General features: G+C 23.4%; 43 protein-coding genes and 14 tRNA genes (2 of these 57 running past the window's edge). 19 read left to right on the plus strand and 38 right to left on the minus strand.

Annotated features, from left to right (window positions below):
* On the minus strand, window positions 1–1,322 hold the beginning of the coding sequence (locus tag ACLFO7_RS03015; protein WP_412032043.1) for a DEAD/DEAH box helicase. The gene continues 2,023 nt to the left of window position 1, outside the view; the window shows 1,322 of its 3,345 coding nt (coding positions 1–1,322); its start codon is at window positions 1,320–1,322; the stop codon falls past the left edge of the window.
* Window positions 1,323–1,425: 103 nt separating this feature from the next.
* On the opposite strand from ACLFO7_RS03015, the gene tmk reads away from it, so the two are divergent.
* The 4 genes from tmk to ACLFO7_RS03035 are packed head-to-tail and all read left to right on the plus strand — an operon-like array spanning window position 1,426 to window position 5,067.
* Window positions 1,426–2,061, plus strand: a complete 636-nt coding sequence (gene tmk / locus ACLFO7_RS03020) for a dTMP kinase (protein ID WP_412032044.1) — start codon at window positions 1,426–1,428, stop codon at window positions 2,059–2,061.
* Window positions 2,062–2,068: 7 nt separating this feature from the next.
* Window positions 2,069–2,896, plus strand: coding sequence for a hypothetical protein (locus ACLFO7_RS03025; protein WP_412032045.1), 828 nt, complete (start codon window positions 2,069–2,071; stop codon window positions 2,894–2,896).
* Between the two features lie 17 nt (window positions 2,897–2,913).
* Complete coding sequence (gene mnmE / locus ACLFO7_RS03030) at window positions 2,914–4,251, plus strand: tRNA uridine-5-carboxymethylaminomethyl(34) synthesis GTPase MnmE (protein WP_412032046.1); 1,338 nt, start codon at window positions 2,914–2,916, stop codon at window positions 4,249–4,251.
* Window positions 4,252–4,254: 3 nt separating this feature from the next.
* Window positions 4,255–5,067, plus strand: coding sequence for a TatD family hydrolase (locus ACLFO7_RS03035; protein ID WP_412032047.1), 813 nt, complete (start codon window positions 4,255–4,257; stop codon window positions 5,065–5,067).
* A gap of 18 nt (window positions 5,068–5,085) precedes the next feature.
* On the opposite strand, the gene ACLFO7_RS03040 is transcribed toward ACLFO7_RS03035, so the two are convergent.
* Entirely contained in the window at window positions 5,086–6,012 is a 927-nt protein-coding gene (locus tag ACLFO7_RS03040; RefSeq protein WP_412032048.1) for a WG repeat-containing protein, read from the minus strand.
* Window positions 6,013–6,112: 100 nt separating this feature from the next.
* Between ACLFO7_RS03040 and ACLFO7_RS03045 the strand changes: the two genes are divergently transcribed.
* The 9 genes from ACLFO7_RS03045 to ACLFO7_RS03085 all read left to right on the plus strand — a co-directional run bounded on the left by ACLFO7_RS03045 (window position 6,113) and on the right by ACLFO7_RS03085 (window position 6,995).
* Window positions 6,113–6,188, plus strand: a tRNA-Cys gene (locus ACLFO7_RS03045).
* 3 nt (window positions 6,189–6,191) lie between these two features.
* Window positions 6,192–6,268: transfer RNA gene (locus tag ACLFO7_RS03050), tRNA-Arg, on the plus strand.
* Between the two features lie 75 nt (window positions 6,269–6,343).
* Window positions 6,344–6,420, plus strand: a tRNA-Pro gene (locus ACLFO7_RS03055).
* A 6-nt stretch (window positions 6,421–6,426) separates the two neighbouring features.
* Window positions 6,427–6,503: transfer RNA gene (locus tag ACLFO7_RS03060), tRNA-Met, on the plus strand.
* 7 nt (window positions 6,504–6,510) lie between these two features.
* A tRNA-Ile gene (locus ACLFO7_RS03065) sits at window positions 6,511–6,587 on the plus strand.
* A gap of 62 nt (window positions 6,588–6,649) precedes the next feature.
* Window positions 6,650–6,742 (plus strand) — tRNA-Ser (locus tag ACLFO7_RS03070).
* A 17-nt stretch (window positions 6,743–6,759) separates the two neighbouring features.
* A tRNA-Met gene (locus tag ACLFO7_RS03075) sits at window positions 6,760–6,835 on the plus strand.
* 2 nt (window positions 6,836–6,837) lie between these two features.
* Window positions 6,838–6,913: transfer RNA gene (locus tag ACLFO7_RS03080), tRNA-Asp, on the plus strand.
* 6 nt (window positions 6,914–6,919) lie between these two features.
* Window positions 6,920–6,995 (plus strand) — tRNA-Phe (locus ACLFO7_RS03085).
* Window positions 6,996–7,055: 60 nt separating this feature from the next.
* Here the strand turns inward: ACLFO7_RS03085 and ACLFO7_RS03090 are convergent.
* The 4 genes from ACLFO7_RS03090 to ACLFO7_RS03105 all read right to left on the minus strand — a co-directional run bounded on the left by ACLFO7_RS03090 (window position 7,056) and on the right by ACLFO7_RS03105 (window position 11,093).
* Window positions 7,056–8,246 (minus strand): peptidase U32 family protein, encoded by a 1,191-nt coding sequence (locus ACLFO7_RS03090; RefSeq protein WP_412032049.1) that lies wholly within the window; start codon window positions 8,244–8,246, stop codon window positions 7,056–7,058.
* Complete coding sequence (locus ACLFO7_RS03095) at window positions 8,239–9,732, minus strand: U32 family peptidase (protein WP_412032050.1); 1,494 nt, start codon at window positions 9,730–9,732, stop codon at window positions 8,239–8,241. Before ACLFO7_RS03095 ends, ACLFO7_RS03090 begins: the two co-directional genes overlap by 8 nt.
* Before the next feature lie 21 nt (window positions 9,733–9,753).
* Entirely contained in the window at window positions 9,754–10,557 is an 804-nt protein-coding gene (locus ACLFO7_RS03100) for a choline kinase (protein ID WP_412032051.1), read from the minus strand.
* A 101-nt stretch (window positions 10,558–10,658) separates the two neighbouring features.
* Window positions 10,659–11,093: a hypothetical protein gene (locus ACLFO7_RS03105; protein WP_412032052.1), complete on the minus strand. Its 435-nt coding sequence runs from the start codon at window positions 11,091–11,093 to the stop codon at window positions 10,659–10,661.
* Window positions 11,094–11,269: 176 nt separating this feature from the next.
* Between ACLFO7_RS03105 and ribF the strand changes: the two genes are divergently transcribed.
* Genes ribF through ACLFO7_RS03120 form a run of 3 tightly spaced genes read left to right on the plus strand, consistent with a single transcriptional unit; the run spans window position 11,270 to window position 13,953 of the window.
* Window positions 11,270–12,109, plus strand: coding sequence for a riboflavin biosynthesis protein RibF (ribF, locus tag ACLFO7_RS03110; RefSeq protein WP_412032053.1), 840 nt, complete (start codon window positions 11,270–11,272; stop codon window positions 12,107–12,109).
* Window positions 12,110–12,117: 8 nt separating this feature from the next.
* Window positions 12,118–13,083: a hypothetical protein gene (locus ACLFO7_RS03115; RefSeq protein ID WP_412032054.1), complete on the plus strand. Its 966-nt coding sequence runs from the start codon at window positions 12,118–12,120 to the stop codon at window positions 13,081–13,083.
* A gap of 15 nt (window positions 13,084–13,098) precedes the next feature.
* On the plus strand, window positions 13,099–13,953 hold the full coding sequence (locus tag ACLFO7_RS03120; RefSeq protein WP_412032055.1) for an ABC transporter ATP-binding protein: 855 nt from the start codon (window positions 13,099–13,101) through the stop codon (window positions 13,951–13,953).
* A gap of 199 nt (window positions 13,954–14,152) precedes the next feature.
* Here ACLFO7_RS03120 and ACLFO7_RS03125 read toward each other — a convergent pair whose 3' ends face one another.
* The 7 genes from ACLFO7_RS03125 to ACLFO7_RS03155 all read right to left on the minus strand — a co-directional run bounded on the left by ACLFO7_RS03125 (window position 14,153) and on the right by ACLFO7_RS03155 (window position 21,939).
* On the minus strand, window positions 14,153–14,851 hold the full coding sequence (locus tag ACLFO7_RS03125; RefSeq protein ID WP_412032056.1) for an ATP-binding cassette domain-containing protein: 699 nt from the start codon (window positions 14,849–14,851) through the stop codon (window positions 14,153–14,155).
* 4 nt (window positions 14,852–14,855) lie between these two features.
* On the minus strand, window positions 14,856–15,629 hold the full coding sequence (locus ACLFO7_RS03130; RefSeq protein WP_412032057.1) for a hypothetical protein: 774 nt from the start codon (window positions 15,627–15,629) through the stop codon (window positions 14,856–14,858).
* A 235-nt stretch (window positions 15,630–15,864) separates the two neighbouring features.
* Window positions 15,865–16,881 (minus strand): DUF5378 family protein, encoded by a 1,017-nt coding sequence (locus ACLFO7_RS03135; protein ID WP_412032058.1) that lies wholly within the window; start codon window positions 16,879–16,881, stop codon window positions 15,865–15,867.
* Window positions 16,882–16,902: 21 nt separating this feature from the next.
* On the minus strand, window positions 16,903–17,646 hold the full coding sequence (locus tag ACLFO7_RS03140) for a nitroreductase family protein (protein ID WP_412032059.1): 744 nt from the start codon (window positions 17,644–17,646) through the stop codon (window positions 16,903–16,905).
* 8 nt (window positions 17,647–17,654) lie between these two features.
* On the minus strand, window positions 17,655–19,127 hold the full coding sequence (locus ACLFO7_RS03145) for a vWA domain-containing protein (protein WP_412032060.1): 1,473 nt from the start codon (window positions 19,125–19,127) through the stop codon (window positions 17,655–17,657).
* A complete protein-coding gene (locus tag ACLFO7_RS03150) occupies window positions 19,128–20,723 on the minus strand; it encodes an AAA family ATPase (RefSeq protein WP_412032061.1) in 1,596 nt (531 codons plus the stop codon).
* A gap of 562 nt (window positions 20,724–21,285) precedes the next feature.
* A complete protein-coding gene (locus tag ACLFO7_RS03155; RefSeq protein ID WP_412032062.1) occupies window positions 21,286–21,939 on the minus strand; it encodes a hypothetical protein in 654 nt (217 codons plus the stop codon).
* A 157-nt stretch (window positions 21,940–22,096) separates the two neighbouring features.
* On the opposite strand from ACLFO7_RS03155, the gene ACLFO7_RS03160 reads away from it, so the two are divergent.
* Complete coding sequence (locus ACLFO7_RS03160; protein WP_412032063.1) at window positions 22,097–22,390, plus strand: hypothetical protein; 294 nt, start codon at window positions 22,097–22,099, stop codon at window positions 22,388–22,390.
* Between the two features lie 896 nt (window positions 22,391–23,286).
* On the opposite strand, the gene ACLFO7_RS03165 is transcribed toward ACLFO7_RS03160, so the two are convergent.
* The 4 genes from ACLFO7_RS03165 to dnaK all read right to left on the minus strand — a co-directional run bounded on the left by ACLFO7_RS03165 (window position 23,287) and on the right by dnaK (window position 27,870).
* On the minus strand, window positions 23,287–24,120 hold the full coding sequence (locus ACLFO7_RS03165; protein ID WP_412032064.1) for a hypothetical protein: 834 nt from the start codon (window positions 24,118–24,120) through the stop codon (window positions 23,287–23,289).
* A 15-nt stretch (window positions 24,121–24,135) separates the two neighbouring features.
* Window positions 24,136–25,017, minus strand: a complete 882-nt coding sequence (locus ACLFO7_RS03170; protein WP_412032065.1) for a hypothetical protein — start codon at window positions 25,015–25,017, stop codon at window positions 24,136–24,138.
* 193 nt (window positions 25,018–25,210) lie between these two features.
* Window positions 25,211–26,020 carry a hypothetical protein gene (locus ACLFO7_RS03175; protein ID WP_412032066.1) on the minus strand — a complete coding sequence of 270 codons (810 nt, stop codon included), beginning with the start codon at window positions 26,018–26,020 and terminating at the stop codon, window positions 25,211–25,213.
* A gap of 68 nt (window positions 26,021–26,088) precedes the next feature.
* A complete protein-coding gene (dnaK, locus tag ACLFO7_RS03180; RefSeq protein WP_412032067.1) occupies window positions 26,089–27,870 on the minus strand; it encodes a molecular chaperone DnaK in 1,782 nt (593 codons plus the stop codon).
* Between the two features lie 224 nt (window positions 27,871–28,094).
* Between dnaK and ACLFO7_RS03185 the strand changes: the two genes are divergently transcribed.
* Window positions 28,095–29,084, plus strand: coding sequence for an HNH endonuclease (locus ACLFO7_RS03185; protein WP_412032068.1), 990 nt, complete (start codon window positions 28,095–28,097; stop codon window positions 29,082–29,084).
* Between the two features lie 42 nt (window positions 29,085–29,126).
* On the opposite strand, the gene ACLFO7_RS03190 is transcribed toward ACLFO7_RS03185, so the two are convergent.
* The 15 genes from ACLFO7_RS03190 to ACLFO7_RS03260 all read right to left on the minus strand — a co-directional run bounded on the left by ACLFO7_RS03190 (window position 29,127) and on the right by ACLFO7_RS03260 (window position 46,584).
* Entirely contained in the window at window positions 29,127–30,806 is a 1,680-nt protein-coding gene (locus ACLFO7_RS03190) for a ribonuclease J (protein ID WP_412032069.1), read from the minus strand.
* A gap of 272 nt (window positions 30,807–31,078) precedes the next feature.
* A complete protein-coding gene (locus tag ACLFO7_RS03195) occupies window positions 31,079–31,708 on the minus strand; it encodes a hypothetical protein (protein ID WP_412032070.1) in 630 nt (209 codons plus the stop codon).
* Window positions 31,709–31,785: 77 nt separating this feature from the next.
* A tRNA-Gly gene (locus tag ACLFO7_RS03200) sits at window positions 31,786–31,859 on the minus strand.
* Between the two features lie 6 nt (window positions 31,860–31,865).
* A tRNA-Leu gene (locus ACLFO7_RS03205) sits at window positions 31,866–31,951 on the minus strand.
* Between the two features lie 22 nt (window positions 31,952–31,973).
* Window positions 31,974–32,048 (minus strand) — tRNA-Lys (locus ACLFO7_RS03210).
* A 47-nt stretch (window positions 32,049–32,095) separates the two neighbouring features.
* A tRNA-Gln gene (locus ACLFO7_RS03215) sits at window positions 32,096–32,170 on the minus strand.
* Between the two features lie 4 nt (window positions 32,171–32,174).
* Window positions 32,175–32,259, minus strand: a tRNA-Tyr gene (locus tag ACLFO7_RS03220).
* A gap of 59 nt (window positions 32,260–32,318) precedes the next feature.
* Window positions 32,319–32,795: a transcription elongation factor GreA gene (gene greA, locus ACLFO7_RS03225; protein ID WP_412032071.1), complete on the minus strand. Its 477-nt coding sequence runs from the start codon at window positions 32,793–32,795 to the stop codon at window positions 32,319–32,321.
* Between the two features lie 81 nt (window positions 32,796–32,876).
* Window positions 32,877–33,626: a hypothetical protein gene (locus ACLFO7_RS03230; RefSeq protein WP_412032072.1), complete on the minus strand. Its 750-nt coding sequence runs from the start codon at window positions 33,624–33,626 to the stop codon at window positions 32,877–32,879.
* An 11-nt stretch (window positions 33,627–33,637) separates the two neighbouring features.
* A complete protein-coding gene (locus tag ACLFO7_RS03235; RefSeq protein ID WP_412032073.1) occupies window positions 33,638–34,417 on the minus strand; it encodes a hypothetical protein in 780 nt (259 codons plus the stop codon).
* A gap of 113 nt (window positions 34,418–34,530) precedes the next feature.
* Window positions 34,531–34,959: a Holliday junction resolvase RuvX gene (ruvX, locus tag ACLFO7_RS03240; protein WP_412032074.1), complete on the minus strand. Its 429-nt coding sequence runs from the start codon at window positions 34,957–34,959 to the stop codon at window positions 34,531–34,533.
* The gene (gene alaS, locus ACLFO7_RS03245; RefSeq protein ID WP_412032075.1) at window positions 34,959–37,733 is read right to left on the minus strand and encodes an alanine--tRNA ligase; all 2,775 of its coding nucleotides are present in this window, start codon (window positions 37,731–37,733) and stop codon (window positions 34,959–34,961) included. The genes ruvX and alaS overlap by 1 nt, the downstream gene beginning before the upstream one ends.
* A complete protein-coding gene (gene mnmA / locus ACLFO7_RS03250; protein WP_412032076.1) occupies window positions 37,714–38,832 on the minus strand; it encodes a tRNA 2-thiouridine(34) synthase MnmA in 1,119 nt (372 codons plus the stop codon). Before mnmA ends, alaS begins: the two co-directional genes overlap by 20 nt.
* Window positions 38,833–39,583: 751 nt before the next feature.
* Window positions 39,584–42,844 carry a hypothetical protein gene (locus ACLFO7_RS03255; RefSeq protein ID WP_412032077.1) on the minus strand — a complete coding sequence of 1,087 codons (3,261 nt, stop codon included), beginning with the start codon at window positions 42,842–42,844 and terminating at the stop codon, window positions 39,584–39,586.
* A gap of 5 nt (window positions 42,845–42,849) precedes the next feature.
* Window positions 42,850–46,584, minus strand: a complete 3,735-nt coding sequence (locus ACLFO7_RS03260) for a hypothetical protein (RefSeq protein ID WP_412032078.1) — start codon at window positions 46,582–46,584, stop codon at window positions 42,850–42,852.
* A gap of 315 nt (window positions 46,585–46,899) precedes the next feature.
* On the opposite strand from ACLFO7_RS03260, the gene ACLFO7_RS03265 reads away from it, so the two are divergent.
* Complete coding sequence (locus ACLFO7_RS03265; protein ID WP_412032079.1) at window positions 46,900–47,964, plus strand: nicotinate phosphoribosyltransferase; 1,065 nt, start codon at window positions 46,900–46,902, stop codon at window positions 47,962–47,964.
* 64 nt (window positions 47,965–48,028) lie between these two features.
* On the opposite strand, the gene proS is transcribed toward ACLFO7_RS03265, so the two are convergent.
* The 6 genes from proS to ACLFO7_RS03295 all read right to left on the minus strand — a co-directional run.
* Window positions 48,029–49,456: a proline--tRNA ligase gene (gene proS, locus ACLFO7_RS03270; RefSeq protein WP_412032080.1), complete on the minus strand. Its 1,428-nt coding sequence runs from the start codon at window positions 49,454–49,456 to the stop codon at window positions 48,029–48,031.
* 1 nt (window position 49,457) lies between these two features.
* On the minus strand, window positions 49,458–50,207 hold the full coding sequence (locus ACLFO7_RS03275; protein WP_412032081.1) for a YebC/PmpR family DNA-binding transcriptional regulator: 750 nt from the start codon (window positions 50,205–50,207) through the stop codon (window positions 49,458–49,460).
* A 52-nt stretch (window positions 50,208–50,259) separates the two neighbouring features.
* Window positions 50,260–51,612, minus strand: a complete 1,353-nt coding sequence (locus ACLFO7_RS03280) for a DEAD/DEAH box helicase (protein WP_412032082.1) — start codon at window positions 51,610–51,612, stop codon at window positions 50,260–50,262.
* An 89-nt stretch (window positions 51,613–51,701) separates the two neighbouring features.
* Entirely contained in the window at window positions 51,702–52,016 is a 315-nt protein-coding gene (locus tag ACLFO7_RS03285) for a hypothetical protein (RefSeq protein WP_412032083.1), read from the minus strand.
* Between the two features lie 92 nt (window positions 52,017–52,108).
* The gene (locus ACLFO7_RS03290; protein WP_412032084.1) at window positions 52,109–55,420 is read right to left on the minus strand and encodes a DUF3713 domain-containing protein; all 3,312 of its coding nucleotides are present in this window, start codon (window positions 55,418–55,420) and stop codon (window positions 52,109–52,111) included.
* Between the two features lie 34 nt (window positions 55,421–55,454).
* Window positions 55,455–57,671 carry the 3' portion of a DUF3713 domain-containing protein gene (locus tag ACLFO7_RS03295; RefSeq protein ID WP_412032085.1) on the minus strand. Its footprint extends 1,359 nt past the window's final position, so 2,217 of the gene's 3,576 nt are visible here — the last part of the coding sequence; the start codon falls outside the window, past its right edge; it ends in the stop codon at window positions 55,455–55,457.

The following is a 57,671-nucleotide window of genomic DNA, read 5'->3' on the forward strand; positions in this document are numbered from 1 at the left end:
CCTATCTTATTTAAATAAGAAAAATTATCTTTTAATTCTTGATATTTTTTCTCTCAATTTTCAATTTTGAATTCTTGAAATGTTTTTGTTAATAAATTTTGAAAATCTAATATTTTTTTATAAAAAGTAGTTGAATCATACATATCATAAGTGCAAAGACAAATTTGAGACAATGCTTTTAGTCTTTTATGTAAAACATCAAGAGCTGCTTTTTTTTCTGAAACAATTAATGCTGATTTGTTATTGTACAATATATTTAAAACTATATTTGAAATAACTTCAGATTTACCAGTTCCAGGCGGACCATAAATAATACAATTATCCTGCAAAGAGGATGCTACTGCATATTTTTGATATAGATTTAGAGTTCCATTCATTTCTAAAATAAAATCATTTTCAACAACATTATTAATAATTTCATCATTTGTTTTCATTATTGAATAAGTTTGAAAAGGATTTTCTTTTTTTTCAAGAATCTCTAATAAATCTTTTTTTAATTTTCCACCTGTTGGATCTAGTAGAGAAATACATGAAGAATAATCAATTTGCAATCCTTTTACATCATTCATGTCACTTGCATCATATACAAATTTTTCTAAATCATGATCTACATCAAAATCAACATTTATTGAAGAAAGACTTTCTTTATAAATTGAAAGTATTTTATTAATTGGTAATGAACCATTTGTATACAAATTTTCTTCAAATGTTTCATTCAATTTGATAGCATAATTTTCTTCTAATGCTAAATTAAGTTTTTCATTATAAATAGGTTCATCTAATTTATACAAAGAAATTTTACCTTCATTAAGTTTTACATCAACTGGAAATAAAACTAATGGAGCTTTAATATAGTTACCATCATTTAATTTGCCTTTAACAAAAAAATGACATAAATATAATGATCAAATTCCTTCTTCCATTTTTCTTTTTTTTGCTTCTACAGATAAAACTTTGATTTGTTTAAAACTATTGTTATATTCTTTTAAAACAGTATCAATAATTTTTTTAGTATCATTTGTTTTAAGCAAAGTTTCAATTTTAGTTTTGCTAAAGAATATTTCATATTTTTCTAAAATAGAGCTTAATTCAGTAAAAATATCTGATGAGTTATTAATTTCCTTACTTAATTCATCGGAAATACTTTTATCTTGTTTTAAATATAATGGCTCTGAATTATTGAAATGAATAAATTCATTATAACTAGAAGATGTTGTTAAATTAAAAATTGGTCTTGTAATTTTTAATGAATTATTTATCCTAATTGCACCATCTCTTGTATCAGTTGTTAAAAAATTATTTAATAGTGTAAATTTTTTCATATATTAATACTCCAATATTCATATTAGAAGAATATTATTAATATATTATAATTCTGAAAAATTATTTATAATTATTAACATTAACTAACTTAAGGGAATAATGATGAAAAGAAAGATTAGATTTATTTCTTTTGAAGGTGCAGATGGATCTGGAAAAACAACAATTCTAAATTTACTAAAAAAATATTTAGAAGAATCAACAGATTTTTTAAAAAATAAATTTATATTCACACGAGAACCTGGTGGAACAGACATTGGTGAAAAAATAAGATTAATGCTATCAAATGATGATATGGATATAAGAACTGAAGCATTATTATTTGCCGCTTCAAGATCAGAGCATGTAAATAGAATAATATTGCCAGCAATACAAAATGATAATATTGTTATTTCTGATCGTTTTTTACACTCATCTTTGGCTTTTCAAGGTATATATAAAGAGTTAGGAATAAAAGATGTTCTATTTATAAATAATTTTGGGATTAACAAATGTTATCCAGATATAGTTTTCTTTATTGATGTTCCAGTTAATGTCTCACTTGAACGATTATCAAAAAGAAAAGATAAAATTGATAGATTAGATTTAACTACTATTGATGAAATAACAAAAATTAACAACTCTTATAAAAAATCATTAAAAGCAATAAAAGAATCAAAAATTATTATTATTGATGGTAATAAAGAACCAAATAAAATTCTTGAAGACATTATAAATCACTTAACTAAAGAAATACTATAGGCAAAATATGAATGATAAAATTTTAGAAATATTGATTAACAATAAACCATCTCCAATCTTATTAGTTGAAAATAGATATAGTGATGTTGATGAAGTAATTTATGGATTTATTAAATCTTTAAATTGTTCTTTTAATAAAGAAGGTTTTTGCAATAATTGTATAGATTGTAAAAAAATTAATTCAAATTCCTATTATGATATGCATATTGTTAATAAATACAATAATTTAGGGATAATTAAGGAAGAGATTGTTGAAATTATCAATTCATTATCAACAACTTCATTAGAATCAAAGGGAAATAAATTTTTAATAATATATGGAATTGAACAAGCAAATAAATTTGTAGTAAATTCGCTTCTAAAAGCAATTGAAAATCCATCAAAAAATACATACTATATTTTTGTTGCAAGAAATAATCAACAAGTTATTCAGACTATAACAAGCAGATGTGAAGTTTTTAAAATATTACCAAATATAGATTCTGTAATAAAAAAATTAAATGAAGAAAAAATTGATCAAATATATCATGATGATTTAATAAATGTCTATTTTAATTATAATGAAATGATTGATAATTTCAAAAATGGAGAATTCTTAAATCTATTGGAAATGTCAAAAAAAATAAACAATTCAATGAACAATTATCCTCTACAAAAAGAGATATTAACAGAATTTAAAAAATTAGATTATAACAACATAATTAATTTAATTAATTTAATATCTTATAAGAGAGAAAATAACATTAAAGAAAAAATATTTAGTTTAATTTCTACATGTAAATTTAACATTAATAAAACTCTTATTTTCAATGAATTATTAAACATAATTTTTTAAACCATAAAGGAGCAAATATGAGCAATACTTTTGTAGCTCTTGCAACTCCATATTTATCTAGTGCAATTGCAATCATTAGAATAAATGGAGATCAGGCATATGAAGTAGTTAATAAAATTGTTGATAATAAACTTATTAAAAAAGGATATTCAGTACAAAAATTATTTATTTATGACAAAAAAAACATTATTGATGAAGCAATTTTTGTGAAATTTGTTTCTCCAAGATCATTTACAGGAGATGATATCATTGAAATTAATTGTCATGGTGGACCAATAATAATTGATAAAATTATTAATCTTTTATTAAAAAATGGAGCAAGACTTGCAGAACCTGGTGAATTCACTAAAAGAGCATTTTTAAATAATAAATTAAGTTTGATGCAAGCAAATTCTATTAATAATTTAATCAATGCAAAAACTGAATCATTAACAAAATTAGCTATAAATAACTTAACTAGTTCAACTTCTAATAAATTATTTGAAATTAAAAACAAGTTATTCAATGTAATAGGAAAAATAGAAGTAAATATTGATTATCCTGAATATGATGATGTAGAGGTTATTAATCATAATTCATATATAAAATATCTTGAAGATATAGTAGTTATGTTAAATCAAATAATTAATAATTATGAGTCTGTAAAACACATTTATAATGGAATAAATGTAGCAATTATAGGAAAACCAAATGTTGGGAAATCATCATTGCTAAATTCTCTTCTAAAAAAAGATAAAGCCATTGTATCAAATATTGCTGGAACAACAAGAGATATTGTAAATGACTCAATAATTATTGATGACATTCTTTATAACTTCATAGATACAGCAGGTATAAGAGAATCAAAAAATAAAATTGAAAAAATTGGAGTTCAAAAATCTTTAAATACTATTAAAGATGCTGACTTTATAATTTTTTTAATTGATTCTACAAAAAAAATTAGCTCTCAAGAACAAGATATTATTAAAAAAATAAAAAATAAAAAATATGTTATTGTTAAAAATAAAATTGATTTAAAAAATGATAAAAATAAAGAACTTACTAATACCATAGAAATATCTGCTAAGAAAAATAATATTGAAAGTTTATTAAAATACTTGAAGCAAACATTTAAAGTAGATTTATCAGTTTTAAATAAAAATCAGTATATTGCATCAAATAATGAGCTTAATCAAATTAAAAATATAAAAGAAATTCTATCAACATCCATATCATTTGCAAAAGATAAAATTCCACTAGATGTACTTTTACATGATATAACAAAAGCATATAAAAATTTTGCAATATTCCTAGGAGAATCTTCAGATTTTGATATATTAGATGACCTATTTAAGAATTTTTGTTTAGGAAAATAAAATATGAACAATATAAAATATTATGACACTCATGCACATTTAAATATCGAAGAGTTTAATATTGATGTTGAGTCAATTATTGAAGAATTAAAAAAAGAAAAAATAATTATCAATTGTATTGCAGTTGATATTGAAACTTCAAAATCATCAATTGAATTAGCACAAAAATATAAAAATATCATTTATGCTTGTGTTGGAATTCATCCAACAGATGGGTGAAAATACAAAGGTAAAGTTAATGAAACAATTAAAGAACTTGAAGATTTAATAATTAAAAACAAAAATATAATTATTTGTTTAGGAGAAATTGGTTTAGACTATTACACAATTTACAAAGGGAGTGAAATAGATAAGGAATTTCAGCAAGAACTATTTAGAAAGCAACTTGATTTAGCAGTGAAATATAACCTTCCAATTAATATTCATAATAGAGATGCAGATGAAGATTTATTAAAAATATTAAAAGATTATAAATTACAAAAAGTTATGATTCATTGTTTTAGTTCTAATTTAGAATCTGCAAAAAAATTTTTAGAAAGAAATTATATTTTATCAATACCAGGTATTGTGACATTTAAAAATGCTAAAAATCTACATGAAGCTGTTAAAGAAATACCATTAGAAAAAATGGTTGCTGAAACGGATTGTCCATTTCTAACACCTGTTCCTTTTAGAGGCCAAATTAATAAACCTCATTATGTTCAATATGTTGTAAAAGAAATTGCAAAAATAAAATCAATTGATGAAGAAGAGGTTAGAAAAATATTATTAAAAAATTCTATAGATTTTTTTCAAATAAAAATAGACGATAAATAGATTCTTATTTATCGTTTTTTAATTTAATATAGAATTTCCATTTACTCCAATATGATCATATTCATCTTTATTATTAATAACAAAAAAACTAAATCCATCAAACTCTATTATTTTTTTATAAATTGGCTTCAAAACTCATTTAAATTTTTTATTAATAACACCATATTTCCCTTTATATTTAATAATGCAATAATCATTTTTAAATTCTGAAATTTCATCAAATTTTTTTAATATTTCAATTTCAAAAAATTGATTCATAAAACCTTTTTTATTCTTATATTCAAAACCAACCAAGAGCTCACTAAAATTATGAAAATAATATTTATTAAATAAATTTTCTAAATAAATATTCTCATTTTTATCAATAAAATATTTTTTATTATCTAAAATTACTTTTATATAACCAGTACAGTCATAACTAATATAATCATATTTTGGAGCAACAACAAAATTTCCTTTTATATTTATTACTCCTCATTTGTTCTTTATTTTAACACTGGCATATTCACTAACAAATTGATTAGCTTGGTCAAATAAAAAATCTATTAATATATTTCCATTATTATTTAGGTAACCAAATTTATTATTTTTTTTAGATAGTATAAAATTATTTTCACAAATTGAAATAGGGTTAATTTTTTCTTTCAATTTAGTAAATTTATTACTTAATTCATGGTCAATAATAAAATAATCTTTTTTTATTCTAACAATAGATAAATTTCCATCATAGTCTATTAATTCATTAATTTTTTTATCAATAATAATATTATTTTCATCATCACTAAATACTCAAAAACCTTTTTTAAAGAGTCAAACACAATTGTTTATCATTTTACTAACAGATTCATGAATGCATGGAATGATTTCTTTTCTATTTCTATCAATAAAACCATATAACTCATTTTTCTTTCATAAAAATAACATTTTTGTGCCAAATAAACTCATAAATTTACTCCTAAAAGATAATAATTTTAATCTATCTCTTTTATAAAGATTATAAATACTTTAACTTTGTTATATAATTATATAGTTAAAAAAGAATATTGGTGCCTTCGCCAAGCTGGTTAAGGCCAGGAGCTGCAACCTCCTTATCGTCAGTTCGAATCTGACAGGCACCTCCATATGCACCCTTAGCTCAATTGGATAGAGCGTCTGGCTACGGACCAGAAGGTTATGGGTTCAACTCCTATAGGGTGCGCCAATTTTAAAAGATTTAAAAAAATTTAAAATTATTATAAAATAAGTGAGTGCATTCTTTTTTTATAATAATACATTTCGGGAAGTAGCTTAGCTTGGTAGAGCACTTGGTTTGGGACCAAGGGGTCGCAGGTTCAAATCCTGTCTTCCCGACCATATTATGGCAAGATATCTCAGTTGGTTAGAGAACTCGGCTCATACCCGGGGTGTCGTGGGTTCGAGTCCCACTCTTGCCACCATTAATATGGAGCTATAGCTCAACTGGTTAGAGCCCCCGACTCATAATCGGTAGGTTACAGGTTCAAGTCCTGTTAGCTCCACCAATTTTAAATCAAATTATAATTATGTGTATTGTAACTATAATATATGTTACAATATTTCTTATGGATGATTACCCAAGCCTGGTTGAAGGGATCGGTCTTGAAAACCGAAAGGTGCTGAAAGGTGCGCGGGGGTTCGAATCCCTCATCATCCGCCATATTAAAATTAAATTGTCGCGGGATAGAGCAGTTGGTAGCTCGTCAGGCTCATAATCTGGAGGTCGTGGGTTCGAGTCCCACTCCCGCAACCAATGGTTCTGTGGTGTAGTGATTAACATGCCTCTCTGTCACAGAGGAGATCGCGGGTTTGACTCCCGTCAGGACCGCCATTATATGGTTTCATAGCTCAGTCGGTAGAGCAACGGACTGAAAATCCGTGTGTCGACAGTTCAATTCTGTCTGAAACCACCATTTAAAATTATTAAAAACAAAAGAGTGCAGTTTATGCACTCTTTTTTGTTTATAATATTTCTATATTTTTCTTACAATTTTATTTTTTCATTCAGGTAATAATATATTTGTTTTTATAACAAAATGTTCCATTGGAGTGTTTATAATATTAACTAATTCATTATTTTTATTTTTAATTTGATTTAAACTAAAAATTACATTTTTCATATTTGGCATCAATAGTTCAAATTGATCATTTATAGTAATATAATTTTTAGATAAAATTTTATAATGATAATCATCAATTTTTTCAATAAATGTAAAAGCAAAAATTTGATTCAAATCTCTTTCTTCTTCATGATATAGCATCTTATTCTCATTTGGATTTTTATCAAATCATGCATTATCTGTTAAACGATTTTCTGCTTTTAAAAGTTGCTCTTTTAAATATATATGATCATAAAATTTATTATTTGAAATATTATCAATTAATTTTTTATAGCAAGCTGCAATAGTAGAAACATAATGAAGTGATTTCATTCTTCCTTCAACTTTAAAAGATGCTACATTTAATTTCATAAGTTCTTTCATATCATCAAATAGTGACATGTCTTTTGCTGACATTGTAAAATATTTATTGTTTGTGTCAAAATCTAAAATATTATAATTTCATCTACATGATTGAGCACATCCTCCAACATTAGCATCTCTTGATGAAAAATTATTGGACATCATACATCTACCAGAGTATGAAATACAAACAGCACCATGAATAAAGTATTCAATTTCAATTTCATTTTTAATTGATTCTAATAACATTTTTAGTTCAACACAAGAAGTTTCTCTTCCTAAAACAATTCTAGTTGCACCATTGTTCTTTCAAAACATAGCCGCTTTTGAATTACAAATAGATTGCTGAGTGGATATATGTAAATCAAAATTAGGATTTATTTCTTTAATTTTATTAAAAATAAAAGGATCTGCAACTATTGCAGCATCTACACCGATTTCATTTATTTGTTTGAAAAAATATTCAAATCCACTTAAATGAGCATTATGACAGATAATATTCAATACAACATAAACCTTTTTATTGATACTATGTGCATATTCAACAATTTGTTTAATTTCATCAATATCAAAATTTGAACTTCGTGCCCGTAATGAATATGCTTTTGGTCCAATATAAATAGCATCAGCTCCATATTCAAAAGCATATATTCCCTTTTCAATATTGCCAGCTGGCATTAATAATTCAAATTTATTACTCATTTTTTTCCTCTTTTAACATATGTAATCTATCTTGTATACTTCCAAAAAAACCTTCAGAAATTTTATGTTCAGCGTTTTTTTCAATCTCATTAAAATAATTTTCCAATTCTTCATTAGACAAATTATTTTTATTAGCATTAACAAATTTATCAATTATTGTGTATAGTTCAATGTCATGAATAAAAAATGCATCAATTAATAAATAATCTACATTCATAGTCTTAAACTCATTAATCTTTTTAATTCCACAAATATAATATCCTGTTAACATATGTGTGCCATATTTATCTTCATATAAAATATTTGGCATAACTCTTAAGTCTTCTTTAATTAACAGATATTCAATGTTATTAAACTTTTTACTATATATATTAGTTTCAGATGAAATGTGCTCTCTAAAGTTTGAAACCATAGGTCATCTTGAATGCATCACAAAACCAAGGCCATATGCTTTAATATAAGTTGTCATGTTTTGTTTGTTTTCATGTATTTTTTTTAATTCACTCATTGTTAATTCACTTGCTATAGAAACATTTTTAATATTATTTTTTAAATAAAATTCAAATTGACCATAACTTGTAACTAATGTCTCAGGATTATAATGCAATTCAATATCAAAATTATTTTCTTTGACAATTTGTGCTACTGCAAAATCATGGAACATTATACAATCAACTTTTAATGCAACAAGTCTTTTAATTGCATTTTCTAGTTTTGGAATACTTTCTTCAAAAAAAATGTCATTAATACAAACTGTTATTTTTGATTCTTGTTTGCTTTCAATAAGTTGTTCAATTTCTTCAAAGTCAAAATAATTATTAAATCTACAAGAAAAATCTCTTAAACCAACTATTATATTATCAATTTTTTTTATAGCTAAATTTATTCCTAATTCTAAATTACAACATGTTACTGCTATTTTCATATTTTTCCTTTTTAATATTGCTAATCCATCATCTATATCTATGTATTTAACATCAAACATACTATTATTATTTAAATATTTCAAAAATCTATCATGATGCAATAAAATTTTTTTTGATTGTTTATTATTCTTTTCTTTAACTCTATTTAAAAAAATATTATCAATTACTATTAAACCACTATTAGATAAGAATTCACTCACATGTTCTAAAATTTTATCTTGATTTCGCTTTGGGCCATCTATAAAAATAAGATCATATTTTTTATCTGTTCTATATTCAAATAAATCTAAATTAATATAATTAATTTTATGTGTGTCATCTAGTTCTTGTGCATATGAAAAATATTCTTTATTTTTTTCAATTGTATCAATTTCTTCTACAAAAGAATTCTTGGCAAAAAAATAACTACTAAATCCTAATCCTGTTCCAATTTCTAAAATATTTTTTATTTTATATTTGTTAATTAATTCACAAATATAAACGCAAGATTTTAGATCTAATGGATGATTATTTTTTTCTCTCTTCAATAATTCATTGTATAAATTTTTTCAAAATTCCATAATGCATATTATTATAAAAAATTATTCTACAAATTTTCTATATTTGTTCATTTTATGACTAACATATTTTCTATAATTAAGAATTTTTTTAGTTTCTTTCATTCCAAAGGTTCATTGATAAGCAAAATTTGTTGTTATGTAAACAAATTCACACATTGTTTGAAAATCTAATCCCTTATATAAATCAACCATATATTTTAATCATTTTGTACTTAAATTAGTTTCTCTGTAAAAATTTGCTATATCTCAATATTTATTATTTATTCTTCCTCATTCAAAATCTATTAAATACATCTTAGACTTTTTTGAATCATAAATCATATTTTTAGGATTTAAATCATTGTGTGATAATATCAACTCTAAATTCTTATATTTATCTATTAATTTTAAATAAAGTTCTTTATCAAGATTATTTTGAAAAATAGCTTTATTAAAAAAAAATAAATAATCATGTTTAATCAAATTAGAATCATTAAATTTAATACTATGCATTTTAATTATTTGTTCAACCAATAATTTTAATTTTTTCTTTTTATTTCAGAAAAAAACAGGAGGTTTTCCTTCTATTCATTTTTTAATTGCATTTCCTTCTTCATCAATATACAAATAATTCTCTTCTTTAATTGCTTTTAAAATAGCATATTCATTTTTTCTACTAACAACATCATTTGATCCGCCAAATCTAACTTGATATTTTTTATTATCAGTTGTTACTAAAAGATATGATAAATTTGTAAAACCATGATGTATTTGCTTCAAATGTAAAATATCTTCTTTTTTATATTTTGTATGTTCTATAAAAAATTCTATTGCTTTGTTTTCCATAATAATTTATTTTATTATTTATTTATGAAAAAACATATATTTTATTATAAATTACTACAAATAATTTTATAATAATTCAAAATTAAAATATATGTTGCAAATTATAAATCTAGTGACTTTAAATACATTTTCTTTATTCTAATTTTAAGAACAATAAAAGTAATAAAAGATATTGCTGGTATTAAAGATAAAATGGCTAAAACAATTAAATTATTTTTTACTAATTTATTTTTACAAATAAAAATTAAAATCAATAAGATTATCAAAAATAAAATTCTTACACTCTCAATACCTGCAATAATTTGCAAGACAATTTTAATAGTTTTTTCATAATTAGTAGTTAAATTGTTCATCTTAGCAGTTATTATATAAATTAGTAAAAATGCTAAAACAAAAATTTCTACAATTAATAAGAATGTTGATGCATGGCTAAAGTCATAAATTCTTTTCATTTCTGATTTAATAGCCGCATTTTTGTTAACACTATTCTCTATTAAATTATCTTTTTTGTTTGATAAAGAAACATTCTCTTTCATAGTATCCTCATTAAAGTTTTAATAAATATTAATTGATATTCCAATAAAATGATTATTATTTATGATAATAATTTTAAAACAAATTTATTATAGTCAAATATAAAATAATTAAAATATTTTTTCTTTTTTAATAAAATATAAACAATGCAAAATAAAGTATCATTTATGGATAATATATGAAAGTTATAAATTTAAACAATTTAAAAGAAAAAATAATGGTAGAAAATTTAGTAATAGGTCACTTTAACATTGTTCATAATGGGCATATTAAATTATTTCAAGACTTATCTAATTTTTCATTTTTAATTTTTCAAGATAATCCCTCTAAAAAATTTAATCTTTATAACATTGAAGAGAGAATAGAAAATTTAAAAAAATTTTCTCCAAAATATATTTTTATTTATAACATTTTTAATGATAATTGTGATGCACAAACTTTTATTAATAAATATTTGCTAAAATATTTAGTAATACAAAAAATATATGTTGGTAGTGATTACAAATTTGGAAAAAATAAATCTGGTGATGTTAATACACTAAAACAACATTTTAATGTAACAATAGTTGAAAATGATAATTCAATTTCAACATCTAAAATTTTGAATTTAATAGAAACTGGAGATATTGAACAAGCAAATAGTTTAATGACTCAAAATTTTTATTATTCAGGTATTGTAGTAAAGGGAAAAGGTATAGCAAGAAAAAACTTTTTTCCAACAGCTAACATTATAGAAAATAAAAACATAATTATTAGACATGGAAGTTATGTATCTAGAACTTTTATAGACGGCAAAGAATATAAAAGTATAAGTTTTATTGGAATACCAAAATCACTGGAAGCTTTACATAATTTTGTAGAAACATACATATTTGATTTCAATAAAAATATATATGGTAAATTCATAAAAGTTGAAATATTAAAATTCATTAGAGATAATCAAAAATTTGATAATATTCAAGAGTTAATTAAAAACATTAATAATGATTTAAATGTAGCAAAAAATTATTTTAAATAGGAGAAAAAATGAATAATATTACAATCATTACTAAAGAAAATAAAAAAGAAATAAAAAATATTGGAAAAATACAATTTCAGTGTTGTTGATCTTTATTTAAATTACTTAATACACAATATTGAAATAATCCAGGTGAATGATTTTATGATTTTATTTTTTCAATAATTTTTATGGCTTTATTTGGTTTTATAAATCAAGCAGTTATACTTGATGGAAGTAATAATGTACTCAATGCAATGAAATTTAAAGATATTCTAATAGGATTAATAACTTTAAATGTTATCAGTATTGGTTCTTTTTCTATGCCATCCTCTGTTATGGAAATAAAAGTATCAATATTAATGAAAAGAATAGGTTCAACACCCATAAGGCCATGAATGTTTATTTTAACAACATTCATCTATTATTTCATAATGAACAGTCTTATTACATTATGATCATTTTTATGAATACTTTTACTTTTTGGATTTCAAAAATTTCAACTTATATTATCAGAAAATAATACACAAACAATTATGGGTTATGATTTATTTTTTTCTACTGGTAAAAGTTATAGTTCAGAATGAGTTGGTTTAATAATATCTATTACATATATGAATATAATATCTATTTTTATTGGATTGTTTAATCTTAGCACTTCTAAAACAAGTGCTTCATTGAATATTAAAGGTACAATGTTATATTTTGCAAGTATGCTATTATCAGGCATGTTGTTCCCCTTGTCAGTTATTACAAACAATAAAGTACTAAATGTATTTTCATACTTAACTCCTTATAGATATTCAAATTCATTAGTAACTATTTCTTGATTAAATGGAGATATATTCAACCCATATGATGCACACACCAAACTAATTTTAGAAAATATAGGAATAAATGAAATAGAAGTAATTATTTCCTTTGTTATTCCAATTATTTTTGTTGCAATTTCAATTGGTGCAATGATTAAATTTTTTAAATGAAGTATTAGATAGGTTATTGTGAATATTATGAAAAAAATATGAGATAAAATTTTTTTAAAAAAAGAAAAGAAAAAGCAAGAAATTAGAGAGGAAAATAGATTTAATGTTTTTCTAGAACAAACAGAAGATAAACTAAATCAAAAAACTATTATTGATACCAAGCAAAAACATAATGGTGATCCAATTTTAGAATTTAAAAATGTATACAAATATTTTGGAGCAAACAATAAAATTTGTGCAGTAAATAATCTTTCTTTTACATTGTATGATAATGAAAATGTTGCTTTAATTGGAGCAAATGGAGCTGGTAAGACTACAACTGTAGAAATGTTAGCAGGAATAACTAATCAATCAAAGGGCGAAATAAACTATTTATTTGACTACACAATTAATTTTCAAGAAAAGATAGGAATTCAATTTCAAGATAGTGCTTATCCTAATGGATTAAAAGTAAAACACATTATAAAATTTATAGTAGATGTTTATAAAGTTGATATTAATGATGCTGAAATAGAACAAATGATTACAGCATTTGGACTAAAAGAATTTTATAATAGAAAAGCTAAATCATTATCTGGCGGGCAACAACAAAGACTTAATATTCTTTTAGCATTAATTCATAAACCAAAAATAGTAATTCTTGATGAATTATCTACAGGACTTGATATTAGTGTAAGAACAAAAATAATTGATTTTATTATTCATTATTGTAAATTCTTCAATATACAAATATTACTAATTTCACATAATATGGATGAAGTAGAATTAATAACAGATAGAATTATGATTATGCAAAAGGGACAATTAAAAGTAGATTTAAGAAAAAAAGATGTGATAAAAAAATATGGAAGTATACAAAAACTTGCTGAAAAATATATATAGTAAAAATAACATTAATCAAATAAAAAATGAAGTAGATAGTTATATATCACTTCATTTTTTATTTGATTATGATATTACAATATATTATAAAAATTTATATAAAAATTGATTTATCATCAACCAAATCTTTTTTACAACATTTATTATTCCAAGTTATAAACCAACTATGCAAATTATTACTTTACTACTAGAATATCACTTATCGTCTTTCATTAAAAAGAGTTTTTATAGAACTTTCATTTATTTCATGATTTAATAATATTTTTTGTATTTTTCCATCAGCAATAAATAAAACTTTATTGCATATTTCAACTATATCTCTAACATTGTGAGAAACTACAAGCATTGTAATTGAGTTATTATTAAGAAATTTTCTTATTTTTTGGTTAGTTTCAATATCAATATTTGATGTAAATTCATCCAATAGTAATAGTTTTGAATTATATGATAGTATAGAAAATAAATTAACTTTTTGTTTTTCACCAGCTGATAATTTTGAATATTTTTTATTTAATAAAGTTTCTATATCTAAAACAGAAGTAATTTCATAAAAATAATATTTAATATAACGATTATTTAACTTTAAATCATCTAAAATTAATTTATATATATCTTTAACTTTAAAAAATGTAGGAAATCTAAATTGTTGAGAAATATAACCAATGTCCAATAATTTATCATTAATAAATTTATTATTAAAAACAATTGTTCCTTTATCTTGTGGTGTTTTTCCAATTATCATATTTAATAGTGTTGTTTTTCCAGCTCCATTCTTTCCAATAATTCCAACTCTATCTCCTTTAAAAATGTCTAAAGAGAAATCTGAAAATAAAATTTTTGTATCATATTTTTTATATAAATGTGTAATTTTACAAACTGAATTATTATTTATGCTCATATTATTATTTCCTTTTACCTTGTCTTATATTCAAAATAATCCCATTTATAATTATTGGAATGATGAGAATAATAAGAAAGTTTAATATTTGATCATATTGTTTGAATAATTCCATTTGTTTATACTGAATGCCATTTTCATTAATTTCAGCATATGTAATTACATAAGGTGTAGAAAAATTAAAAACATTAGTGTTTTGTAAGTTATTCATTCCATCAGATAATCCATTTATGCTTTCTATAAATAAAGCATTTATATATCTAAATGGCGAAAAGTAAGAAATAATATTTAAGGGTTCATTTGTAATAATTGTTACTCATGGAATTATATTTCCAGAGAATAATAAGAAAAACATAGATAAAACATAACAAATGATTTGATTTCAAATAATTGACCTAACAAATGTGTACATTATACTTGCAATTGATAAAGATAAAAATATAGAAAATATTAAAGTGAAAATTAAACTTCCTACATTAATATTCTGAAAAAAATTAATTGGAAAATTATTTTTATCAAATGATATTAAATATACAACAAAAAAATTAATTAAAAAAGATACCAAAATAATAATGTAAAAATATAGTAAAGGAATACTATTTACATAAATTGGTTTTTTAGAAAATAAAAAATATTTTTCAACAATAGAATTCTTTTTAATATCTATCATTGATGAACTAATAAGTCAAAATGGTATACCTATTATTACATTGCTTAATACACTAGGAATAATAGTAGAAACATAATTTTTATTTATATATGCAAAACCAATAGACATTATTGGTATAAACAAAAAACAAATTAATGGTCCTACTCATGATTTAAAGAAATATAAGTTAATAAATTTGATAAAAAACAAATGTGTTTTTCATTTCAAAAAAAACTTCATATTATATTTATCCTTTGCAAATATTTAATAATTGAAACTTTAATAGTTAAAAAATGTCGAAAAAACATTTTTCTATTACATTGTAACAAAAAATAAATAACACTATAAAGATTCATAGTATTATTTATTTCAATGTTTTTATTATCTCTTTGTTTTTAAAAATTTTATTTTCTAAATTAATAGTATTCTTTTTTAAGAGTCTTTTTGATATCCACATATTAATTCTTAAAAAGAAAATATCTAGTTTTAGATCATAAATATAAAATGGTTTACTTATATATTTAATTTTTTGATATCAAAATTTATCTAAATACATTTCTTTTTCTGGATCTTTATTAGTTCAATTTTTTATACCCATTAAAGAAAAAGAAATTAATACTGCAATAATATAAGCTATTATTTGAATTAGTGGAAATCCTATTGGAAATAATTGATACACTATACCATATTCACTGAAATTGTGATAAACATCATCATATCAATCAAATTTTGAAACACCTGTTGTGTTATATAAAACACCTTTTAAATCTACAAAAGCCTTTACATACCCTATATAAAGACAAATAAAAACAAAATTAAATAAAAAACTATATCTTGTATAATTTTTTGATGTTAACATAACACCTATTGCAATTACCAATGAATTAAAATGCATCATAAAAAACATTTCATTAGGAGCTTCTCCAAGAAAAATATAATTTCAAACATTACCATTAGGTGTAGTTGATAGTGTTGTTGAATATATTGTAATAATACTTCCAATTATTGCATATGGAGACATAATTTTTGCAATTGAACGTGTTGGATCAATCATTAATGATAGTGGTAATAAAAAAGCAACAGCAGGACATAAATCTAATAAAAATGCTTTACTATAAGTAGTGGATTTATAATAAATATCACCACTATCTAATAAATCTTTTTTGTTAAAAAAATCTATGATATTTTGATTATACCTTGCTAAAAAAAAGTACAAAAAACTAACAGCTCCTATTATTAATCAGTAATAATATGAATGAAAAAATATATATAAAAATTTACTTTTTCTAGTAAAAAGAAAATGAAACAAAACAATCATTATCATTAACAATAATGTTGTAATTCCCAATGCTATACCAACAGATGTAAAAGTAAATTTCATAATAAACCTATATATTTGTTATTAATTAAATTTAACCCAATTTTTAAAATTATTTTCAAGAACTTTATAAACATTATTATTTGACATAATTGATGAATATGGTTTTGATCAATTATCATTTTTATTTAAACTATTTCTTTTTAGTAAATAATTACTAAAAATAGTATCATATTTATCTACTTCATTCTTTATGTCAGTTAAAGAATATTCTTCAAAATACACTTTATTCATTTTTGGTTTAATATCATTTATTTCATTTGAATAACCAATTAATAAACCAACTATAGGGAAAATATTGCCATCAAGTTTTAGAAGTTGTTTTAAATCATCAGTTATACCCTTTATTGATCCTAAAAAACAAGTTCCAAGTCCTAATGAAATACTTGCATCCATTAACATAGTTGCACCAATATAAGCATCTCCTGATGCAGTTGCTAATAAATCTAAACCACCTAATACTGGTTTTAAATTGTTTTTTGCACATGCATATTCTAATCTATTTAAATCAATACAAAAAATTGCTAATAATGAAGCATGATACACAAATGATCTATCAACACTATTTGATGGCATATTTTTATCCATTAATTCTTTAATGAATTTTAATTTGCTTTTATCTCTAACAAAAACACAACTAAAAATCTGACCATTCATTGATGTTGGTGCACTATTTACAACTTGAGATAATTGTTTAATTGTTTCATCATCAATTTTTTTATCCTCAAATGATCTTATTGAAGTTCTGCTCAACATTTTATTAATCATAACTACTCCTATTTAACATCATATTTTGTTAATAATTCTTTTATTCTATAATGAATATTTTCTATAGATTTATCTGTTCCATTAAATAAAAACTTTTCATCATAATAATCTTCTACAAAAGCTGTTCTTGGCATTCTTGATATAACAAAAGCATACAATAATGTTCCATATTTTTTCTTTAATAAATTTAAGTTATTATATAGTTGTTTGTTAATTGACTTAACATCAAAATCTGAAATTACAATAACATCTGATTTCTTATATGCATTTCTTTGAATTATTTCTAATGATTTTTGTAATGCAAGATCAAGATTTGTGCCGGCATAAAATGACTTTTTAATAAATTTAACTACTAAATCAAATTGAGTTTCATAATCTTCTATTTCATAGATGTCTAAAATATCTGAGAAATTAATAATATAAACTTTTCTATTCAATCTTTTTGCCTCTATCAACATTAATAGAACAAATGCTTTAGCATATTTGTCTCCAAAATGTTGCATTGAATATGAAGTATCAATACAGATAATAAAAGCTCCTCCAAAACTATCATCAGCTTTTTTTAATGGTGATTTATCATCATGAATAATTTTTTTTGATCTATCTTTTTGATCAAAAATTAAAAGTTTATTTTCTAACAAATTTGAATTAAAAATTTTCTTTGTCAATTCATCTTGTCTATAAGCAAGTTGATATGGGACAATAGATGAAATAATATTGCCTGTTTTTATACCATTAATCTTTGTAGGATTATATTTATTATCTTTTTTATTAACTTTATTTACTTCTTTGACATTTTCTAAGAATGTTTTTCTTTTAGAACTATCACTTACTTTTCCAAGCATTTTAGTTAAATCATTTAGAAAAGTTTGTTTTGTAAAAGTTTCTACAATAACATCAATTAATTCACTATCTATTTGTAAAATATCTTTTAAAGGTAATGTTCCCATTTTGTCTAGTAAAAAATTACTAGCACTTTTTAATTTATCAATAGAAGCACTAGCTTGACTAATATCATTATCAAGATGCTGATAATTAATATCATTTTTTTCTAATATTTTTCTAAAATAAATGTCTATTGTATTAAATTCTATAGAATTATAAATTATGTCATGCAAACTATTAACACCTTCTATATTATTGTCATTCAATAATTTTTCTATATATTCTTTAAAATCTAAATTCAATCAATTTTGATCTTCTAAATTCTTTAAACCAATTTTTCTATGCGAAGTTAAACCTTGATTCTCATCATAGTGTCTTTTAAAATAATCACTTATATCAATAGTTTTAAGTGCTTCTACAATAGATTCATTAAAAATATTTTCATCAAATTCATATAATGCTTGATATGCAGCTTTTATATTATCTTCATATATCAAGTCATTAAACTTATGGTTATTTTCTGCATGAGTTTTTGATTTTTTTTCTATTAAAACTTTTAAGTTGTTTTTTATTTTATTAATTATATTTTCTCTCATCTAATGATTACCACTATTATTTTCAATTTCTTTTATCTGATTTTCAATTGCATCCATTGATACTTTCACTTTAGTAAAACTGCTTGTAATTGAATTTAATAGTTTAGATTGATAATAATCATAATTTGGAACTAAAATATTTATTTCATCTTTCAAATAATTCACAACTTGATCTTTATAATTTTCAATTTCATTTATTTTTGTTTTAAGCTCAACAATTTTTTCTTTTAAATTTTTCAATAAATTAATATCCTCAATCACAATAATATTAGATTCAACAGGCATTACTTTCATACCATTAAATTCATATCCATCATTATTATTTAACATTTTAAAATGTTGGCTAGTATAAATTTTTTGAACTCATTCTTCATTATTTTTTTCATAGTAGTAATAACTAAGTGGGTTCCCACTAAAATCCACTGCAATTGTTTTATTTTGAATGTTGTATCCGTAAGGAATATATCTTTTCCCTCAATTATCTGTCATTAATCCAACAGGTAACAAAAATTTTTTAATTACATTTAATTCAGTTGTATGAAATTCAATAAAACTTGTCAATGTACTACCTGTAATCAATTTATTAATTAACTTTGTTTTCTTTACAATTTTAGAGTTAACTTGAATGTCCTGTTGCAATTTGTCAATAATATCAAACATCTCATTAAAATTTAATCCCAATAAATCCAAATTATATTTATTAAATACATTATCAAATATTTCATTTATAGATTCAATTTCTTGAGGTTTTGATCATAGTAAATGCTTTATTATTAATAAATCAGTTGCATTTACTTCTTCTCTGTCATTTGCAAAAGCCAATGATTTTAGTATTCAAGCAACTTTTTTTCATCTTCTATCTGATACATAAAACCCATTTTCTCCCAAATTTCTTTGTAACTCATTTTTCAAAGATAAAATAAAATGTAAAATTTCATCAGATAAATACACATTATTTATATGTGATTCAAAACTATTAATTTCATCTACTGTAAAAGTTAAATTAGGTAAAAAACTAATTGAAATATTTTTGTCAGATCTTAATAATGAAAAGAAATTTTTATCATCTTTAATTGGACTTACAATTATACGTATCAAAAATCTATCATATAAAGCTTCTAAACCTTCATTTTCAACTGGTAATTCATTACTTGCTGATATTAATAAATTTAATGGAACATTAATTTTATTACTTCCATTAATATAAATTTTTTCATTAATAATATTAAGTAAAGTATTTTGAATTGCTGGAGAAGCTTTTCAAATTTCATCAAGAAAAACAACATTACTTTCTGGAAGATAATTTTCTACTTTTCTTTCATAAATATCATCATCTAATTTTTTTAATGATATAGGTCCAAATAGTTCTTCTGGAGTAGAAAAACTATTCATAAGATATTCAAAATATTTACCATTTTTAATAAGTTTACAAACTTGTCTAGCCATTAAAGACTTAGCAACACCAGGTTGACCTAACAAAAATATATTTTCTTTTGAAATCAATCCTAATAATGTAAGTTTTACAATATCTTCTTTTTCAAAAATTTGGTTCTCGATGGTTTCAATTATATTAATTAATCTATTCTTTACAATCATACATTATCCTAAAATTAATACATAATTAAATAATATATTAATATACTAATATTTATAAATATTTTAATTTCATATGATAAACCTGAGTTAAAAAATATCAATACATATTTTTAGTTTATTCTAATGTATTTTTAAAACAAAAAAGTCCAAACTTCTAAATTTTGTTTGAACTTTTATTTATTTTCATTTGTCATATATTATGTTAATAATGCTATTTTAGCTATTGATCTAAACCCATCTTTAGTTATATTTAAAAATTATTTCTAAGAAAATAAATTGTTCACTTTTATCATATACACTAATTATAAATCATATATATTATTATAATAAATCATTAAATATATAAATATCTTTACATTAAATAATTTTGGTAAAAATATATATTTGTATTTTCTTAATAATTTTCAATTTAATAGCATTGCTTGACTTATATTTAATTTGCTAAATAAAATTGATATATTATTACTTTTATTAAGAACTATGAAATTTTAATAAATATAAAATCAAAATCAAATAAAAATATTGGTTATACAGCCAATATTTTCAAGAAATTATATTACTTTTAAAAAAATGAGAAAATAGAAAGGCAAGATAAAACAGATGATGCAACACTCAAAGGCATCATTGAATAAGGAAAATATATTGAAAATCTTCTTTTTAGTTTTGTAGTATTTACTTTTTTATTAAGATCTAATAATATATCTTCATTAATAAAATTAAACAATTTTACATGTGATAACAATTCTTTTATTTTGTCAATATAAAATATATTATCTTCTACATTTAAAGAATACAAACTATATAAATACATTTTATGCTTTAAATATATCTTAGGAATTCTTATTCTTTTATCAATATATGAACCAATATAAAAGTTATACAAGCAAATGCAATTAGATAAAACTCCAAATACTATTAAAATTATTAAATAAATAATTCAATTATTTGAATTAATATTTATACCAAAAGCAATAATGAAAGAAAAATATATTAGAGATACTACTAAAAATAATAATAAAAATAATATTAATATTAAATTGGTAATAAATATTTTTCTATTGTATTTATTGTTCACTATTTGTTTAGCTATTTCTAATACACAACAATTATTGTAATCATCTGAATCAGAATTTAATAATTTATTTTCAAGTTTATATTTTTTTAGCATTTGTTCTCCATTCAAATTCTTTGTTGTTAAAAATACTAATAAATTCATCTTGACTCAATTCAAAAATTCAGTCAATTAAATTTAAAATATCATTAAACTCTTTATTAGCTATTACAACAGTGCCTGGATCTTCATTTATATTTTTTAGATATTTATTTTCAGGTTTTATCAATATATATATATTAGCGGAGAATAAATATAGTTAATGATAAAATTATCAAATACACTAGTATTACTATATTTAATTCTTAACACTCAAGGAAAAATAAAAGAGAAAAAACATGCAAATAATATCAGAAAAGGGATTAATATAAACCATGCAGCCTTAGAATCATTAAAGTTAGTAATTCCCATTCACAAGAACACCATTGAACATACTATAGAGCCAACAATTAAACAACTTAGAAAAACTAACCCACTTCAAATTCTTCAAAATCAAAATTTTGAATATGTAGATTTAAATGAAGTATATATATTTCTTTTGAAAATTATCAAATAAATAAAATTTAATATTGGGATGTAAATTAATTTAGGAAATAATTTTTGAGTTAAAAATAATTGTTTATCATAATCTAATTCTTTTTTATGTTCTTTCATAATTGAAGAAAATTTATAAAATTTTTCTCTATCATGAAAATCTTTGTCAAGAGGTTGTTTATTAAAGGTAACAATAAAATAAAGTTTAACTATTGACATAAATTATAATCTCTACAAAAAAATAATATCACTGATAGCAACATATAAACTCCGTATTCTCTGTATACATCTCAATTTAATCAAAGATTAAACCAAAGTCCTAAATTAAGACTCTCAAATACAAATTAATATTAATTTAATTTTATAATAACAATCGAATATATAGTGATAGAATTTTAAATTCTTAAAAAGAAACATATGTGATAATAAACAATTATAAAGATTAATTAAAATCTATTATAAAACCTAAAGATAAAAATAATCTTTAATAAACAAATACAAAAAATTATTAGTTTTAAATAAAAAAAATATTAATGTTTTTCATATAAACTGTAACAAAATATCTATTATGAATATTCAAACAATTTTATGAAAATTAAAAAATGAATAAATACATTTTTTATATTTATAATTTAAAAAAACCAAAAAGACATGAAAAATAATTTAAAAAATTAAAACAACTAATAAAAATATTTATTATGATTTTAGTTTTTGTTTTGAATTATTTCAATTATTTACATGTCAAGAAAAATCTTTGAATTTAAATCAAGTCATGAAATAAATATTATATAAAAAGCAATAAAAACTCATAAACATTTTATTGGTTATGAGTTATAAGTTGTGGAATTATGATGTTGCACTTCATATTTTGCTTTGGTAATTTTAATTAATTTCATTAAAACATTCTATTTCTCAAAACTAATTATTAATTTTTTCTCATTTATAATATGTATCAATAATGTTATCTTCTATTATTGTCATAAATTCATCTTTGTTTACAATCATACTATATCCTTTATTTTCATCTAAAATAGGGACTTTGTTATTATTATAAAATATGATGACACCAAGGAATATATACATCCCTGATAAATCTCTTTCATGAAACATATATGCATACATAAATGAATATCTTCACATTAAATAATTTAGATAAAAATATATATTTTTCTTTTTTCTATTAAAAAACTTATTATTTTTCTTATTCATTAATAATATGAATCTATCAATTATTGTATCATTAGTTCTTATATCTAATAAATTAGACAAATTCTTAATATCTAATAAATTATTTGAGTGGTCTTCTAATTCTTTTTCTTTTGTATTAGATTTACAATTTTCAACATTTTTATATCATGATCAAAATTTAAATAAAAATATGGAAAACACAACTAAAACTATAAAGTAATAAACAACTGTTATAGTTATTATTAAAATTTCTGGTCATTTCTGTGTTGCATATCAATTATTTATTGAAAATAAAACTTGAATAATAAAATATATGACTATCGAGAATAAAACAATATAAAATGATAACATTAAGTAATTAAAGAAAAAATAATAAAATTTATCTCTCTTAATAATTCTTAATCAATTTTTTATGCAAAAATTGTTAAATTTATTGTTATTATCTTTAAAAATAATTGTTTTAAAGCACTTCATTCTATTGTTAGTAAAAAATACATATCCAAAGTGTAATAAAATCAATAATAATGCAAGAATATAACAAAATCAAATTGTAATCTCATTCATATTATGACTCCTAATTTAATATTTAATTGCATCTATGATAGCTAAAATAGCACCACATGTCTCAATGAAAGCACCTAAAAGTGGAACATATCTTAAAAACTTACCTAAATTAACTATAGGATATAATGCTTTTGCAATATTTGTTGCTACATGCCCTACTTTATAGGTGGTAGCCCCTGCACTAATTGCTCTTTCTCAGTCATCTCTCTCTTTATCAATTATGTCAATCGCTAATATTAACATACCACTAGCAGTACCAACAGCAATAGAAGCTGCAGATAAACCTATAGCAATGGGCAATGTTCCACCAAAAGAAGGAACAACAAAAGCATACATTGAAGCTGATGCAATAGCAAGTGCAGCTGAAATAGATGCAACAGCTGCATTTGCAATTCTTAAATTTTTTAATAAATTATAGATTGACTTTTCAACTCCAGTATTACTAATGCTATTACTATTACTAGTTTCAAGTTCACTTGGCATTATTAGTCTATTTAAATTAACATTGTTTATAGTACTAAAACTATCATTTGAACTCAAATTATAATCACTATATTTTAATTTCATTTCATTCAAGTAATCATTAATATCATCTAGTGTAAATTTTTGTTTTTCAAACAAATCAGTAAAATATAAAGCTTTATCTATAAATTCTTTTTTACTAATTCCACCAAAATCATTAATGTCATTAGCATTAATGTCATTAGCATTAATTTTATTGCTAGAAAGACTATGATGTAATTTTTCTTCAATAAATAAGAAATGTTTTTTCACATCATCATAGTTAATTTTATCATTTTCTTTGTTAACAATATAATTCATTGACGTAGGTATTATCACTGATGGCACAGCAATAATAAGTGGAAGAATTATTCTAAATTTACTTATAATTTTCATAAATTAACCTCATTAATTAAATTTTATTAATAACAAAATTATAGGTAAATAAAAAATAATTTAAAAAATAAAAAATTCTATATGACCATATTTTGAATTTTTTATTTCAATTACTTTAATTAGTCAATTAATAAATTAACATTATGCTTAATATTTATTGAATACTTATTATTTTATTTATTAAACTAAATATTTAAAAATGTGTCTTATTAAATAAACTATAGATAATAATATTTATTAATTGATCATAAATCATTTTAAAACGTATAAATAGTTTTTTGTCATTATCAATCCGTTTAAAATTTCCTATTACAATTTGAAACACATTTTCTCTATAAGGTTGTAGAATAGATGTAAAAAAATATGTTTTTATCTTTTTAGAACTCAAAAAATCTAAAAAATAATTTTCAATATCACTAATAACATTAAATTTTGTAAATAAAAAAATGCTATCTTTTTCAAAATCTTGAACTTTTTTAAAAAATTCAAAATATTGCAAACTTGTTAATCTAACTAAATGTATTTTTTTAAGAGAACAATAAATATCAAATGCTTTAACTTCAAATATTTTATCTTCTTGAAAAACATATATTGTAGATTTTGACATTATGTCTTTTTGCATTTGCTTTATTATTTGTCAATCTATATTAGCAAGAGAAACCTTTAAAAATGATAAATACTCATTTATATCAAATTCAGGCAAAAATAATTTACTAATATTACTATCTATATCACTAGCATTAGAAAAAGTATTTTCTGCTCTTTGAATATATCTATTAATTAAATCAAATTTCATATCAATAAAAGAATTAAAACCTAATTTTTTAGCTACTCTATGAACAGAAGCAATTGAAAAAGGTTTTCCATGACAAAATGACTCAATAGTTTCATTGTTTTTAATAATTGAAACAAATTCACTATTAATATAATCTATTATTATTAAATCAGTTTGTGTCATTTTAGATGAATCATAATCTAATATTACTTTAAATTTTTCATTCATAATTTATTATATAACAATAGAATAGATAGAAATAAAAAAATAGAATGGTAAACATTCTATTTAATAAATTAATTTTTCTTTTCTTCTTTTGGTTCTTCAGGTTTTTTAGCTTCTTGTTGTTTTTTCATAGCTTCTGCAAATTGAGATGCCATAGCTTCAAATTGATCAATTTTAATTTTTAATTCATCATATTTTTCTTCTTTTAGAAGTTTTTCTAATTCATCAATTTGTTTTTGAGCTTCTTCTTTTTGTTTAGGATCAGCTTTTTTACCTTCTTCTGATTCCATACCTTGTTTTAAAGTATTAATTAAAGATTCTGCTCTATATTTTGTTTCTTTTTCTTGTTTTACTTTTTCATCTTTTTCTTTGTTTTCTTCAGCTTCTTTAACCATTCTATCAATTTCTTCTTGACTTAATCCACTTGAGTCTTTTATAGTAATGTTTGCTTCTTTATTAGTTTTTTTATCTACTGCTTTAACATTTAATATACCATTAACATCAATGTTAAAAGTAATTTCAATTTGTGGTACACCACGTGGAGCTGGTTCAATTCCATCCAGAATAAATCTACCTAATGATTTATTATCAGCAACCATTGGTCTTTCACCTTGAACAACATGAACATCTACTGCAGGTTGATTATCAGCTGCTGTAGAAAAGATTTGTGATTTAGAAATAGGAATAGTTGAATTTCTTTTGATAATAGGAGTTGCAACTCCACCCAATGTTTCAATACTTAGTGTTAATGGAGTAACATCTAATAATAAAATATCTTTTACATCACCCATTAATACTCCACCTTGAATAGCAGCACCTTGTGCAACAACTTCATCAGGGTTAATATTTTTATCTGGAGATTTTCCAAGTTTTTTTGTCACCAATTCTTCAACTGCAGGCATTCTAGTAGAACCACCAACTAATAAAACTTTATGAATATCATTAGGAGTTAATTTTGCCTCTTTTAATGCATCATCTACTGGTTTTATAGTTCTTTCTAATAAATCTTTTGATAATTCTTCAAATTTTGCTCTACTTAGTTTTAGTTCCACATTTAATGGACCACTGCTTGTCATTGAAATAAAAGGTAAATTGATTTCAACTTCTTTTAAACCTGATAATTCAATTTTAGCTTTTTCAGCAGCATCTTTTAGTCTTTGCATTGCCATTTTATCAGATGATAAATCAACACTATGTTGTTTTTTAACTTCAGCAACAATTCAATCAATAATTTTTTGATCTCAATCATCACCACCAAGGTTGTTATCACCAGATGTAGCTAAAACTTCAAATGTTCCATCTGCAATATCAAGAACAGATACATCAAATGTTCCACCACCTAAATCATAAACAAGAATTTTTTGTTCTTTATTTAGTTTATCAATACCATAAGCCAATGATGCAGCTGTAGGTTCATTAATAATTCTTTCTACTTCTAAACCTGCAATTTTACCTGCATTTTTTGTCGCTTGTCTTTGTGAGTCATTAAAATAAGCTGGAACTGTAATAACTGCTTTATTAACTGAAACTCCTAATTTTTCTTCAGCACATTTTTTGATGTAAGAAAGAATTTGAGCAGAAATTTCTTCTGGAGTATATTTTTTACCTTCAATATCAACAGTTTTTTTAGTTCCTATCAAACGCTTAATAGAATGAATTGTGTTTTTGTTTGTAACCATTTGTCTTTTTGCTGCTTCACCAACAATAATTTCTCCACCCTTAAATGAAACAACTGATGGAATTGTTCTTTTACCCTCAGGTGTTTCAAGGATTTTTGGTTTTCCATTTTCCATTACAGAAACACAAGAATTTGTGGTACCTAAATCAATACCAATAATAATATTACTTGCCATAATTTTTCTCCTTAAACATACATTTATAAAATCGAATGTCTATAGTATAGCATAAAAATTAGCACTCTCAATAGTTTTTTGCTAATATTTATTTTTTTATTTAATAAATATATATTTTTAAGTATAAGAAATTGCATAAAATTAACAAAAAGAATTTAAAATAACTACAAAATACATTTATATAAAAGCATTACAAGTACTAAGTGCAATGTAGGAGAATAGTAATGAACTCAAAAAACAATGACATAATAATGTTTTTTAATACAAAAGTATTAAAACATATGGCCCCACTAGTAATTGATAAAAAAATCAGTAATGAAATATATAATCTAGAAAATATTAAATGTAATTCTATAAAATATCCTTACAAACCTTTTTTGCTACTATCGATAATTAATGCTTTTAAAAATAACAAAAAAGACTTATTTAAATCTGAAATAGATTTACATCATGAAACAATTATTAAATCCTTTTATGATTTAATAACAAAAGATAATTTATTATTTTTAATTTTAAAAAATCATTCAGGAAAGCAGAGTTGAGAAATTGGTTTTAATGAGAACACAAAATCAAGTGTTTTTTCTATTATGTTGCAAGGACCAATAAAAAAATTAGAAAGTAAATGATTTATTTATGATAACAAAACTAAAAAATTAAAATTTAATTTTGACATTAAACCTTCAGATGAAAATTTTATAATGTTTGAGAGTTTATGTTTTAAAGCAATTAAAGAAGCAATACCTTGATACAAAGAGAAAACAAATTCTCAAATAATAAATTTAGATTATTACTATGATATGGACAAATTAACACGTTCAATTCCATTAGAAATAGAAAGTTATAGAAGAAGATATCAACATATTTTTAGAAAATTTGTTTTAGATAGGGATAAAAAATGTATTATATGTTGTTTAGATAATAATTCTATTTTAGAAGCTTGTCACATAAAACCATATTCAAATAGTGATGATTATGAGAAATATGATCCAAATAATGGAATTACATTATGTTCAAATCACCATAAATTATTTGATAAAGGTTATTTCAGTTTTGATGAAAATTGAAATTTAATTATTACAAATAAATTTATAAACAACTCAGATGACAATTTATATTTTAGACAATATGAAAAATGTTATACAAAAATGTTGAGTGATTTTCCTAGTATGAATAATTATGCAAAATATCATTTTCAAAATGTATTCATTAAATAAAATAATATAGAAAAATCCTATTAGTTTAATTCTAATAGGATTTTAATTAATAACAGATATTATTACAATTGGTGTCTTATTAAAATATTTTTCAATTTGCTTACTTATATATTTTTTAATAAGTGGTTTAAATTCTTTAGCATCAAATTTACCCATTTCTTTTAAAGATGATCTTGAAAATTCAAATGCTTCTTTTGATAAATTATTAAATCAATCCAAATGTTCCTTATCGTTTGGAACAACTCCAAAATGTTTTAAATCAACATTTTGTAAATCAAATTCTTTTTTATTATCATCTAATAACATTGAAAAGAAAACTATACCATTTTCACTCATAACTTGTCTTTCCATTAAAATGTTATCTCCTTCATCAAGAATACTTCCTTGATTTCCAACATAAACCTCATTAACAGGAACAAATTTTTTCTGTTTAACTTTTTCTCCATTTACAATTGTTAATAATTCACCATTATATAAAGCTATAACATCATCACTTTTATAACCTATATCTTTTAATCTATTTGAATATTTAATAACTTCAGAATACATTCCAAGTGTTGGAATAATATATTTTGGTTTTAATTCATTAACTAAAAATTTATGATCTTCAGCTGATGCTTCCATTTTCAATATTGTTCTAGGTAAAGATTGAATATTGATATTTAACTTAGAAAATCTATCTAATATATCAGCCTCAGCTTTTTCAAAACCTGACATTGTTTTAAAACCTAAAATAACTTTATCAGTATTTTTAAGTTTTAAAATTTCATCTTCATCTCTAGTTAATGAAATTAATTTATTGAACAACCTATCTGGTGTAGAAGAAACTAATATAATTCCTCTTTTTAATTCATTTATTTTATGAATAGGAGCTAATGGAAACTTATTACTATCAAACATTTTTTCATGAATAATTTTATTAAATACATTCATAAAAATCGGATTATATATTATAAATGGAATTTGTTTTTCTTTAGAAATTTCAGCTAAAGTAATGAAAGTGTGTAAATCTGTATCAAAGCAACCTACAATAACTCTACTTGTTAAACTTTTATCAATTACACTTTCATAAAATGATTTAGATTTATGATTTGGTGAAGTAAAACCTATATTTTTTGCAATATTTCCAACATTTGTAATTAATAATAAATTTTTACCATGAGTAATATTATTAATTCTTGTTATTTCATTCATAAAAGCTGAACTTTTGTCACTACTTATAATAAATTCATCAATATAAATAATATTACCATCTGGAGTACCAATGATAAAACCATATGAATCTGGTAATTCATTAACAATATGAAATGGTGTAATTGGATATGGTCCAAGATGTATAGTTTTCAATGCTTCTAATGGTTTAATATTTAAATCAGTAAAATTAGGTTTTTTTTGCATACTTTTTTTATTTAAATATGATCTTAAAACAAGTTCTCCAATTTTAGATGTGTAAATTGGAATATTTTTTATCTTATCATACACATACTGTAATGCACCCATATTTCTATGAGAAGCTACTCCAATAAAAATACCTTTTATAAGTTTTGAATTTTTTTCTATCCAATCAATATAAGGTATTATTTTTTTAATACCTAATTTTGTATAAACAGGTATAGTTATACCTAGATTAAAAATATAATAATTCCCATCAATTTCTAAAACATAGCATGCTTTTTCATTCTCATCCATTCCTCCAAGAGAAAAAAAATTAATAGTACTCATGATTTGCCCCTTTTTTTATTTTTTTTAATTAGTTTATAATACATTTAACTCATAAATATTCACACTCTATAAAATTAACATTTATTATTAATAATAAATTTTAAAAAATAACATAAAAATAAAATCAAAATGTAAAATGAGTTGAGTTATTTATAGTCTAATTATAGCAAGCAATAAAAAAAAATATAAACTAATTGAAGATAATATTAATTTTTTTAAAATTTTTTATTTATAAATTAAAAAAGTTTGTTTACAAACAAACTAATTATTCATTATTCAGGCGTATTATTAGTTATATAGTAATCATGAAATGTATTTCATAAACTTCAACTTGGTCCTATATTTTTATAATCAATTGGATTTTTTAATTCTTGTTCTATTGTAAATTCAGGATCTGCATAACCAGTCAATTCTTGTTTTGAATCTAATCTACTTCCATCTGTATAAACACTTGATAGTGATGTTCATGTTGATTTATAGTAAACAGGTATATTATTTTTTGTAATAGAGTATTTTATTGATATAAAAAAATCACAAGTAAAAGATCCATTCAATGATCTTGTTACATCAACATTTGTAAAACTAAAATCTAAATTATTAACAACAACATTTGAGTCAGCATTCATTTGATGACTAAAAATCTCATTTCAAATAAATAAATATATTGTATCCCTAAGCATTTCTCTACTAATAATGTCTTTAAGGTTGGTTAAAATATAAGATGGATTATCTTTCAATTGAGTCTTTATCTTATCATATGTTTCAGGTTTATAACTACTATTTAAAAACATATTCTTGTCTCCACTATAAACAGTACTTGATGTTTCTTGTGAACATGAAATACATGCAAAAGGAAGTGCAACAAAAGATAACAATATTGGAAATTTAAAAAATCTAGTCATACCCATACAATTATTATTATATAAAATAAAAAACAGAATTCAATAAAAAGAATTCTGTTTATATTATAACTTTAATTTGGAGCGGGTGATGGGAATCGAACCCACGTTAATAGCTTGGAAGGCTATAGTTCTACCATTGAACTACACCCGCATAACATGGTGCTGGAAAAGGGACTTGAACCCTTACGACATTGCTGTCACAGGATTTTAAGTCCTGTGCGTCTACCATTCCGCCACTCCAGCTGCCAAATGTGTAATATTAAATTGGTGTCCCATAAAGGAATCGAACCTTTGACCCCTTCATTAAAAGTGAAATGCTCTACCGCTGAGCTAATGAGACATGAAAATGACTTATTAACAATAAATCATTATTTATAATTTTTTAAATGGCTGGGCTGGTTGGGGTCGAACCAACGCATGATAGAGTCAAAGTCTATTGCCTTACCACTTGGCTACAGCCCAATAATGGTGGGCAGTGACGGATTCGAACCGCCGAAACACAAGGTAACTGATTTACAGTCAGCTGCGTTTGGCCACTTCGCTAACTACCCAAATTATGTTTGCAATACTACAAACATAAATAATTATAAGATAATTTTGAAAAAAATCATTAATTTATTTCTAAAATTTTAATCTTATATGGTTCATCTATTCCTTTAATATGAACATCATCATTTACTTTTTTACCCATAATTGATTTTGCTAATTGACATTCATTAGAAATTTTATTTTCAGTTGGATCTGCTTCAACAGAACCTACAATTGTATAAGTTGAAATTTTATTATCTGAATAATCTTTTATTTTAACTAAAGATCCAATTTGAACTACATTAGTTTTAGTTTTATCAGATTTTACCTTACTAATAATTTTAGAATTATTTAATAAATCTTCTAATTCTTTAATTCTTCCTTCAATTTGTGCTTGCATATTTTTTGCAGCATCATAGTCAGCATTTTCAGATAAATCACCTTGTTCTCTTGCTTCTTGAATTTGTTTAATTATTTCAGGTCTTTTAACATCAACTAATTCTCTTAATTCTTTTTCAAGTTTTTCTCTACCTGCTTTAGTCATTAAATTCTTGTTCATAGCGTTTATTTCTTTCTTCACTAATTTATGATTTGTACTAATAAACTACCTATAAAACATATCACAAAAAAAGTTAAATTATTACTTTTTTTTAGAAAGTTTTAATTTAACGATTTCATCTTTTATAGATTGTTTTTGAGCCACATAAAGATTGTCTCTTTTTTGTCTTAATAAAAATTTATATAAAAAGGTTTTAGTGTTTAACATTGAAATAACAAGAAAAAGTATAAGAGTAATTACAAGATTTGGCGGCATAAAAATTGGTTTAACAGCAAATCTATAATATTCTCCAATAGCAGTACCAAGTCCTGAAACACCACTTTGATTTATTTGATTAATAAAATAGTTTCAACCCTTGGTAACTTCACTACCACCAACTATTACAAATGGATATAAAAATAGAATTAATAATAAGATAAGTGGAACAATAAAAAATGTATAAACACAGCCTAATATGAAAGCACTTTTAAAATCTCATAGCATTTTTTTATCAAATACAACTTCTTTTTTTAAATCTCCAAACCCAACACAAAATCTTATAAAAGAAAGAAATGTGCCAATAAATAGTGGTAAGAAATCTAAAACATTAATTGAATAAAAACTATTGTATTTCTTATTACAAATTGCATAACCAACTTTTTTAGGTCTTTTTAAAGCCTTTTCATATTCAACTCTTTCAATTGGAGATAGAGACTGTAACACACTAGGATCTAATTTCTTAGCATTTTTTGGCAAGGTATATTTTTTATTTTCATCTAAGGATTTAATAGAATTAGATGATTGTGATTCACTTGTTGTTATTTCTTGATTATTTAAAACATTATCATTCATCTTATTTCTCCTTATCCTGTAACACTCTGTTGTTGCTCATTTTTAGTAGGAGTGTACTCTACTGTAGGTGTTGAATTATTTTCAGAAATCTGTTGATCTGATGGCACTTCGACAGTTATAAATTTTTTTATCATTTTCTTTTTCTTAGGACTAACAAATCTTGATATCTTCATTTTCAAATTATCTTCTAATGTAAACAATGTAATAGTTAAATCATTTTGCTTGTTGATTACAAAGTAAGATATAATCACAGAAATATTAATTGATGATATTAAACCAATAACCAGCAATCCAATTCATCAGGCATTGCTATTAAAAGTTGGAACAATAACTGTTGTTACAAAACCATCAAAGTTACCAGAAAATAATTGCTGCCATCCAGAAATTAAAGTATTAAAATTTAAACCCCCCAAGACTGGATAAAACAAAATTAATGCAATTAGTAATACAGGACCAAAAACAAAATAAATTAAAATTAAAGATATATATCTCCCAAAAAAATACTTATATAATTGCTTATTAAAAATAGAACTTGATTTAATTCTTCCATATGATGCAAAAAGAGAACTCATAGAAAGAAAATATCCTATAAAAAATGGCATAAAGTGTCAAAGTGATATTTTAAAAAATTTTGGAAACTTTTTATATATTGATATTTTTTCAGAATTATTATTATCTATATTTTGTTCAACAATCCCATTTACCTTATCCAAATATTTTTTATTTCAATAAAATGAAGGACGATCAACAGCGCTAACACTATTTGATTCTACACTCATGTTATCTTTCATAATTACTCCAAATATAAAGTATCATATAAATTTTATAATATTTTATTTGTAGACTCAAGCATAGACAAAAATAAAAAATAAAAAAGTGTTATATGAAACACTTTTTTAAATGTTTATTTTTTTGTAGACATCATTTTTAAATATGCATCAAGAATCAAAGCAGCACTACTCATATCTTTAGTTTTTTTTATTTGAGAATTTTTTAATCCAAACTCCCTTTGAATATACTCACTAGATTTTGTTGTATATGCTTCATCTTGAAGAACTATTTCTAAATTAGAAACTTTATTATTAATATTATCTACAAAATCATTTATTAGTTTATGCCTTGCAGAAACATAACCATCAAAAGTTGTTGGATAGCCAATAACTATAATTCCAATATTTTCTTCGTATATAATTTCTATTAATTTATCAAAAAAATTATTAGTATTTTCTTCAACAGAATAAGGAACTGAGAATGTATTATCATCATCAGTAATTGCTAAACCAATATATTTTGTTCCATAATCAATTGCTAATATTCTTTTTTTAACATTCATTATTTCAATTCTCCCATTATTTTATTAAATAGAGAATCAATTTTTTCTATACTAGATTCATTAAAATTACCTTGAACAAAATTAAATCTTCCACCACCTTTACCATTTAAACTTGAATTTACTAAATTAGCAAATTGCTGTAAATTTAAATTTTTTAATTTAATGAACTCATCATTTCCACACAAAAAGTATTGATAGTTATTATCAATAAAATTTATTATTAAATAAATACTATTTCTATTTTCATTTACTAAATTTGTTAAAGTCTGCATTAAAATTTTTCTATCAATGTTTTCTAATTTAACATAATTCACAAGTTCATTATAAGATTTAAGATTGTTTTTTAAATTTAAAATTATATTTTCCTGATTTGTTTTTTCAAATTTATACTTAATAACATTTAACGCATTTTTGATTAAATCATAATACTGTTTTAATTCAATAAAATGCATGTTATCAAAATTTTTATCTATTAGTTTTTCAAATTCTTGATCTTTCAAATCAATAGAATGGTAATCAGAAATAAACTTTTTAATATCATCTAAAGTTTGTTTTTTTATTGTTCTATCAAAATCATTAATTAATTTTTTTGTTGCAATAGCTTCTATTCTTCATGTACCAGAACCTTTTGAGTCCAATTTAATAATTTTAAAATCCTCAATATCTGAAGTTTTTTTAACATGTGTTCCTCCACATATCTCTATAGAATAATCTCCTAATTTAATTACTCTAAGCTTTCCTTTTATCTTTTTATATACTTCTTCAAAATAAGCAAGCGCACCAAGTTTCTGTGCTTCTTCAAGAGTAACTTCAAATAATTCACTATTTTGATTTTTATTTATGATCTCTTTAATATCATTTTCTAATAATTTAATGCTATCTATATCCAACTTCTTATGATAATGAAAATCGAATGTTACTTTTTCTGGAGATTTTAAAGCTCCTTCTTGCTTTATAGAATTATCAATTTTTCTTTTTAAAGCACTATGCAATAAATGTTCTGTAGAATGATGTGCTGATAAAATATTTCTTCTATTAACATCAATTTTGCCATCAACTAGTTCACCTAAAGTAAATGTTCCGCATTCAAAATGATGAATATGTTGACCATTTGGAGATTTTATCACATTATCAATTAATGAATTTTTAATTACTCCAACATCATTAACTTGACCACCTGACGTAGCATAAAAACATGTATTATCTAATACAATATAACCTGGACTATTTTTTATTTCTTCTACAATATTAAAATCTTGGTCAAATATCTTTACAACTTTTGATTGTTTAATATCAAATGCATTGTAATCAAACTTTGAAACAACATCTAAATTTATTAAGTTTTTTGTTTGTCTATCTAATCCGCTGACATTGTTATTTGAAGATTTTGATATTTCTCTATGTTCTTCAAAAAATTGATTGAATAACTCAAAATCAAGTTCTAGTTTTTTTATTGATTTCATTTTATAGTTAAATTTATTTAATATTGCTTCTAAAATAAAATTAACTGCATTAATATCTTTATGAATTTCTAATTCTTTTATTATTTCTAATGGAAAACCATAAGTATCAACTAATGTAAATAATTGTTTTTCATCAATTTTTTCATTATTTGTTAACTCTATAAATTGTTTAATTGACTTAGATAATGAATTATGATGAACTTGATATTCATTTTTAAATACTTCATATAATTTTGTTTTTTCCTTTAATAAATATGGATAAAAATCTTTCATAGTATCTATAATTGCATCAATAATAAAATTAATAGACGAATCTTTTAATTTTAAAATATCCATATTTATAAAACTAACTCTTAAAAGTTTTCTTATAATATATCCTCTATCTTTATTAGATGGTATAGCTCCATCACTAATTGCAAAAATGCAAGATTTAAAATGATCAATAATAACAGAAAAAGCTTTATTAATTAAAATCTTAATTGAATCTTTGTTTCTTTCAAAATATAAATTACTATCATATTTATATTCTGTATATTTTTCCATAATGTTTCTAACATATACAAAAACATCTGTATCATAGTTTGTGTTTACATCTTGCATCACACAAGCTAATCTTTCAAGACCTGCTCCTGTATCAATATTTTTTCTTGCAAGTGGAGTGTAATTATTCTTTCCATCATTTTCAAATTCACTAAAAACAATATTTCAAATTTCTATATATCTATCATTTTCTATGTCTTCAAAAAATAATTTCTCTCCAATCTTATCAAAATCATATTTTTCGCCACGATCATAATATATTTCAGTACAAGGTCCACATGGGCCTTGGCCTATTTCTCAAAAGTTTCTATCTTTTTTACATTTAATAATATGAGACTTTATTATGCCAAGTTTAATTCACAAATCATAAGATTCTTTATCATCTTCAAAAACTGTAAAATAAAGTTTATTAACATCAAACTCTAAAACCTTTGTAAGATATTCAAAAGCCATTTCAATAGCTTCTTTTCTAAAATAATCTCCAATAGAAAAATTACCAAGCATTTCAAAAAAAGTGTGATGTCTACTTGTAACACCTACATTTGAAATATCATTTGTTCTAATACATCTTTGACTATTTGTAAGTCTAAAAGCAGGTGGTGTTTCAACTCCTGAAAAATATTTTTTTAAAGTAGCAACTCCTGAATTTATTCATAATAAAGAATTATCATTCTTTGGTATAAGCGATTGAGACTCTATTATTAAATGATTTTTGCTTTTAAAAAAATTTAATCATGATTCTCTAACTTGACTAAATGTCATTTTTTTCATAATCAACTAAATTAGTGACTTCACTAATTTCTCCTCCTCCTAAACATCTATTTTCATAATACAATACTGCATATTGTCCAGTAGTTACAGATTTAGTTTCTTCATAATTTAATAGTACATTGTCATTAATTAATTCAAATGTAGAATTTATTAATTTCTGACAATGTCTAAATCTAACCTTAACACTATTATTATCAGGAATTTTGCCTATTCAATTAAAATTTTTAATTAAACATTTATTTGAATATAAAAATTTATATTCTTGTTCAACATTAGCAACATACAATATGTTTTTCTCAATATCCTTTTTGCAAACAAAATTCTTATTTTTATTACCACCCAGATTTAAACCTTTTCTTTGACCTATAGTGTAGAAAAAAGCACCATTATGTGTACCTATAATTTGTTTTGTATAAATATCAATTATATTACCTTGTTTCTCTTCAATATAATTGCTTAAAAAATCTTTAAAATTTCTTTTACCAATAAAACATATGCCCATAGAATCTTTTTTATTTCATGATTCTAAATTATATTTTTTAGCAATTTGTCTTACTTGTTTTTTTGTTAAATGCATCAATGGGAAAATAACTTTACTTAGTTGCTGTTGGCTTAATTCACATAAAAAATATGTTTGATCTTTATGCTTATCTAATGCCATATTTAAACTATAATAGTCTTTATCATAATTTACTCTAGCATAATGTCCTGTTGCTATGTAATCACATTTAAATTTATCAAAACAATATTTTGCAAATTCATTAAATTTTATATATTTATTGCATAAAACATCTGGATTTGGAGTTTTTCCGGATTTATATCCGTCAATGAATTTTAAAAATACTTTATTTCAATATTCAGAAATAAAATCTACTTTATGCAGTGGAATATCAAGTTGTTGACAAACATGAGATGCATATTCAAAATCAGCATAGGAATCACAAGAATCATATTTTGATTTATAATTCAATTCATTGTTAACTAAATTATCTCAATTTTGCATAAAAACACCAATTACATTAAATCCCATTTTTTTTAATACTAATGCTGCAACTGAAGAGTCTACACCTCCAGATATTCCAATAACAACAGTTTTCAATTCAAACTCCTTCTACCATATATAATTATATAAAATATAAATAAAGTTAAATTAATATTTTATCCACTATTTATTTCACCATTAAAGTAACAAAATGAATACTAGATAAAAAAAAGATTGACCCCATTATCCCTAAGGGGTCAATCAAAATCTACTCTATACATACATTGGTATAAAACCATGCAGTTTGCACAATAACAATCACAAAAAAGATTGTTTTCACTTACATTTAACTAAAATGTTAAAGGTCAGTTATGAATGGGAGTCTTTATACATTGAATAAATAAGATAAAGAAACTTCAATATTCTTTTGAATCTACCAAGCGGCCTTTACCGAATTGTTATTTTAATATATATTGTTTTTCCCGCCAGGAAGCATATATATATTTAATAAATTTTCGACACCAAAAGTTCTCGACAAACAATCAGCTGTATACCAATTGAATATTTTATTTTCTAACCTCATTCACTCCCTATATCCTCGACACCCTGGACAGCGATCGAGACACAGCCCGTTTTTTCATCTTCAAACCTAAAATGAATTTAGCGAAAAGCGCAAAAACATTTTCAAACAATTTTATAATTATTGCGCAATATAATTAAAGCACAAAAAATAGATTTTTAAACAAAAAAATAAATTTTTTTCTAATTTTTTATTTAAATTGTGAAAAATATATGAAAAATATTAAATTTATATTCTGTTTTTATAAACAATCAATAAAAAATAGAGGTTTATACCTCTATTTATAAATTATTTACTACCATTTTTAGTAGATACATTTTTATTAACAAGTTTCATTAATTTCTTTTCATCAAGATTTTCTTGTTTTCTTTTATTGATTAAGATAACTGAAATTAACACAACTTCTAATAATAAGATCAATAATAGTGAACTAGTAACACTTGCTATTAGAGCAGTTTTTGCTTGAGTGCTTTGTCCATTAACATCTGGTAAAGGTTCTAAATCACCTGCTGGAGTATAACTTACATCAAGATTTAATGTGTCTTTACCATCAGCATATTTAAATCCTTCATTTAATTGAACTGACATAGTAACTTGTTGTTCAGCTCTTTGATTCACTTGTTTTGGTGCAAAAGATAAATTTTTAATATACATTTTTCATGTATTTAAATCAGAAATTCCAAATGCACTTCCAAATTGATTAAATTTTTCATCTAAAGTTGATTTATTAAGATCATCTAATGAATGTATAGTTGCTAATACATCAGCAATTGCTTTTGTATTAATTGATTCAGCTGAAAATGGAGGTTGACTATCTGGCAATGACGAACCATTACCTTCACTATTTAATTTAATATAATCAAATAAATAATTATATAGATCTTGATATTTTAAGAAACCATAAGTAGATTTAGTTCCATTATTATTAATTGATAATACATTCAACTTAGTAACTTTATTTTTTAATAAAACTTGAGAATTATCATCATTATTGTAAAATACATAATCCAATGATTCTTTAACATCAATTTGATTTTTAGCATTTTCTAAAGCTTGCTCTTTAGAAGTTGCATAACCATCATTTGTTATAGTGTTTCCATTAACACTTTCAAAATTTACAATGTTACCACTTGAATCTTTTACAATAACTACTTTTGTAGGTTTGTTTAATTTATTTGATTCAATTGATTCTTCTTTTTCTTCAATAGATTTAATTAGAGAAACACTATTATCACTTAAACTTTCGTTAAATTTATAACTATTATCAAAATATTCAGAATATTTAACTTGAAGTGGTGTTTTATCTGCATTGAATAAGAAGATAACATCATTTGGATCACTCACATAATTTGTGCTTAAAGTTTTCTTTTGAATATCAGAAGGTGAAGCTTTACTTAAATAATTTTGTAAATTATTGTTGTAATTTTTAATTGCTAAAAATATACCATTTTGATTTTGTAATAAACTTTCATCATCAAGTTTTGTTGCATTTAAACTTTTAATTAAAGATTGATCAGTTAAACCATATTTAGCAAATTGAGATTCATCAATAAATTTACTAGAATATGCAGCATCAAAATTATTTGTAAATCCTTCACCTGTTTTTGAAACAAATCCAAAATTATTTTGCTTTTTGCTACTATCTTTATAATTATCAATAGTTGATTTTGTTAATACTGTATCAGCAACTAAACCATTATTAGTTGAAGTTTTTTTATTAAAACTATTAGAAATATTACTTAATCCATTAACAATATTAGTTATTGCTGATTGGAAATTATTATTTAATGCAAACTTAAGTGATTTTTTAACTTCTTCCAATGGTTGAACTCTAAACATTTCATTTGTATCAGTATATAGACTACCAAATAAACTTTTTTCTAATTTAAATAATGGAACACCATTATAGTTAAATGTATAAATAATGTCATTAGTATCTTTGTTTTCAACATATTGCTTATTTGCAATAGTCTTTTCACGAATTACATCTGTAAAAGATTTTCCAGCTTTTTCTTTATACAATTGGTCTATTTTACTTAGAATAATGCTATCAAGTTTATCTAAACCTACTTTAATTTCACCTGTAGACTTAGGAGCATTAATTCAAATTTGATCTTTCGCAATAATCTTATTAGTTAAAACATTGATTATAGGATCTTTTATATTTGTAATAAGAGTTGCAATTTCTTGATCTGAAAGAAATGATTTAAAATTTGTTTTAATGTAATTGTCAACTTGAGCAACAACATTATTAGCATTTTCTGTTTGTTTTGTTTTAAAATCATTGTTTTTCATTAATTCAGCATATTTTTCTTGGTTAGGGTTTACGTAGAATCAAATATTTGATTGCTTACCACGACCTAAGAATGAAACTTCTTCACCAGTTCATCCTTCTAACATAACTCAAGACATAATAGCACTTTTTTGAGTAGCATCTAAAGATATTCTATATTTTTGACCACCAAAAATTGTTTGTCCACTTTTAATAGTTGCATCTCTATAAGGGTCTGTATTAGAAAATGTATCACTATACATATTAAATTTTTGTAAAAATTTTTCTTTATCTGTTATATAAGCAGAATCATTGATTATAGTATCATATGTAGTTCCAATAGAACTATTATCTACACCACCGTCAGCAAATGTACCATAACTAATACTAAATTTTTTTAGAGTTACAGACCCAAATGAGCCATATAATTTACCTTGAATTTTATTATTGTCTGGTTTTGCAACAACATTTGTGTTTATTCACATATTTTTCTTAACAAGATTTGTAACACCCTGTGTTAATTTATTTAATGTTTCATTAATTTGTTGATTTGTTCAACCTTTGAAGTCATTATTTACATAACCAGCATCACTACTTGACATTCTTGATAGAGTAAATCCTGAATCTTCAATTAAAAAGTTTTCTCCAGCAATTCTTTTAAGTGCTTGAACATCTTTTTTATTTAATGGGTTAATTTTAACAATTGTTGGATTACCATTAGAATCTTTATTTGCATAGTCTTTTACTTCATAGTAACTTACAGGAGAAGTGAACTTATTATTTAGTATACTTTCAGCAGCTTCACCTTCACTATCAAATATTGAACCACTATTATCTGTTCAAGCAATTACAGGTTCTTTTAAGTAACTTTTTTTAGCTTCATCTATTGAACTAACATAACTATCAGTTAAAGTTTTATATGCCTTAGAAATTTTTGTTAAATCATATTCTCTAAGTTTTGAAAGATTAACAGTTTCATATTTATTAGTTATAGATGTTGCATCCATTACATCACCTACAAAAGTTTTTTCAGTTACATTTTCAGCATTTGAAGCATAAGTTTCAATTGCATGATAAATGTTTTTATATGTTTTGCCTTGAAATACTAATGATTTATTAGGATCAAAAGTAGCATTAACTACTGCTTTTGAATTTACAGAATTAATATTTAAACCACTTGCATTTGCAATAGTACTAATACCTATAGCAGCAGAAGTACCAATAGTAGCAAAAGTAGATGTAGAGATTATTAAAATTTTCTTAATATTATTTTTCATAATAATTACCCCATAACGATTACAGATTGTAATCAATCTTTTAATTCAGATGTACTTGCAAAGTACATTCCATTATATACATAAGATGCATCAGTTATTACATCTGTATATTTTTCAAAATTTACATTTTTTAAAATTCAATTTTCAGCATTTACTCTTTCAGTAAAGTATACAGTTCCTTGATCTGGAAGTGTTGCTTTAAAGATTTCTTTTTCTTGTATTTCTGAATTTAATTTTGTATATTCATTATTTTGTAAAATGTCAGATTTTAAAACAGTTTTTGAATTTGGTGCAGCTTTTGTTTTAAATACTTCAAATAAAGCATCCTTTGCAGCATTTGTAGCAGCTGCTGCATCTGAAGTTTTAAATATCTCATTACTAATATTACCATCAGCTGGTAATGTAGTACCATTTTTTAATTCATTTGCTGAATTATCAGTAATATAGTTTGCTGCTTGTCCTGAATGATCAACTATACCTGCTGATGATCATACCTTTCCAGGTAATACAAATTCTTGATCATTTTTACCAGAAATTTTTCCATTTGTAATTTTTGGTAATTGAGCAACTTTTGTTGGTCTAATATTTTTTACAATATTATCAGCAATTACAGAATTTTGACCACCAGTATTAGATGAAATACCATTTCCTAACACATATGATGTATTTGACACATATTTTGAATTTGTATTTATACTACTAAAATTATATGTACCATTAGTTCCTTTAGTAATTCCAATATCAGCAATAACACCATTTATTAAATTTTCTTTTGTATCATAACTTCCATTCGCATTTTGAAAATCTGGAGAGAATGTGAAACTTCTTTTGAAGTTTTCACCTAAAGTAACCTCATCATTAGAAATTATTGTTAACAGTTGATCTCTTTTCAATTGTGAAATATCAAAATATTTAACTTGGTTATAATAATAGAATTCAGTAATTTGTGGTTTAGTAATTTGAACTGGAGGAACTAATTTCATTGCACTTATTCCGACTTGTTGTTTAACTTCAAGACCAAAGAATCTACTAGTAGTTAAACCACCATCTCAAATAAATTCAGTACCATCAGCTGTTGTATAAACATAGAAGTCTTGAATATTTGTTACTTTAATTAATTCATATACTAATGTGAATATTTCAAGTCCAGCTGCTGCAAGCCCTATGAAAGGTGCAGCTTTTGCAAATAAATCACCAACTTTTCCTATTGATTTAAAAATACCAGCAGTTGATCATTTTTTAAATATTGTAGGAGCACCATCATAATAAAGATGTCATGTTCTAAATCTAAAAGGAATTTTATTTTTAAGAGCAGTTCATTTATTTTTAATAGAATCTTTTACTGTATCGTAAACAGAACGTATTTTTGCAGGAAGACCATCAGGTCCATAAAAGTTATCTACAAAATCTTGAAGTTTCAAAGAATTTCTATATAAACTTTCAATTGCATAAGCTGCTCCACCTACAGATGCAAGTGAAAAGACTACTACTTTAGCAATATTTGCTTTATATAATTTTTCATTAGATATAGAATCATGAGTGTTAAATACACCAGAACCTGTTCTAAAATCAATTAAAGCATATATATATGATGTATAAATACTAAAATTTGGATCATCTTTTGTATTCTTATATAAATCAACTAGCCCTTTTGCTCTAACATCTCCAAGTTGAACTAACATTCCACTAGTATTTCATTTTCCAGTGCTAATATATTCATCAATCTCAGCCTTAAGAGCTTCTTCAGCTAAAGCAAACAAATAAGTGTTCTTAGCTGCAACACCTTTAATAAGTTCTTGAGCACTATTTCCATGAATTGTTTTTATTTTTGCAAGTTCTGTATCAATTGATGCAATTGTTGAACCATTATTAATCATTGATTGAAGTTTAACAATATCTGAATTTGTTGTACGTTTTATATATTCAGTTAACAATGCATCATAACTTGTTTTAGAAAATGTAGTAAATATATTTTCAAATTTTGCATAGTTTTGATAAAACTTATCTTCATTAATAATTTTGAAATCAAATAAATATTTTTGATTATACCCACTATATACTAGCGTACCAGCTAATGTATTAATATTATTAGCAGCACCAACATAAGCACTTATACCAGCAATTAAACAATCATATGTTTTAAATTCATTTAAAAAATATTCTGTTGATGTATTAAGGTCGAATTCATTGTTTCCAATTTGAAAGAATTCTTTAACATCAAATTTTTTACCATCTGAACTTCTAGTCAACAATGAACTATCTAATAATGCAAGTTCAATTGAATCTTGAATGAAATCAGCAACTTTTGAGAAATAACCAATTGTTAATGCAATCATATCATTTGTAGCATTCATATTGATTAATCTTTGCATAATGAAACTATACATCACTGGGATTTTATAGAATGTATTAAATTTTTTACCATTCATTAAAGAATTTAAAGTAGTAACAATTTCATTATATAAATCAGCATTATATGCCTTAACTTGTTCTAAGTATCATTCATCTAATGATTGATTATCTGCTGTTACTAATAAAGTTCTAAAAATATGTGGCTTAGTTTCATTTGTTTGAGTTTCTAATTTATTAACTTGGTTATCATCATTGATTACTGTTGTGAAAAAAGTTCCAATTAAGTTATCAATTACAGAAGACTCATAAACTTGTTTAGATACACCATTAGCTTTTTTTCACATACTTTTATTTGAAAAACTTCCTACATCCATATTACCTTTATAAAAATAAGGACCTATTAAGTTATGTTCATCTTCAATGCTATTATCAATAATATATCTACTTTCACCTTGATTAGATTGTACATGTTGATAATCTAAGTCTTCAACTCTAATATCACCAATCACATCATTAATATTTTTTCTATTAATATTAATCTGTTCTTGTGTGTTTGAATTAGTATATGTAACAACTTTTTCAGCATTTGCATCTATAAAATTCTTTATTTCTTTAATTGCACCATTTTCACTAGTATCAGACAATGAAATTGGATTAGATTTTACCCCATTTGGACCTTCAATAGTAATTGAATTAAATGCCCCTTTAGTATTTGGTAAATAATCTGAAATAAGATAATTTCTTAAAGTTTCTTTTGAGTTAAAGTACATATTATTAAAGTAATATGCATCTTGTACACTAAAATAACTTTTCATAGCATCATCTGAACTTGTTGTAAATCCACCATTACTTTTTTCATAAATAGTTTCTTTATTAGCATTAGCATTCGTTCCAGAATTCATGCTTGATCATAAACTATCATCCAAACCTAAAATACCAGTTGACTTATCAACATAATTATCAAGGTTTAAAGATGTACTATATTTTTCTGATTGTATTTGATTAGTAAATAAATACTGTCTTAAAGCCTCTGGAGTATCAAATGATCTTTTAACTCCATTCATAGTAACATATCATTTAGACTTCATACCCTCATTTTGATATTCTTGTACTTCTGAATTATTTTTAACATAATCAAAAGCAGAATCAACAGAGCTGAATGATTTTCCATCAAACTTATAAGAAGCAATACTTCTTTCAATTTGTGTAATTCCAACAGCTACAGGAACTGCAACCATTGTACTAGCCATTAAACCAAGAAGAACATTTTTTCTTGTAAGAAATTTTGAATTCTTCTTTTCAATTTTTGCTAGTTTAACTAAATTTGTTTTAACTACATAATTATTCGGTTCAGTTATATTTACACTATTAAGTGACTTTTTTTTCATAAATAATTCCTACCCTATAAATAACTAAATAATGTGGGAGACTAACAATGTGTAACTACACATTTTGTAGTCTACAACACTATGATTAAAGATATTCTATAATAATGGCAATACCAACATAACCTATAATTTTATATGGTTATTAGAAGTTAGTTATACAACTTTATATTATAAAAATTATAAATAAGAGATTTTATTAATGCTTTTTTAAATTAACATATCATTATTTCATTAATTGAATATGAATATGTTTTATCTAACATTATCCATATTATTACATATAATTATAAAATAGTAAATACTAGGAAAAATAATATGAATACACTCAAATTTAAATTTGATAAAAAACTCAAATTAAAAGAATATTCATCCAAATATTTTATTTCGACTCAAAAAATATTTAAAGAAAATAATTTAGGAAATGATGTAACCCTAAGATTTTTTCATTTTAATGATACAGCTATGGTTTGCGGAATAGAAGAAACAATACAGTTATTAAAATTTTGTTTAACAAAAAAAGAATTTAATTCTTTACAAATATGATATGAACAAGATGGATCAATAATAGAAAAAGAAAAACCAGTATTAATAATTAGAGGTAACTATCAATATTTTGGACATTTGGAAAATGTAATTGATGGAATTTTATCTAGAAGATCATCAGTTGCTAACAATTGTTACAGAATAATAAATGAAATACAAAGAGATAAATTATTATTAATGGCAGATAGAAGTGATGATTATTCATTACAAAAATATGATGGATATGCAGCATATATTGGTGGTGTTAAGAATTTCTGTACAAAACAACACATTGAATTAATAAAAAATAAATCTGATGTAAATTATCTTGGTACTGTTCCTCATGCTTTAATTCAACAATTTAATGGTCAAATAGATAAAGCATTAATTGCATATCAACAATCAATTAAAGAAGGACCAATTGTAGCTTTAATTGACTACAATAATGATTGTTTATCTGAAATACAAAAAATAGCTAAATTACCATTTAAAATTGATTCTATAAGAATTGATACATCTAATAAAATTGTAGATAAATCACTACAAGTTGGGAATTGAAAAAACAAAAAAGAATTATATGGTGTTTGCGACAAATTAATATTAGCTTGTAGAAAAGAACTAGATAAATATAACATGCATAATACAAAAATAATAGTTTCTAGTGGAATCAATATTGATAAAATAAAACATTTTAAAAAAAATAAAATTCCTGTTGATTTTTTTGGTGTAGGCAAATCATTATTGGAAGTAAATGTTCACTTTACAGGTGATTTAATTAAATCAAATGAAAATTATCAAGCTAAATTTGGTAGAAATAATAACATTGATAATTTAATTGTTAAAATGAAAAAAATATAAAAACACATAATAGCAAAACTATGGCTTTGTGTGTTTTTATTATACATAATTTGTAATCCAATAATTAATATGCTCTTGCAAAATAAACTAGTTTAGCATTATCCTTGTTGGTAAAAAAACATTTTTGATTACTTGAATTTTGATAATCTGCATTATGATCTCAACTAATACAACGAGATGATGCACCTGTTAAATCTTTTAATCTTTTTTCATCTTCTTGATTACCATTTCAATAGGCTAATGCTATTTTTTTATTTTTAATAGCTAATATAAATTCCTCTAAATTATTGACTTTAACAATTGAGTCTAATAAGAATTTTTCTGCCTTTTTAAATAATTCTTCATCATGTTGTAATAATAAATTTCTAAATAAATCAAAATTAATTTCATTTAATGAATAACCAATTTTTTCTTGTGTATTTCTTTTATAAATTGTTATTTGATTATTTTCAACTTCTTTACTACCAATAATAATTTGGAAAGGTACACCCTTAACTTCGTATTCAGAAAGTTTTAGACCTATACCTTTTTCTCTATCATCATGTTTAAAAATAATAGAACCTAATGATGCTTTAACATGAGACAATACTTTTTCTAGTTTATTATCTTTTTCATTATTTGTAATAATAATATATTTGTAAGGTGCAATCAAACTAGGCAATACAAGCCCTTTATTGTCAGAGTGAACTAAAATCATAGCTCCAATTAATCTTGAAGAACAACCAGCAGATGTTTGATAAACATAATCAAAATTATTGTTTTTAGTTTGAAATTTAATATCAAAATTTTTAGAAAAATTTGTACTTAAATAGTGGGATGTTCCAACTTGCAACGCTTGCCCATCCTGCATTAATGCCTCACATGTAAAAGTCTTTGAAGCTCCTGCAAATCTTTCATATTCAGTTTTTTCTCCCATTAATACAGGAAGACATAAAAATTTGTTCATAAAATCTTTGTATATATTTATCATTCTAAAAGAAAAATCTTTTGCATCTTTTTCATTAGAAAAAATTGCATGTTGCTCTTGTCATAAAAATTCACTATTTCTTAAAAATGGTCTAGTATTTTTTTCCACTCTAAAAACACTACATCATTGATTTAACACAATTGGTAAATCATTATAACTGTTACAAACAGATTTAAAATAATGACAAAATGCAATTTCAGAAGTTGGTCTTATTACTAGTTCATCTTCTAAAACTTTATCACCTAACTTACTAATTTTAAATAATTCAGGAGCAAATCCTTCAACATGTTTAGACTCTTTGATGAACTCACTATATGGAATCATTAAAGGAAAATAACAATTTTCTGTTCCAACTTTTTTAAGATATTTATCCATTCCTTTTTGGATATTATTTCATATAGAATATCCATAAGGTTTTAAAATCATTGTGCCTTTAACTAAACCATATTCTATTAACTCACTTTCAAGGATTATTGAAGTATATCATTTTGTAAAATCTATATCTTTATCAAAAATTTTTCCCATTTTAAATTACCTCTCCAAAGTTTGTTACAACTCATTGAATATCATCATCTTCTTCACATGAATCTAAAAATCTTGTTAGCTTTTCATAATTTTCATTATCAAGATTTATATAATCATTTGGAATATATCTCACTTCAGAATTAACTAAAGTTAAATTAGATTCATTTAATTTATCTCTCACTACATAAAAATCCTTTGGTGTAGTTAATACTTGTAAACAATCATCATTTATTATGATATCAATATCATCAATTCCAAGTTCCATACATTTTTCCAAAATAATTAATTCGTAATTATTTGCTTCTTCTTTTTTTTCTTGATCTTCTAATTTATTTAAAGGAATAATAATCTCACCACAATACTTAAAATTCATTTTAACACTATTTGGTGTAGCAATATCAGCTTTTAATTTTGATAAATATCCTTTTAAAGAGCTTAATAAACGGTTTTGATTATCTGTTAACCCCATTACAATAATAGCAAGACCTTTAGGCCCATATATTTCAAATAAATAATCTGTTTGATTATCCTTATCTTTAGTTGCTCCATTAATATTTCTATCAATTGAATCTCTTGATAAATTATTTTGAAGTGCTTTATCAATAGCAGCTTTTAATCTTGGATTTGCCTCAGGATTTGTTCCTCCAACTTTAGCTGCTGCCTTTATTTCTTTAGCAAGTTTATTTCATATTTTAGCTTGCGATTGTTGTTTTTTATTAATTCCAGATGCAATTAAATGCTTTCTTGGCATAACTTTTGCTCCTTAAATACTTATTATTATACTTTTAAAGATAAATAAATTTTTAATTTTTATCTTTTGATTTTTTAGCATTTTCTATTTTATATTTTTTTATTCTTTCTTTATTCACAAGTTCTTCAATTCTATTTCTTTTTGCTTTTCTTTTTACCTCATTTATTTTTAGCTTTATTTTCTTTTTATAGTTTGGTTTTACTTTTTTACTACTTGTTTGAATAATTTTTCTTATTTGGACATCAACTTCAGTTTCCTTCTTTTCTCTATTTTTAAATTTATAATCAAAATCTATAAATTCTCCTTTACTATATTTTTTATTATTTCAATTGATTCCTTTTTTTTGTAATCTAATTATTTGATAACTTGTAGAGTTATCTAAAAACACATAAGAATCTCCATAATAATTACTACGTCCTGTTCTACCAGATCTATGTATATATCAAATATCTTCTTTAGGCATATTTCAAGAAATAATATGACTTGCTCCATCTATATCAATTCCTCTAGAAGCTAAATCTGTTGCTACTAAAAAATTTAAATTATTATTTTGAATATCTTTAAAAACATTTTTTCTATCACGACTTGATAAGCCACCATGAAGTTGCAAAACATTTTTATTGTTTTTATATAAAATTTTATAAATCATTTCTACATCTTTTTTTGTGTTTGCAAAAACAATGCAAAAATATGGATTAATATTATTTACAAGATTTAAAAAAACCTTTTCTTTATCATCTTTATAATGAATAACATAATGGTTAATTTTTTTGTGTTTTCAAATCTTATTTGAAATTTTAACAATTTCTGTATTTTTAAAATACTTTGATAATTGAACACTTAGTGTTTCATGCAATGTTGCTGAAAATGCAATTTTTTGAATTGCATCACTTTTCTTGAAAAAACTAAAAATACTATCAATTAGTGGAAAGAATCCAAGATCTACTAACATGTCTGCTTCATCTAAAATAATTTTATTAACACTCAATAAATTAACTTTATATTCTGTTAATAAATCATTTAATTTTTTTGGGGTTGCAATTAAAAGATGTGGAGGATTTTTAGAAATTATTTGAAGATTATTTTGAGTACCACCAATTAATGTTGATATTTTAATATCATTATTAAATTTTTTAAAATAATTTGCTTTAACATATATTTGTTTTGCAAGCTCTCTAGTTGGCGAAATAATAATAGATTGAATGTTTTTCTTTGATAAATCAATAGAATCAAAAATAGGAAATAAAAAACAATAAGTTTTTCCTGTTCCTGTTTCTGATACACCTATAACATTTTTATTATCCAAAATTAAAGGTATAGATTTTTTTTGAATTTCTGTAAGTGTTTTAAAATCTAAACTATTCAATACTTCTTGTATTCAAGGATTTTTAAATCATTTTGCCATTTTTTATCCAAACAATTATTAATAAATATTAACAATAAAAATAATACAATAATTTAGACAAAAAAATACACCAAATATTGGTGTATTGATTATGCTTCAAAATTAATTATAAATTTATACTTGATTCAAATTTTTTCTAAGAATGCTTCAAGTTTATAAATATTCCATTGTGTCAAATATTCCATTAAAACATCAGGATTAAATTGTTCTCGATAACAAATCTCTTTTGAACAATTTGTATACTTAAATCATAATGATCTAAAAGCATCTTTATTAATTAAATATCTTGGTTCAATTAATTGATATCAAAATGCTAATGTCACATTTAAAGGTTTTCCCTTAAATTTGAATAAATCAACATTTAATTCATCATCTTTTTGGATTCTTGTTACTGATACTTTCATTTTGTATCTCCCACTATACACAAATTATAATATATCTATCTTTTTGAAATAACTATTGGTTAAATACACTATTAGTTATTTTATCAAAAAAACTAGTTTTTTCAGTTAGTAATTCATTTAGGACCAAGTTGAGTATTTAATCTTGTATCATAAACTGTTAATTTACTATTTTCTAATATTGATACTAGTGCTGTAGCTTGAATATTAGTATCTGCAGCTGCTGTAAATAATAAATTATAAATAATATCATTTTTTGAAGAAGAACTACTAAAGACTTGTTCAAAACTACTTCAATCTTTTAAATCACTATTATTTATTTGATAAACAAATGCTCCAGATTTTATATTATCACCATTTGAATTATCAGTAACAGGAGTTACATCACTATTATTAGTATTTCCAGTTGGTTGTTGTCCTATATAATTATCTCTTCTTTGAAACATTACATCTGTAAATTTAGTTGTATCATTTACAATGCCTTTTAAAATGGTTTTCTTTTGTTCAATTTCTGTTGCAGATTCAAAAATTTGTCCAGCATCAAAAGCTTTTGTTTTATTCATTAAATCAGTTGTTAATTCAGAAATTTGTGATTCATAACTATATGAATCTATTAAATTCAATAAATCTTGTTTACTTCCATAAGAAAATAGAACACCTTTTTTTGTAGAATTATCAATTGTTGGATCAACAAATAATCTGTTTTTAATTGCAACACTATTAATTGTAGAATCTTGATTTATTAATCCCATGTACCCAAGTTTACCATCTACAAAATTATAGTAATTATTGATTTCATTTGAAATATAAGCATCTGCATTATTTTGTGACACATCAACTATTGCATTATTAGTTTTTAATCCTGTATAAGCTGAAGTGTAATTATTATTAACATTTTGTTGCATATTATTAACATTTAATAAATCACTAACTTTAGTAATACTATTTGGTTTAGTAGTCAAAGTTGAATTATATGTGTTTACTCATGCAATATATGAATCTTCTCCAACAACTATTTTTGTCTTTAAATAATTTAAGAATTCTTGACCATTATTATTTAATAAATATTTTGCAGTAGAAATTAACGTTAAAAGAGAAACTTGATTTGTTATTGTTGCATTATTCTTAACATTCATTGATTTCTTATATAAATCAAATTTGTAATTATTTAACTTATCTTTATCAAATGTAGTTTCAGTATATTGAGTTCATTTATTTGTTAATCCATTAAAAGTAGAAGAAAAATAATTGTTAATCAAAGCTGTATCTAATTCAGTTTTTGTTTTACCAGCAAATGCTTGATCTTTGAATTTTAATGTATTTAAATCAAAATCAGTATCAAGATACTTAGAAAGTATATCAACTTTCATTGAATCACCCATACTATTTGAATCGCTTCCATAAGCTAGTAAAATACTATTTACAATAAAATCATTTGAATAAATATATTGACTATATTTAAACCCCCCAAAATTACTTGTTAATGGTTTTAAATTTAAAGCACTAATATATGGATTAATTCTTTCTAAATATTTACTATAAGTGCCTCCAGTTTCAAAAGGATCTTTTGAATTAGGAAGTTTAACAGTATTTGCAACATCATAAATATTATTGGTTTTAGTAAAAATTCATCCTGAAGCAAATCCATTCTTTTTAGCATCAACACCATAATTATTAGAATAAGTTTGTTTTTGAGAAAACATCTTTTCATTATATTCTTTTACTTTATCTATTTTAGAAAGTTCCATAGCATAATTACTATAACTTTCATACAAGTACTTTAAATTAAGATCTAATATTGATGGATTAAATATTTTTTGTTCCTTATCTGTTTCTATATATTTTGTAATTAAATAATCTGTATTATTATTATAAAAATTTGTTAATTCCGTTTTAATATCTATTTCTAATCCCTGTTTATTTTCTGTTGATTTACCTAAAAAATAATGAAATAAAACAATTTGTGCAGCATTCTTTTTTGCATTAGCTTCATCACTTGCAGATGCAATATATTTTTGTCCTTCAATTGCAATAGCATGTACACCAGCTTCATCTCTAATAAATAGGAAATCATTTAATTTTGAATTAGCATTTGGTTGAAAAGCATCAATTGCATAGATATCATTATTTGCCAAAGTTTTTAAAGGACCATTCATATTTATGAATTTTTTTGCAAGATCTGATTTTATTTTAACTGCACTTGGATTTGATGAAGTAGTTGTTGAAATAAAATTACTTGTAATTACATCTAATCCATTACTTGCAGTTGTAGTAATATCTTTTTCTCAATTAGTTGTAGAAGTAGTAGTTTTTGAATATGCTTTTTGAAATAAATAACTACTAGCTGCTGCAAATTCTATATAAAGATCATTATAGATACTTCCATTTTTTGCAAATATTAATGTTGAACTATCTGTGGTATATCCCTTATCGATATTTCTTATACCTAATTCATTTTCAGTTGCTTCACTAGAATAATAATTTTCATCATTTTTTGCATCATTTACAAAGTTTGTAAATTGTGTAATTGGACCTCCATTAGAATTTGAAGTTCCATTTGTAGCAAAATATGGGAAAGAATAATTTCCAGTTGCTGTCTTATCACTAATGCTTGAAGCATCTTTATTATAAATATTACTAATACCTTCTTTTGGAGTTCCATATTTTCACAATACCATATTTATAATATATGGATTTTCTACTTGAACTCATTGATCAAAAATAAATTGCTGAAATTTAGCATATTCTTTATCAGCATATGGATTCTTATTACCATTCTGAATTGCATTTTCTGTAAAAGCAAATTTATATCCATCATTTTTAACACTTTTTCTTATTTGGTCAATTGTTGGTTGCATAGTAACAGAAGTTGAATCATTTATATCTACTACAGCTAAATAATCTTTTTCAAAAAGTCTTGTTGCAAATTCACTTTTTGCTCATTCAAGCATTTTCTTTTTCTTTCAACTATCTTCAGTACCACCATTTGGGTCTAATTGATCTTGTTGAAATTTTAATTCATGATTTGCACCATTTGTATTAGTTGAATTTTTTAATTCATTTTTATAATCATCATCAACTGTTTTCTTTTGAGAATCATATGCTCTTTTAGTTACTTCTTGACCTGATTCTTTTGAAAGTCTATCAAATCAATCTAACAACAAAGTATTAGCAACATTTGAAGCCATTGCTTTTGCACCTGCATCTGTTTTTAGTGCTTGTTCTGCAACTTGAGCAATTGAATAATTATTTGCAAAAGAAGTTCCATTACCTTTACTAAAAGTTTTTTCAATTAATGTCTTATCTATAGAAGAACAAGATGTTAAAATAGTTGGAGCAGCAACTAGTGTTGCTAAAGAACCAATACCTATTAATATTTTTTTATTTCTAAATATATTTTTTTTCATAACTATATCCTTCTAAAATAATTATTTAATTAAATTATTCTTCTTTGCTTTTTCAATTAGATAATCAATAACCATCTAAATTATTATTTGTTCTTTTATCATATGAAATAACTTTATTTTGAGATGATACTTTATTTAATACTTTTTTTTGAATTGAACCATCTTTTGATGCTTCTGCAATTAAATTAAAGAAGATTTCATCACTATCAATATCAGTTAATTGTACTGCATTACTTCCTTTATTACCTTTTAACCCATTTAATAAACTTGCCTTTGTTGCTAAATCATTCTGATTTAATTGAATAACTGCAGCACCTGAACGCAAAAATGGACTATCAGTTGTAGGAATAGGGTCTGAATTAGATTCTTGAATATAAGTATTTCTAGCAGTAAACATCTCAGGTTTAATTTGTGCATTATCTATAATTTTTTTAAGTTCTTCTTTCTTTTGTGTTAAAGATAACTCAGAATTATTATATGTACTTAAATCTAAATGTTTAATTTTTCCTGCAATATCATTTGAAACATTTTCTAAATCTGCTTTTGTTGAAACAGAATCAATGTATGATTTCATTTTTTCAATTGATTCATATCCATACAATGCACCTATTCCAGTATCATTATTTACTCTATCATTTGTAAATAGACGTTCAATTATTGTAGAACTTAATGAATTTGATGCATTAGTTTGAATACCTTTATAACCAACCATATTACTTACAACATTGTAATAACTTGAACTATAACCAAAAGCACTTACCATAATCTCATTATTATAAAGAATAGCAGTAGTGCTTGATTGATCTATATAGTGAGATGTTAAACTATTATCTATATTCATTCTAATTGCATCTGCTTTTAACATTTTTTGAACATTATCACTAGAAGCTCTACCTAAAAATGTATTTTCTGAGTTTTCTCAAACTATAAAGGCATTTTGACCATATACAATTTTTGTTTTCAAATATTCTAATAGTTGTTTTGAATCATCCTCTAATAAATATTTCACAGAAGCAACTGCTGTTAATAAAGATAGATAATTTGTACTATAGGTTGAAAGACTTGTATTTGAATTTTCTTTAATATATAAATCTTTTTTATATTTTTCTAAAGCAGCTTTATCAATTTCATTATCATTAATAGATGGTGTTGTTGAAGAGTTACCACTTGATGTTGCACTATAGTTAAATCATTTATTTTTTTTATCATTAAAATTTTGTCCAAAAAAATAATTTGCAAAAGCACTATTCATTTTAGTATCATTTGGAGATGATAATAAAGTCCCTGCTTTAAAACTTAATGTAGTAAAATCAAAAAAATCATTTCCAATATAATTCTTTAATATTTTTATTTTTACATCATTACCAATATTGTTACCATTATTTACATAACCATCTATTGCTGCATTCAAATACTTATCATTTGAATATACATATTCACTATATTTAAAGCCTGCAAAATTTGATGTTAAAGGCATAACTGTATTTGCTTGTATAAATGTTGAAACTGCAGATTTATAAGTTGTTAATAATGTATCACTATTAGAATCAGATTTTATAACATTTGTTAAATCATAACCATAATACTTATTATATATTTTTAAATGACTAGTATTACCTAATGAATAAATCCATTTTGATGCCAATCCATTCTTATATGTATCAACACCATAATTTGATGAAAATTTTGATTTTGCATCAATCATTTTAGTAATGTAATCTGTCTGTCTATTTTCAAGTTTTAAACTATTAATATAATTAAGCAATGATTGTAATAATGTAGAATAACTAGCTTTTTTATCTTCAAATAATTTGTCTAAATCAAACATCTGTTGTGTATTTGTATCATTTGATTTGTCTTCATTTGCATTAAATGTTTTAAGGGCATATTCTAAAATTAAAGAATTAGTGTTATTACTAAAATATGTAGATAACTCACTTTTTAAATCTATTGTAAATCCTTCATTAGCTTCACTATTATTTCTTCCCATTAATGCATGATACATTACAATATCACCAGCTCTTTTTCTAGCATCACTCATTGATGTAGCTTTATTTATGTAAGTATCACCATCAATTGAAATAGCATGAACACCAGCTTCATCCCTTATTAACATAAATTTATTCAAATGAGTATCACTTACTTGGAAAGCATCTATTGTATAAAGATCTTTCTTTTGTTGAATAATTGGTAACAATGGATTACTTTCATTATTCTTTATTATTTTATTAACTAATGCTTTATCTAATTT

This window comes from Malacoplasma muris, from assembly GCF_046774425.1.
Lineage (GTDB): Bacteria > Bacillota_I > Bacilli_A > Mycoplasmatales > Mycoplasmoidaceae > Malacoplasma > Malacoplasma muris.